Here is a 57,671-nt window from a genome sequence, read left to right as displayed (position 1 = left end):
TTAAAAAAGAGTCGCTCTCGTGAACCTCCAGCGCATAGCCAGAGAAAGGTCCGGGCACCACTAATATCGCATAATCCTGAAACTGATCCGTATTTCCAGAATTGCTGTTCCCTGCCAGGGAATCGATCCAGTAATGCTCGTTGGAGAAAGGGGTGATGGCCAGGTATACCCGATCCGATCGCAAGAACACCCTACCATCTTTTTCCAAAATTTCACCGCTATTCTTTGGAATGAATAGCCAGCAGGCTTCTTGGTACCTGGCTTTTTTCACCCAGTCGGCAAAGGCCGGAGTACCCATTGCGGGCGGCTTGTCCAATTCCTGCAAGGCTTTTTCCCCCAGTTTTTTGCGCATGTCGTACGCCGGCTCCTCGCTTCTCCCTCTTCTACTCGTCTCCGCTGCAGCGACGAGAAGTGTTTCGCGATACTGAAAGGTCTGGGTGTAAGGGCTGTGACCGCCGGGGCTGCCATGAAAGGGCTGCCCTCCTCCTACCGTTTTGGGGCCCTTATCCGTTCGGAAAACGAGGGACCACTGTACCTGTTGATTGGGATTATCCAGTCGGTTTAGGTAGATGCTTCCCATACCGAAATTCCTGCTTGCGTAAAAGTATTCCTGTGCATCGTTTGGTTGATCCATATGATAGGTAGGCCGGGCAACGGCTAATTCCAGCGGCAGATCAAACGCTTTGTTGTAAAGTTTCCAGATGAGCGAATTGGGCCGGTATCCACTGCTCAACTGGTGCAGGGAAGCCGGCGTATCGTCTAGCATCGGTGAATCAAACCAGACATGAAACAGGCTACTCAGCTCGCCTCCCCGATTCATATGGGAAGGTCCGCGCTTCTGTGCACCAGCCAGGGCGCCATCGTAGGATTTAATGGCCAGTGTGATCAGGTAATAGTCCAAAATCGCCCTGGCCACGTCCCTGTCTGCTGCGGATCCGGCAAAGTCGTACGCATTTAGCAAGGCTTCGATGCTGTGGGGATAGTATATTTCGGAATCGTATTCCCCGTTTCCAGTGGTCAAAAGTCGTTTTAAAAAATCAGAAAAATACCCACTGGCCAACGAATCCGCCTGATTGATAGGCCAGCCTGAAATTCGGGCACTGTCGGGAAAGTTGCCTGCATAGACCAGGGCAGCCGATCGCCACATGATTTTATGATTTTCAGTGCCCCCGTCTTTTTTATTCCCGCCAAGCAGATGCCCCGGCTCTCCGACCAGATCATGAGGGGTGGAAAGAGGCGCATAGCTCCGGTAGCCATCCGAGGGTCTGGATAATGCCGTATAGTCTGCCACAGCCTGCTGGAATTGCTTTCTCCACTCAGGGCCCATTTTCTCGGCGAGAAGGGGGTAAAACCGAGCCCAGTTTTTGGCGGCGAAGTGATACTGTTGTGCCAAATTGCCCGGTACAGAAAGAAAGGCACGGGTCAACGAATCGAAGGGGTTGAGCAGCAACGTTGCCGTGGCAGGAATCAAATCCTTCTTTAGGGCATCTCCGCCAAATCGACTGATTTGTCCGTCTTCTCCCCGTTCCCTGGGGCCAAAATATCCGGTAGGTCCCTGAATGATTTTTCTTCCAGTATAGGGAGACAACACGTATTCTCCTTCCACTGCCCAGGTTTTAAAGGAACGCCCGGTGTCCGGACAAATAGCCGTACCCTGAGAACGTTTTGCAATCTCCAGAGTAGCCAGCCTTTCCAAAACTCCGGCGGTTCTGTCCTGAAATCCCTGTTCGTCCGGATAGCTTTGCGTGGACCAGCAATGCTGGGCGATGCCACCGGTAGGGAAGGCAAGGGCTAACCAGCCCAGAAGAATACAAAGGAAAAGCCCGGTAAAAGGCTTTTCCTTTGAAAAAAAATACCCCATAGGTTTATCGGTCAATGTTTGGGTTCAAATCCAATTCGTTTTGCGGAACAGGTTGCCAGGTTCTGGCAGTCCAATCAATGGTACCGGGTCCACGGTCCCCATTTGGAATCTCCCGCTGCAAGGCCTGCAGGTAGTAAAGCCGGTCGTTTTCGAAAACCAACTCTTTCATGCGTTCGATTTCGATGATTTCTACGGACATCGGACCGGAATAGGCTTCCAGGCCAGCACGGTTCCGAACGACGTTCAAGTCCGACCGGGCACCCTCTTCGTCCCCTCGCGAAAACCTCAGGTAGGATCGGGTAAGATGGGCTTCCGCCGCACGCATGAGGGGAAGGCTGGAAACGCGATTGGAAGCCTCCGCCTCTCCTGCACGGTACCATTTATGTCCCCAAACCTCCCGGGTGTTTAAGCCCTGGTAAGCAGGTCTCGGGTCTTCGTTGGGTCCAAACGAAATAAACAACTGTTGGTACCGCTTATCGTTCATGGCTTCTTCGTGATTGTCCCAGCCGGTTAGGGATTTAAAATGTTCGCTCAGGGACATAATCTGGTTGTTATTAAATCGGTTTGTGAGGTTCCATCTTCCATTGGGATCGGAGTACCCCAACCACCTGGAAATCACCGGCGGCTTCCAACTGGTCTGCGGACCGGAAGTAACGTACTGAAATACCACCTCATGTCCTTTATCCCCAAACTGATCCTTGTTCCATGCTTCTATGGGATCCTGGTCGAGCGGATACCTTCCTGAGTTCAGGATTGCGTCGGCATGTTCCTCGGCTTGCTCCCAGTTTCGCATCTGAAAATTGACACGCATGGCCAGGAAATGGGCCGCCATGCGATCTTGCCGGTCCACGTATGCGGGGGGGTCTCTATCCGGATCGTATCGTTCGGGCAACAACTCAATGGCCTGTTCGAGATCTGCTAAAATCTGATCGTAGACCTCCTGAACGGTACTTAACTCTGGATTATCAAAGGCAGAGTTAGGCATTCTATTTTTAATAATGATGGCCGGAGCACTGTTATCCGAACCATAGGGCGGCGCAAAAATGCGTACCAGGTGGAAATTAACCCAAGCCCGCAACCAGTAGGCTTCCCCCATAATGCGTGGGGTCCAATGGGCCTGCGCATCGTCAAAGGCACCGTTTCGGTCTACCCAGTCGATTACCGCATTGGCCGCCAACAAGACCGCATACCCTGCTTCCCAGTTGCGCGTGGGTTGGGAGTGGGAATTGTTGGAAAAATCACGGTTGTACCAATCGACCGCATCCTGACCGACTACTCCCAGGTCATCCATTAGCTTTCCCACATCAGAGATGGTAGCTGAGTAGATAGCCTGGTTTCCGTGAATACCACGAAAGCCTCCACTGCCTCCGGCTACCCAAAGTGCACCATTGACCAATTGCTCCAAATCCTGGGTATTTCTTGGTTGGGAAAACCCATTGGAAACGGTACCTACATCCTCCAACCACTGGTCTTCACAGGAACTGAATAGTCCCATTGCCAACAGCATGACCAGGCAAACGTATGTGTTGATCGTTCGTATCTTTTTCATGTTCTTTTTAGATTAGTTGTTAAAAAGTAAATGAAACACCTCCGGTAATGGTCCGCAGTTGGGGAAAAGGGCTCCCGCCTACAAAACCCTGCGTCAGATTCCGGTTTTGGCGGTTGGCATCAAAATTAGCCACCTCCGGATCGAAGCCATCGTACCCCGTGAAGGTCAGCAGGTTCGTGGCATTGACATACACCCGACCGTTTTTAATTTTCGCTTTCGAAAGCCAGGTCTGCGGTAAGTTATAGCTCAACTGCACGTTTCGAAGCCGGACAAAAGAGCCATCCTGCAGGTACAACGAAGTGGAGCCAGGTCGGGCCATCGGTTCGTTTTCCCGGGTTCTTTTGAGGTAACTCTGTCTGGGCAGTTCGGCATTCGGATTATCCTCGGTCCACACACGACCTTCCAGATCGGCCCGGAAATTTGAGCCTCCAGCAACTTCCACGCGGTTTCCATCGTAGAGGTAATTGCCTCCCTGAAAGGATAAAAACACCGATAATTCAAATCCTTTGTAACCAAAGGTGTTTTGAAAACCACCAAAATAGGTGGGAAGTCCGCTTTTTCCCTCCAACTCTACCCTATTTTGCTGGGCATTGGCGGGTGTAGCCAATAGGGTTTCCCCAGTTTTTTCGATGATCCCGGTTTCGGCAAATAGGTCCTGATTGATTTCATAAATGTATTCGTAGCCCGTATCGGGATCAATAAAGGCATGTTCAGCCATGAAATACGTCCCCAATCGGCCTCCAGACCGCGTAATGGTCGCTCCCTGAACAATCCCTAAATTGTTTTGATCCAGACGCGGTACCAGGCGCATGACCTTATCGCGTATCAGTGTCAAATTAAAATCCGTTCGCCAGCTAAACCCTCCCGGGCTGTCGATGTTGACGGTGTTTAGTGACATCTCCAGGCCGCGATTTCTCAAATCACCGATGTTGGTCCAAATGGCCGAAGTTCCCAGCAAAATGCCCTGGGAGGGCGGGATGGGATTCAGCAATAGCATGTTTTTTACATCCTGCTGGTAAAAACCAACGGAACCGCTGACCCGGGCCTCATAGGCTTCGAAATCGAGGGAAGCGTCAAAGGTATTGATCTCCTCCCATTGGATATCCGGCACGCCAATAACACGCTGAATGATTCCCGATCCAAAAGAGTAGGCGGGCCAGGTTACATACTGGTTTTCCAACACGTTCGGAATGTCGGCATTCCCTGTTCTCCCAAAACTGGCGCGTAGTTTCAAGAAGTCCACCGGGCCCAGATTACTGGCAAAATTTTCTTCACTAAGTATCCACCCTGCAGACAAGGCAGGGAACTGCCCGTACCGGTTGTTTCTGCCAAATACCGAAGCCCCGTCCCTCCGAAAGCTGGCCATGGCATAGTACTTGTCCTTATAGTTGTAATTCAATCTCCCAAAGTAACTTTGGATTCGGAATTCGGGGAAGGTACCCGTTACCAGGGAAATAACATTATCCCCGGCTGTTTCACCGATATTCACGTCGGAGGAAACCAGGTTTTCTGCCCGGGCGTCGGTTCGGAAAAAATTCCTGCGTTGCCGTTCCGCACCAGCTACCAGCGTAAAGGAATGCGCATCCATTTTTTTGGTATAGGTAGCGTAGGCATTCAGATTGAGGTTATTGCGCAAGGTATTGCCCACTTCTCCGTATCTGGAGATGCGCACCGCATCACTGACATGGTAGGTGGATTTTGTATACCAGGTGTCTATTCCTCCCTCAGCACGCAGGCTAAGCCCCTCGATGGGCGTGTATTCTACAAAAAGGTTGCTGATGTTCCTGTAATTTTCCGCCTTATCCAGAAAATTGGATGGTAGGTTTGCCACAATGGGGTTTCGGCCACCAAAGGGGTCAAAATAACTTCCGTCTTCCAGAAACACAGGTAAAACCGGAACAGCTCCGCCAATGGCTGCCCCGTAACCTCCCCGGTTTCCCCGGTCCGGGCGCCCCCCATTGGGGTTGGCTTCGTTGGTTCCACCCAACTGACCCCGCTGGTTTTCAAAATAATTGAAATTGGTTTTGATTCCTGTCTTTAACTTATCCGATATGGTGAAATCAAGGTTTGCCCGCAGCCCATAGGTCTGCAGCCGTTGGGCATTCATCAGTCCTTTGTGATCCTGGTACCGCAAGGAAATGAAATAGGAAGACCGTTCGTTACCCCTGGTGGCAGAAACGGTGACATCTTCGATGGAACCCTGTCGCCAAATGGGAGAAAGCCAATCGGTCCCGCCAGAAGCAGCTACTTGCTCCACCATCTGACGGGTAAGGTATTGATTGGGGCTTTCTATGAAAGAACTCACCAGACCTCCATCTACTACCGGATCCCATTCGCGGTCAAATCCATCGTTGGCAAACGAACGATCTACCATCCGAAGCCACTGGGCGCCGTCTGCCATTTCTACCATGTTTGCAGGCTCCTGCACGCCATAGCTATAATTAAAGTTGATGCTACGCTGCCCGTCCTTTCCCGACCTGGTCGTAACCAATATGACGCCATTGGCTCCACGGGATCCGTAAATAGCCGTGGCGGCTGCGTCTTTCAGCACCTGAATGTCCTCGATATCGGAAGGGTTGATGGACATAAACGAATTGATGCCCCCCTGTCCGGTCAATTCCTGTGTCAACGGAAAACCATCGACCACAATTAGGGGTTCGGAACCCGCAGAGATAGACGATGTGCCCCGTATCAGAATCCTGGAAGGCGAGCCCGGCACACCGCTACCCTGGTTTACCTGTACACCGGCTGCTTTTCCCTGCAAGGCCGCATCAAAAGAGGGTACCTGTACCCGTGCCAACTCTTCCCCCTTCACCGAGGCAATGCTACCAGTCACCTCTCGTTTGAGCTGACTACCGTAGCCCGTAACCACTACTTCTTCAAGGGTGGTATTGTCCGGTTGAAGCGTAACGTCGAAGGTATCTCCACTGGATAGGTTTACCCGCTCTCGCTTGAACCCGATAAAAGAAATAATCAGGTATCCTTGTTCCGGAGTGTCCAGCGAAAATCGCCCATCCAGGTCGGTCACCGTTCCCGAAGATGCGCCTTCGACAAAAACGGTTACACCCGGAAGCGGCTCCCCCTCGGAATCCCTTACGATGCCCGTAACAGTCTTAAATTCCTCGACATCAGCCGACCGGGGGGGTGTGTCGGTCCTGCGCTTATTCACGGCAATTGTCGTATTAATTTGCTTGAATTTAAGATCCGTTTTAGAGGACACCTCGGCCAAAATATCGGCCACCCAACGACGTTGAGGAATCAGCGTAATTTCTTGGGTTAAATCGACGTTTTTTTCAAAATAGAAAAAACGAAGGTCACTTTCAGCCTCGATGGTTTCGAAGACTTGCTTTATCGTAAGGTTTTGGTTAGTTAGGGTTACACTGATTTCCTCAATGCTTTTCACCTGTCCATTCACGGTATGTGCCACCACGGAAGTCATGGTCACCACCAAACAAGCATATCCATACAGTACAAATTTGACTGACATAAGTAGTATGCGTAATAAATTTTTCATAATTTAGAACGTTAGATTAAACATAATTTCTTCAAGTTTTGAGGCAGTTGCGTGGTTGACCTGCGCTGCCTCGGAATTGTTTGATCTTCGGTCCGGTGGGGTATGGCAGTACCTCGCCGGATTTTTTTTCATAGGCAATCGATTTAAAAGGTGATCGTTACTTTTTTACCGTTTGACTCATACGTAAAGGATTCAGAAAACTGGATTGCATCCAATACGTTGATTAAATTTTCGCGATTTTTAAAGGTGCCCGTAAAACCGCTGTCTTTTGGGATATTTCCCTTTACCTCGATTTTCACCCCGTACCACCTTTCCAAAATTCGTATCAGTTTGGGAAAGGATACCTGGTCGAAATGAAGAATTCCTTCTTTCCAATACTGCACAGTAGTTAGGTCCGCATCAAACTTGCGTACGGCACGGTTCCCTACCTTACTCAGGGCAAGTCCCTCACCAGGCACGAGTAGTTCGGTTGTTTCCGATCCCTTGACACGTGCCTCTATCCGACCACTCGCCAGTGCCACGGAAACGAGATTTTCTTCGGGAAAAGACCGCACGTTGAAAGCAGTACCCAGCACGCGGGTGAGCAGGGAATCGGCCTGAACCGTAAAGGCATGAAGGCTGTCTTCCGCTACCTCAAAATAGGCCTCTCCCTCCAGGTATACCTGCCGGTTGGAAGTAAATCCCTTTGCGTAGGTCAAGGTGCTTTCGGAATTCAGGTATACCTTGGTACCATCGGGAAGATGAATGAGGGTCTTTTTTCCGGGAGGATTGCTTTTGATCACCCATTCTATAGCTGGCGCTTGTGCTACGGACGGGGTGGGTGTAGGCCGGGGAGCAAACAAGTACAATCCAAGTCCCACCAAAAACAGTAGCGAAGCGGCAGCTACCCATTTTGGTGGGGTAAACGCCTTCGCTGGTGGCAATTTCCCAGGTTGCGCCTGGGTCCGGGCGAGAAAATCCAACTGCTGCAGCACGGTGTGCTTTAGGGACTCGTGCTGCTTCGGGGAAAGCCCGGAATTCTCCCCCTCCGTAGCGTCATCTTGCGTCACCTGCCGGTCGTATACGTCCGAGAAATACCGATCCGAACGCTTACTTTTAAGCCATTTCGCTAATTTTTTTGCCTCCTGCCTAGACAGTTGGCCTTGATGCAATTTTTTTAGTAATGATTGGAACATAAAACCAGGTAATTCCTTTACCCTATAATAGCCTTGATCCGAAGGGAATGCTTAAAAAAAAAAATAAAATTACATCTTTGCTAATACATTAAGAAATTAGCGATCACTATTGAAAAAACAAGGTCTTTTTTATAAAAAATCAATAATCCCAATTCCCGCCCATAGCAGCAGTTTGTCGGCAGCGACTTTCGAACGCAGGGCCTTGTTTGCCTGGTACATCCTGTTTTCTACCTTTCTCTTGGGTATATTCAGCCGCTCTGCGATTTCATCCATGGACAGCTGCTCCTTATTCCTAAGTTCAAATACCTCTCGTTGCCCTTTCGGCAGCTTGGCAACCCAGCGATAAATCAGGGAGATAAAGTCGTTTACGATCACGTCGTTTTCAAGCGCTACGGGATCTGCCAGCGAGGCACCTTCTGTTTCCAACAGGACAAAAACTTTTTCGAGTAGCAGCTTCTTTTTTCGTTTGATGCAATAGGATTTCGCTATTTTATACAGGTAGGCATTCACATTTTGCTGGGAATCCAGGCTTTTTTTCCTTTCCCAAAGTTTTATAAACACATCCTGAATGATACCCTCTGCGTCTTCATGGCCAAGGCCAAACTTTGTGGCAAACCGGTATATTTTTCCCGCATAGTGATCAAAAAGTAGGGCGAAAGCACGATTGCTTCCAGCACGTAAGTCCTGAATAAATTTTTCATCGTGTATGTCCAGGGACCGGTTCTCCATTTGGGTTTATTTTAGGAATCTACCGTTCAAATCTACTAGATAATCTCTCAATTGCAAACAACTACACCAGGTAGAAACAATTCTACCGCTTCCTGTTGGTCACCAATTGTGAATCAACCTGCCTTTTCTGAATCCATGTAATACAGGCACAATTCCCGTTTTCGAATGCGTACCTGCACGTGCTCGTCATTCCCTACAGGTTCTCCATCCACGTGAAAGGCCGCCCGATCCGCATTGACCAGGTTTACCGAGGAGCAACTCCAAGTTTGAACGAAATCCAGTCCTTTTAGTTCTTTTTGAAGTAAGGCATAGGTCAGTTCCATCCACTCTTGCATGCCTTGGGGGTTGAGTGCGATGACTTCAAAAACACCATCGTCCATCCGCCCATCCGGGTTGATCGTAGCGCCGGTACCGTACTTTGTTCCGTTTGCAATCACCAGCATTTTGGCCGATATCCACTGCTTTTCCTCGCCTATCTGCACTTCAAATCGATAGGGTTTGAGTTCAAAAAAACTTGATAGCGAGTTTTTAAAATACGCCATCATCCCACGCTCGTCCCCGTCTTCGAATTTTCGTATCAGGTCCGCATTGAATCCGAAATCGCACAGATGCAGGCAAGCTTCTCCGTTGACTTCCAGCAGGTCCATTGGCTTATAGGTTTCGGCAGCCAGACAACTTAAACTATCCTCCCAGCTTTCAATACCCAGACAAGTAGCGAGGCCATTGGCAGAACCGAAAGGTATGGGGAGCAGGCAACACTTTTTCCCCTCTACTGCCTCCGCCACCATCTTTACCGTTCCATCACCGCCTCCTACCAGGATCAATTCGTAAGGCGTTTCGTCCACTAGTTTTCGGATCTTTTCACCGTCCTTTTCGCCTGTGGTTTTCCAGACCTCAATGTCATAAGCCGGAAGTTGATCGCAAATAGTACCGACCATTTCGTCTTTATCGGGTAGGTCCCCGGAGAATGGATTAAGTACAAATAATATTGGTTGATTCATCGTACATAAAATTTACTAAACCACTGTAAACGGTTAACCTATTTTTCGATACATTATTCAGGCAGTATAGGTCAGACAACCAAATGCTCCTGCGCATGCAGCAATGCTTCGCGGGTGGTTTTCACCCAAGCCACTTTGTTTGGCGGAAGCAGTTGATTCAATTCATGTTCCCGTGCCGCATCCCCCTGTCGGACTTTGCGAATGTATACGGCCTCGACCCGATCGGGAAAGCGACGAATGATTTCCGCGTACAATTCGGGATCGTGTTGCCCGCTATCACCAATCAGCAATACCCGCTGTTCCGGAAAAAACTCCAAAAGGAATTCGATTTTTTCCAATTTATGTGCGTGGTTCCCTCCACCCGATTTCCAGATATTCTTCAAATTTATATGCCCATCTTTCAGCAAAATCGGGCCCAATGGTATGTTCCGGTACGCTAAAAAATCTCGAATAAGGTCAAACAAGTTCCAATCGCTGCTGGAAACGTAAAAAACGGGATATTCCCCGTTTGCTGTTAACAATTGGTAGAATTCACTTACTCCGGGAAAGGGTCGTCGGGTGTAGGCATTTTTGGAAACAGACAACCAAAGCTTTTCTCCGATATTTGTCGCTTTCGAAATGATAACCGTGTCGTCAATATCAGAAATAACGGCTCGCGGGTACGGCTTGCGAATCCAATGTACACTTCGTTCCACCCAGCCCGTTTCGGGTACCAATCCTTGCTCTGGTACCAGCGAGAAACGAATCGTTTGTACTGCCTGACTTTCCGCATCGGAAAAACGCAACATTTTTTCGAACAATCCTTCTGAGTCCGTGATCAATTCGGCCTGGTGTGACCCGTAAGCAAGTCGGATGGTTGCATCGGGCACGCTGCTGCCGGCGTACCGTCTCAGTGTGCCCAGCAAATTTTGTAAGGCGGTTTTCTTATCGGATGGCCGACTTTGCCGATAGGCCTCCACCACCCGCCCTTTGACAAACACCTTCCTCCCATTCCCGATGACCAGGAAAATTTCCAGTTTCAACCGGTCTAGTTTTCCGAGCTTCTTTTTAAGTTTGGCGAATGCGTAGCGAAAAGGACTGGAAAACCACCGGAATACAAAGAAGTGCTTCATGGGTTAACCCCTTCAAATCCCAGGCCAGCAGCAGTTCTAACTTTGGAAAAAGCAATATTTTTATCTACAAAGAGTGAATTATTGACCAGTAAGGCATCGAAGAGGCTGGTTTCCCGGGCATTGATTAAGAACAACGAACTTTCTCCCAGGTCAAATTTCACACGCTCTCCTTCCAGGAGTCTTTCCAAACCACTGATATTGTCCCGAAATGTCGCGATTTGCTGGTTCAATACCTGGTAATCATTGAAGCCCTGCTCCAGTTTTGCACGGAGCTGTTGGGATTTTAAGTCCCGCTTATTACCAACCATGGAAATTTTGGTCCTGGTGAGCCCCAAGCCCCCCCGGGCTTTTCGTAAGAACAATGGGGTGGCGATTTCTACGCCGAATTTATAATCGTTTTCCATAAACCCAATTCCTTCCATTCCCCCCAGGTTTTCGGTCAGAAAATTGTATTTTAATTTGACCGTGGGTTTGAGTTGCTCCGCCTTATAGCGGCGCTCGATTTCCAGGTGGTCCAGGTCGTAGTCCAGCAGCCGCAGTTCGGGGTGCCGGGCCACCAACTCCCGAAATACCTCCCGGTTTATCCCCGAAGGGAAATATTCCTGCAATTCCTGCGGGATAACTTCTGGATCCAGGTAGATCGGATTTTGATCCATGTCCCATAGAAACACATTCAAATCCTGCGTACTGGCAAAAAAGCTGTTTTCCGCTTTCTGGAGCTGAATGGTCCGGCTTAGTACCTGTGTATAGGCTTCGACGGTGTCGATGGCCGGCAGATCACCTTGTTCGAAACTGGATACAATGCCTTCAAAGCGGATGGAGGCCAGTTTCAGCCCTTCTCTCCGTACTTCAAGATTCGCGTAGCTGCCAGCCCATTTCCAATAGGCTTTGACCGCTTCCAGGTACAAGTCATTCAATACTTGAATCCGCTCCATCTCGGTGGACAGCGCAAAGATTTTTGCTTGTTGCAAGCTTGCTCTTCGCTCGTCTATAAAGAGCCCCTTTCCCAGGTTGACCGCTGCACCGATGGCAAAAAGTCCACTTTCGGGAACAACATTTTCAGAATTCAGAAAATCCCCGGTATTTCGTTCCACCAGGCCCTGCAGCTCCACCCCCGCTAGCGTGGGCAACAAGAGCCCTGCTTCCTGGGTGTTGTAATATTCGGTACCCTTAAACTGTTTTTGGTCCATGTTTCCAAAAACCAAGGGATCAAAGGCGCCTCTGGCTGCCCGCAGTTCCTGTCTTCCCAGGTCGAGTGTTAGGTCCGCCTGTCTGGCAACGGGGTGGTAATCCCGAACCCAAACCATAAAATCGGTGTAAGAAAGTCTCTCCTGAGCCTCCGTCGATACGCAGGTGAACAGCAATAATCCACTTAAGAACAGTAATCGAAACCTCATTTCGTCTGACTTTTCATTTCCCTGACTTCTTTTAACGTGTAGTAATCCGGCGGGAATCCGTTCATTTGTCGCCATATTTCGTACCAGACCGGAACGTCATTGAGCAGGGCGATCCCGTCCGCTCCCGAGCCAATGCGCAACGCCTCCGGCCAGGGTTCCTCGTCCGGATCGGGTACCACAAGCAGACGGTACTGGTTGTTTGCACTGGTGAAATTGTCGATGGCGTAGACCCGGCCTCCAAAAGTTCCATTGGAAAGCTGGGGCCAGCCGGAAAAGACGATGGCCGGCCAGCCGTCAAAGATAAACCGGATCTTGTTTCCCACCTTGATCAATGGCAGGTCAATGGGGTCTATGTACATCTCGACGGCAAGCGAATAATTTTCCGGCATGATGCTGACGATTTCGGCTCCTTCTTTGATCGTTTCGCCCAAACCCACCTGAATGGCTTGCGTGACATAGCCCGATTGGGGCGCCAACACGTAATACATGCCCGATCGCACGGTATAGTTGGACAGCTCGTTTCGAAGTTTGGTGACCGTCGCTTCCGCATCGTACTGACTGGACAACGCCGTGTACCGTTCTGCGTTTACTTTAGCCAATTTGTCCCTGAAATCATTGTCTATGGCATTGAGCTCTATGGTAGCCATGATGACGCCGTTTCTACTGCTGAGCAGTTTGTTTTCGGCACTTATTTTTTTAGCCTGAGACTCCTGTAGTTTGATTCGCCGGGCTTCCAGGTCGGTAAGTGATTTTAAGCCCTCTTCGTAGAGTTTTTCCATACGCTCGTATTGCCTTTCCGCCACGATCAGGTTGACCTTTTCCGCCTCGAGCATGATGCTGTCGGAAAGCACACTCAATTGGGCCTGTTGAAGTTTGTTTTGTGCCTGTTCCTTTCGCAGCCGGTTGTTTTGTTCCAGGGCCTGCAATTGATTTTCCTGTGCCTTGATCTTTTCTTCATAGGACTTGACCGAAAGCTCCTTGGCACCCACCTGCAGGCGTGTCCTGTCTACGAGTTCGGGATCCATGTATTGATCCTTCACCTCGGAAAGAAACAAGATGGTATCCCCTTTCTGCACAAAGTCCCCCTCCTGCACGTACCACCGTTCGATCCTTCCCGGGATCACCGAGTGCACGGTTTGTGGGCGATGCTCGGGCTTCAGGGCCGTCACCATTCCCTGTGAGCGGAAGTTCTGCGTCCAGGGTAGAAATAAAAATACAAACCCTGCCAGGAGCAAGTACAGAAGTACCCGTATCCGTTTGCGACTCTGGTCGTTGGGTATGGTCATGTGGTAACTATCAAACAAGAATGGATTGATATACCCTTTCACGGAGTTTTTTGAAATATTCAGCATGGCTGTTAGTATTTTTTATTTTTTCTATACTGCTCAAAGGATTCAAAATCACCCTCAAGTACGACTTTTCCTGCATCCAATACCACGATTTTATCGGCTCGTCGGAGCAGCGCATCATCGGAAGAAACGGCTACCAACGTCCAGGGACCTGAAAAAATATAATCCAGCACGGTCCTCGCCTCGACATCGTTTAGATAATTAAGCTCCTGTTCCAGAAGCAGGAGTTTTGGATCGAAACACAGACTCCGGGCAAGAATAATTTTGCTGATGGTCGCATTATTTAAGTGCTTACCTTCCGGTAACAACTGGGTTTCCAAATCGTCTTTCAACCCGTATATATAGTCACTGAGTCCTACTACCTGCAATACGTCCCGGATTTTTGTTTCGGAGATGTGTTCATTTCCGACCGTGATGTTTTCACGTATGGTCCCATGAAAAATGGATTGTCTGGAAAGGCTATCCCCAATCATGGAACGTAGTTTTTCCAGGGCGAGGGTTTCCAATGGAAGTTTATTTATGATTACATTACCCTTGTAATCCTCGATCAATCCCGCCATTAACTGCAGGAAGGTACTTTTACCCGAGCCACTCTCTCCAGTAACGACGACCTTTTCTCCTGCTTTTATTTTTACATTGATGTCTTGAAGATTTGGGAATTTTTTGTCCCTGGGGTGAAAGGTCAGATCCTTAAACTCATAGGACAGCCCGGAAGCAGACTCCCCAAACGCCTTGTCTATTCCCTCGGATCGTTCCAAGTCCAGGTCCATTACCAGTCCCAGTTTTTCCGTGGCAGTGAGGGTGTCGTATACGGTCTCCAAACTCAAGATAAGTTTCTCGACCGAGTTAATGATCAAAACAATGATGATCTCCGCAGCGACAAATTGACCGATGCTGATTTCGTTATTCATTAGCAACAAGCTTCCCGCCACCAGCAAGGTCACAATGATCAACACCTTGAAACCAATCATGATTTTGTACTGGAAAATCAAGACTGCAAAATGCGAATTCCGAAATTCCAGGTATTTTCCCATCAGTTTATCCACCCGCTTAAAGGGCAAGGGAGAAAAACCGGAGAGCTTAAAGGTACCCAAGGTGCGGGCGATTTCCTCCAGCCAATAAGCTACTTCGTATTTCGCGGAGGATTCTTTGAGGCTAGTAGCCATCCCCTTGGGGCTGGTATACCTAAATATTAGGTACAAAATCAACACCAGCATGACCGAAAATACGATAAAGAAGGGGTGGTAAATCGCCAGCAATATCAAGCCAAAGAACACCTGAAGGGATGCCGTACTGAAATCGATCAGCAACTTGGACAGGCCTTTTTGTAGATTGATCGTATCAAAAAACCGGTTTACCAGTTCCGGAGCAAATTTCCCGCGAAGCGCTTCGGTCTTGATTCGGGGAAGTCGGTAGGCAAACTCCATGGACGATTTCCCAAACACCCGCTGCTGCAGTTTCTCCGAAAGATACAATTGGCTGATTTGAAGGTAGCCGCCAAAAATAACCCCCAGGGCAACGATGACCACAAGCAAGACCCAAGAAGTCGTCAACCTGCCTCCAAGAATAAAATTCAGGATGGCCTGAATGCCCAAGGGCAGGGAAAGGGAAACCAACCCGTTGAGCACCGCATAAAAATAAATGGCGTAAATCTCCTTTTTCTCTTCCCTCAGCAGACTAAAGAATCTTTTCAGGGGGGTGTTGATTAAATCTTCATTCATCTTTTAGTGTTTTAAATACCAGATCAAAATAAAACCCCAATTTTTGATCGGCCTTTAGCCCGGATTCTGTCATTTTAGGCATGTGTCTCAGAAAAAAAGCATGCAATAATGTGGACTCCACCAGGGTAGTGACCAGGGTTTTGGGATAGGAATATTTCGGGTTTATCTCTTTGATTATCTGTGCGATTCTATCGGTCAACCGATAAAACTGGGTAAATAATCCGTTGCTATTTTCGGCGTCGATCTCTTTCGTCAAAAAAGCTTTGTACGACTCCTCGGTCACCAACACCCGCAATTTTTGAATATCAATGTAGATGTTTTGTTTGTATACCGGACCTTCTACGAGTAGTTGAATAGCCACCCGCATTTTATCCTTCGGATCAAGCAAATTGGCCGTCACGAACACCAGGTTGTGCTCCAGCCAACCCCAATACCAATTGGTCAGGTAAAGCAATAACTTGTGTTTGTTTTCAAAATATCTATAAATAGCCGCTTCAGTACTGCCCACTTTCTCCGATAACTTCTTAAAATTAAACCCTTCCATGCCCAGGGTCTCAATTAATTCGGTTCCCTCCTGAATGATTCGCTTACCCAAATCCGAACTCAACGGATCTTTAAGATAAATTTCTTGATTGACCGGAACAACAATCTGCGTTAAAATCTGCTCCATTTAAGTGTTAAGTAAAACTATATGACACCTTATACGAACCAACAAAAAGTAAGTTTTACTTACTAAGGAAAAATTAAAAAATTTATCGTAGAAAAATTCACCCGGAAAAACACGTAATTTCTTTCGGCAAACCTATTTCTCGGGCTCGTAGCTGATCTTGCCTACACCGTATAAATAAAGCACCTTTGATATCCGCAGCATAACCGGCAACAACAAAATGTTGAAAAACAAAACGGATCCGATGTAGGCCATCAACTCCGGATCATCAAACAAGACGTTTAGCGCCACCATCACCGAAATAAAAAGCGCCACCGATAGCGCATAGCTGACGTACATGGCTCCGTAATAAAAATCCGGCTCGGGGACCAGTTCGACCCCGCAATTCGGACAGGTTTGGTTTACCTCCGTGAGTTTTCTAAAACTATAGAGCGAAACCGGAAAAATGGACCCCTTTCTACACTTGGGGCATTTTGCGGTAAAAATGGCTTTCGTTAGGCTTGTCTCTTTTTCCATTGGTTACATGTATTACCGGATTTCATCCAGATCATAATCCTTCCCTTTACCCCATCGCAACAACTCTTCCAACTCGTAAAATTCCAGGGTATCCAGGTCTTTCACTCGAAAGTTTTCCCTACCGGTTCGTTCCATGATTTCGAGGAAACGAATCTCACCATAATTCACCAGCCGATAGACTCGGCCTACCCTAATATTGTCGATTGCAAGTGGCATGGATTACGCGTGTCTTGGTGTTATTTTAAACGTGTTTTTTTAGTTGTTGCCAGTCTACGTCTCTCCAAACTGCGGTAGCGGTAATTTGTTCTTTTTTGGGCTGAGCGGGTCCTGCCGCTGAGTCGCTCCAATCGGCATTCCTGCCAAACCTATAGCGGCTGCCCGGGTCCCAACTCGCTTGTGCTAATCCAGCCGGGCCGGGTACAGCAAACGACTGGGGGGTCAGGGTGCTTCCGCAGCTGTATTTATTGGGAGACTTCTACCGATCCAGCACCTTTCCTCCGCATATAAACAAGCCGCCGAATAGCCCCCGGAACAGGGATTGACGCATAGCCTATTCGATCTTCCTTAGCCTGGCACCGGTGAAATCCACCCCGGAATAAGGGATAACGTCCCCAGTAGACAAGTGCTTTCGCTGCGAATAGCCACGGAGCCCTGCCAGGTATAACAGCAAGGCCCATTTTGCCGATGGACTGATTTAAGCCCATCAGCCGTGTTCCGATCCCTTCTCGCAAAGGTATACCCATTCCCGATTTTTTACCAATATCTGATCCTAAAAGTTATTTTGGAGGTTTACCTTCAAATTCCCTGATAATCTATTAATTTTGCAACTCATAAAAATTTTGCTGAAAAATGACCGTCACAAAAAAATTTATTATTGATTTTGACAGTACGTTTACAAAGGTCGAAGCCCTGGATATTTTGGGTGAAATAAGTCTGAAAGACGATCCCGATAAAGCCCAAAAACTACAGGCAATCAAAGACATCACCGATCAGGGCATGGAGGGGAAGCTCACGTTTCGAGAGAGCCTGGTACAGCGGCTAAATATACTTGATGCAAATAAAGAGCAAATCAATGAGTTGATCACTGCATTAAAAAAGAAGGTCTCCGATTCATTTCAACGAAATAAAGAGTTTTTAAAAGAAAATGCGGACGACATTTTTATAATATCCAATGGATTCAAAGATTTTGTCGTACCCATCGTAACGGGTTACGGCATCAAGCCGGAAAATGTCTTTGCCAACGAATTCGTCTACGATGAATCGGGAAAGATTTCTGGCTTCAACGAGGACAATCCCCTTTCCAAAAACAATGGAAAACCGGAAACCATTCGTAGCCTGAACCTGGAAGGCGACATTTACGTGATTGGTGACGGCTATACCGACTACGAAATAAAAGCTTCTGGTGTGGCCAATAAATTTTACGCATTTACGGAAAACGTGCACCGTCCTTCGGTTTCTTCAAAAGCCGACCACATTGCACCGAGTCTGGACGAGATTTTATACGTAAACAAGATGAATAAAAAGTTCTCCTATCCCAAAAGCAGGATAAACGTATTGCTTTTGGAAAACGTGCACCCAATTGGCATCGAACTGATGAAGCAGGAAGGATACAACGTAGAAGTTATCAGTTCTGCCCTTTCCGAAGAAGAACTTGCAGAAAAGATAAAAAAAGTATCCGTATTGGGTATCCGCTCCAAAACCCAGGTCACCGCCAGGGTATTGGAAAATGCCAACCGGCTGATCGCCATCGGTGCTTTTTGCATCGGTACCAACCAGATAGATTTAGAAACCTGTCAGGAGAAGGGCATTGCGGTATTTAACGCGCCTTTCAGCAACACCCGTTCCGTGGTGGAGTTGGCCATTGCCGAGATCATCTTCCTAATGCGTGGCCTAACCGATAGGAGCAGTAGCATGCATCAGGGAAAATGGGACAAGAGTGCCACGGGAAGTTTCGAAATCCGAGGCAAAAAACTGGGCATTATCGGGTACGGCAACATCGGCTCTCAACTTTCTGTTCTAGCGGAAAACATGGGGCTGGATGTATACTACTACGACGTCATCGAACGACTCGCACTGGGAAATGCGACAAAAATTGACTCGTTGGAGGAATTACTCCGGACCTGCGACGTGATCAGTTTGCATGTGGACGGCCGGAAAGAAAACGCCATGCTCATCGACCGGGAGAAACTTGCGTTGATGAAAAAGGGGTCCTACCTTATCAACCTTAGCCGGGGACACGTGGTGGATGTACCTGCCTTAAAGGAGGCGCTGGAAAGCCAGCACCTGGCAGGAGCAAGTATCGACGTTTTTCCAAGTGAGCCCAAAAACAATTCCGAACCCTTCGTTTCGGAACTGATAGGACTTCCCAACACCATTCTCACTCCGCATATCGGAGGCAGTACCCTGGAGGCCCAGGAAAACATCGCTCGGTTTGTACCCGGAAAAATCATCGAATACATCAATACAGGCAACACGTTTAACAGCGTAAACTTTCCGAATATCCAGTTGCCCTTCCTGCAAAATGCGCATCGATTGATTCACATCCATTTAAACGAACCCGGCATCATGGCTCGGATCAACCGGGTGCTGGCCGATTGTTCGATCAACATCGTCGGTCAATACTTAAAAACCAACGAAAAGATCGGTTACGTAATCACGGACATCGACAAAGCATATAGCTCCAAAGTTATCGACGAGCTAAAGTCGCTTGAAGGAACCATTCGATTCAGGGTACTTTATTGAGAAATACACCCATTCTTTTCAGGAGGCTGTCGCGGCAGCCTCTTTTTTTTGCGATAAGGCTGGTTTTTCAACATCCTTTCACCGCGGATGGGGTATTGTTTCGAAAAGCGCCCCAAAGACATCCGACCGAAAGCGGTGAACGAAGGGGGTTTCTCCTGTCAGGCAAACCAATCCGAGGAACCTTTGGGGAACTGCGCCTGGAAGAAGGTACCTGCATCCGGGCAGGAGCCGATAAAACATCAAAAGGGAGGCCGCATTGCGGTCTCCCTTTATAATTGGGCCCGGTTCCAGGAGTGTTACAAACCTCCGATATGACAGGATTTGAGCTGCACCTTCTTCGCAACCTTCCACTGTTATCCTGCATTCCAGAAGAATACGAGGTCTTTCACATGGAAAGATGAGGCCTGGTTTTGAAGCAGTGCTTCACTCGGTATTTTAATCAACTTGTGAAGTTCGAACATGTCGCTGAACCGAACCCTGGATCAAATATACAACCTATTCCCCCAAACCTCAAATTAGAAGGAGGATCCTGCTTACCCCACAAACGACGAATTGCCCGAAAAAAACATTTTGGAAAAATTTCATGTAAATTGCGATCAAAATCGGCAAAAATTAGATTGTTTTGACGTTGAAATTTACTAATTTAAACCTTACGGTTTTTTTAAAAAAAACAGCAATACCGATGAAAAATAGTTATTTAAAGGAATTCATTTAGTTAACGACGAGGAATGTATCAAATCAAAAAAATCATTGTTTGTCTGGATCAAACCGAGATGGACAAAACACTGGTGAAATTTGCCGCATTTATAGCAAAGGCCAACCAATCGAAGAAGATTTATTTTACCAACGTCATTCGAAACCTGTCGATTCCGAAGGATATCCTTGCAGAGTTTCCCAACTTGATCAGCAACATGGTTGAGGAAAGAAAAAACGAAATGAAACAGGTAGTTGCTGAAAATTTCGATCCGGAGCTCCAGATCAGCAGTTCCTATGTGGTCAAAGAGGGGCAGTTATCGAAAAAGATTTTAAAGCTAGCCAACGAAAAGTCCGCCGATATGATACTGGTTGGAAGGAAGACCTCGATTCCCGGCTCGGGGGTTGTCTCGCAGCGGCTGGCGAGAAGGGCCTCCTGTTCCTTGTTGATTGTGCCGGAAAATAGCCAGCCAAAAATCAAAAAAATCCTCGTTCCCAGTGACTTTTCGGATTACTCCAAAGACGCGCTGGAAGAGGCGATAGAAATCGCCGAAAAAAGTGAGCGGAAATCTGAAATCCTCTGTCAAAACGTGTATGCGGTCCCATCGGGGTATCATTTTACCGGGAAATCGTATGAAGAGTTTAGTCAAATCATGCTGGAACATGCCGAGACCAATTACCAAAAATTTATACGAAAGATTGATACCAAATCCATAAAAATCAAACCGCTCTACACCAAGGACCAGGACGACGACCCGGTAGAAGACATCATTCAAAAGGCTTTGGAGATTAAAGCAGATATCATCATTATCGGCGCCAAAGGCAGGACCGCCGCAACGGCCCTTTTTATCGGCAGTCTGGCCGAACGGCTGATTCAAATGAACGACAAAGTCCCCTTGCTGGTCACCCGGCCCAAAGGAAAAAACGCCGGTATACTCGAGTATATATTGGAGATATAACCCTATTCACATACAAGAATACATTGTTTAGGACTTTAAATTTATATTTCATAATTTTAATTTTGAAATCAAAATCTATATCAACCATGAAATTTCTATTCTCTATTTCATTGTTTCTGATGCTGTCATTGATTGGTTTGGATGCGCAGGCACAACTACTGAAAAGGCTGAAAAATGCCGCTTCGGAGGGCGTTACCCGGGCCGTGGAAAGAACGGTTGAAAAAGAGGTAGCCAAAGCCACGCAGCGCCAACTGGAAAAGGCATTTAGTAATCTTTACGGCGATATGGGAGAAGTCGAAGGTGGTACGCCGGGTGAAACCTACGACTATAGCAAGATCATGAGCTCGATCAACATGGATGTGGAAACGGAAAGCGCGTACGATTTTTCCGGAGTTGCGGTCATGGAGATACAAAGTACGGACGAGAAAGGAAAAGCAGACGATCCTATCGTATTCAATTCGCTACTCTCCGAAAACCCGGATTATTTTGGAATGGAGTACATCGAATCGGGCAACAAAAAATCATCCGAAAAATCCGTGATTATCATGGATCACAAGAATAAAGCGACGGTCATGCTCATGGAGAACGATGAGGAAAAATCCAGTATGGCATTTTCCATTGATTGGGGTGGCATGATGGAAGCAGTCGAATCGGATCCCGGCGCCGAATCGGAATCCTTCGATGCATCGGATATTACCTTTGAGAAAACAGGAAACACAAAGGACATCCTCGGATATACCTGTGAGGAATACCGCGTTGTGAGCGAGGATACCGAGGGGAATTATTGGATCAGCCAGGACCCCATCGCAGGATTAGAATCCTTCTGGAGCAAAAATAGTCCCTTCGTTACCAAAAAAATGAAAGAGGAAAACCAGGAATACTTTAACAATTTACCGAAAGGAAACATCCTCGAAATGGATTTCGCCAGCAAGGAAGATCAAAGCCGATCGCAGATGAAAATGATTGAAATTGACACCAATCGGGCCAATCATTTCGAATTAGCGGATTATCCAAATGTCATGAAAGGCGCAAAATAAATCTTCTTCGATGATAGTTTCAATTATTGTGGCAAAAGCCACCAATAATGCGATCGGAATAAACGGGGAGTTGCCCTGGCGTTTGCCTTCGGACCTCAACCATTTTAAGCGAACCACCTCCGGGCACCACGTGATCATGGGTAGAAAGACCTTTGTTTCCCTTGGAAAACCCCTCCCGGGGAGAACACACATTGTGGTTACCCGAAATCCAGACTTCAAGGTGCCGGCTGGCCATTTTGTGGCCAACAACCTGGAAGAAGCATTGTCCCGTGCAAAATCGGAAGGGATCGATCGGGTATTTATTTTGGGGGGAGCAGAAATTTACAAAGATGCACTACCCCTGGCAGACGAAATGATCATCACGGAAATCGAAGCAAATCCAGCAGCAGATACATTTTTCCCTACATACGATCCGGATGAATGGGAAGTGATGGAAAAAACCCGGGTCGAAAAAAGTGATCAAAATCCATACACCCACACCTTTGTCACCTATCGAAAGAAATAACCCCTCCCGATACCCGGCATTCCCGGTTGGCGGCAAATTATAAAAACAAATCCATGACCCTGTCCGGAAACTTTTTAATTTTGGTTCCTAAAAAATAATCCCCCCTTTATGCATCAATCGGTAAATGCAGAAATTATATCCATAGGAGATGAACTTCTCTATGGGCAAATCATGGACACGAACAGCAAATGGCTCAGTGAAGAGATGGACAAAATCGGAATCCGGGTAGTCAGACGGACTACGGTAGGTGACGACGAAAAATCCCTCCTGGACGCGTTCAACGCTGCCTCCCGCAGGGCAGACGTCATCTTGATGACCGGCGGCCTGGGTCCGACCAAGGATGACCTTACCAAACAGCTCCTTGCTGCTTACTTCGGGAGCAGCCTAACCTTATTTCCGGATGCCCTGGAAGATGTCCGCAGGCTATTCGAAAGCAGGGGAAAAGAATTGACCCCCACCAATCGGGGGCAGGCATACTTACCTTCTAACTGTACGTACATTCGCAACGCCGTGGGAACCGCTCCCGGGATGTGGTTTGAAGAAGCCGGCAAAATCTGGATGTCTATGCCGGGCGTACCCCATGAGATGAAATACTTAATGGAGCAGGAAGTTATCCCGAGGCTTAAAAAAGCCTATCGCTTGCCCGTGATCTATCACAAACTGATCCGTACCGTGGGGATTGGCGAAAGCTGGCTTTCCGATTTAATTTCGGAATGGGAAGAAAAGTTACCGGATCACATTCGCCTGGCTTATTTGCCCTCCCTGGGAGAGGTAAAGCTTCGCCTGACGGGGTTTGGTACCGATCAAGACCGCATTGCGAGCGAAGTTGAGGAACAAATCGACCGGCTCAAACCGCTAATTCCCCAGTACATTTATGGGTACAACCAGGAAACATTGCCCGTAGCCATTGGCCATTTGTTGACACAAAGAGGTGAAACCCTTGCACTCGCCGAAAGCTGCAGCGGAGGTTATATTGCTCACCTCATAACGGGGATTGCTGGCTCCAGCAACTATTTTAACGGAGGTATTATTCCCTATCACAATGCGTACAAGGAACAATTATTGGGGGTATCCGGAGCGGTTTTGCTGCAAGAGGGGGCGGTAAGCGAAGCGACAGTGATAGAAATGGCAACCCAGGTACGAGAGAAATTCAATGCCAGCTACGGCTTGTCCTCGAGTGGTATTGCTGGTCCTGGAGGGGGAACGGAGGAAAAACCAGTGGGTTTGGTTTGGATCGCCTGCCATAATGGGCAGCGTTGCTTCACCAGAAAACTGCAACTTACCCAGGACCGAACAGTAAACATTCACCTGACCGCAGTCGCCGCATTGAATTTATTGAGACAGACCGTATTACAACAAGCAGAATAAAATTTAAAGGGTTTCCTTTTGCAAAGCAGTTCCTAAATTTTAGTTTTATACTCAGAGGCAAATTCAAAAGTATTTTACAGAAGCAGTATGGCAACAGTAGAAATGGTGATGCCCAAGATGGGGGAAAGCATAATGGAGGGCACAATCCTTTCCTGGTTAAAAAAAGAAGGGGACCTGATCGAGCAGGATGAATCCGTTCTGGAGGTAGCCACCGACAAAGTGGATACGGAAGTCCCTGCTACCCACTCGGGCATCCTTAAGTCCATCCTGGCACAGGAAGGAGAGGTAGTGGAGGTAGGTAAGCCAATTGCGCTGATTGAAACAGTCGGGAGCGAAGGATCATCCGACGAACTACCGGAAGCGAACACGCCTGCTGCTACGGAAAGTGAACCCGATCCCGCTGCCGCAGAAACAGAGCCACTACCTGAGATCCCACCGTATACCTCACTGATTCTAGGGGCGGTTTCGAAAGAAGAACGAGAAAAAATTGAAGCGAAAAAATTTTATTCCCCATTGGTACTGAGCATCGCCAAAACGGAAAATATCGATTTTAAAGAACTGGCTGGCCTACCCGGAACAGGAAAAGACGGACGCGTAACGAAAGCAGATATCCTTGCCTATGTAGCGAAGAAAAAAACAGAAGGGGCTCCGACTTCCACGATGGAAGAGCCCGTTCCAATCAGTGAGGGGGAGGACGAAATCATTGAAATGGACCGGATGCGGAAGATGATTTCCCAGCGTATGCTGGATTCCAAAAATATATCGGCGCACGTGACCTCCTTTGTCGAAGCGGACCTCACAAAAATCGTGCTCTTCCGCAACAAGATCAAAGAGACGTTTCGAGAAAAGGAGGGCGAATCGCTCACCTTTACCCCTTTCTTCGTCATGGCGATCGCCAAAGCCTTGAAGGATTTTCCGATGATTAATATTTCCGTTGAAGGAGATCGGATCATCAAGAAAAAGAATATAAACATAGGAATTGCCGTGGCCCTCGCAAACGGGAACCTGATTGTGCCGGTAATCCGACAGGCCGATCGGTATAGCTTGACCGGGCTATCCAAAAAGATCAACGACCTGGCAAAGCGGGCGAGGGAAAATAAATTGAATGCGGAAGAACTCAAAGGTGGTACCTATACCTTATCCAATATTGGCTCTTTCGGCAATATCATGGGTACGCCCATCATTGTACAGCCCCAGGTAGCCATCCTGGCCGTAGGTACCATTACCAAGAAACCCGCTGTGGTGGAAACTCCCACCGGGGACATGATCGGTATTCGCCACAAAATGATATTGTCCCATTCCTACGATCACCGGGTTATCGATGGAGCATTGGGCGGGATGTTCGTGAAAAAAGTAGCCGACTACCTGGAAGGCTTTGATTTGGAAACGGTTATTTAACCTCCTTGCTGGCTGCCATTGCACAGGATTTTATCGTATTTACGATCTGTTCGATTTTGACTGGCTTCGTTAGGTAATCATTCATTCCGATGGAAAGCGCATGCTCCACATCTTCTTTGAATACGCTTGCCGATAATCCCACAATCCTCACCGCTTTACCGTACGCCATGGTCCGGATTGCTTTGGTCGCGTCCATTCCGTTCATTCCGGGCATTTGGTTGTCCATAAAGATCAGGTCATACTTCTTTTTTTCGACGCAGGCTATGGCCTCCATACCATTCATGGCGATGTCGGGTTCGTAGCCCAATTGACTCAAAAGCATTCCCATAAACTTAAGATTGATCTCGTTATCTTCAACAATTAGAATATCGAGAGGAAAGTCTTCCCCGATTGTTTCAAAACTCACCGTATCCTTGATTCCGGCAGGGATCTCAGCATCGATTTCAACCTGTTCTCCGTTGATGTAGGATATCAAGGTAAACGAAAAGGTAGATCCTACACCAAGTTCACTTTCTATCTGCAATACCCCCCCCATCAATTCAATCAATTTATTGGCAATAGCCAGGCCCAGACCCGTCCCTTTGTATTCTCCATTAGAAGCTGCATTGGCCTGAGTAAAGGGTTTCACCAATTCCGGCAACTTTTCCCTGGCAATGCCTACACCATCGTCTTCCACTGCACAATGGAGAATCAGGTTGTGGGAAAATAATTTCTCCCCTTTTAAGGAAACCGCTATTTTACCGTTCTTTTGGGAATACTTAACGGCGTTTCCTATGATGTTAAAGAATATCTGGGTCAATTTCTCCCGGTCCAAAACCACTGCTTCCGGGAGGGTCGCATCCACATCCAGCCGAATCGAAAGGGATTTCTCCTGGGCCATGCCGGAAAAGACGTTAATGATGCGTTCCATCTCCGGTTTTAGCTTAAAAAGTACAGGATTCAATTCCATTTTGCCCGCCTCAATCTTAGAATAGTCCAGAATGTCATTCACAATATGGAGGAGCGATTCTCCAGAATCACCAATAATGGATAGCAACTCCCGCTGCTCGTCCGTCAGGGAGGTTTTGCTGAGCAGCCCCGTGATCCCCAACAGTCCGTTTAACGGCGTTCTGATTTCATGGCTCATATTCGCCAGGAAATTTGACTTTTCTCGGTTGGCTATTTCGGCAGCTTCTTTTGCTTCCCGCAGTCCCTTTTCCCAGAGCTTCTGCCCGGTGATATCTCTGGCAACAGATATCATCCGCTTGTCATCCAATTTAAAAAACCGAACCTCAAAATACCGTCGGCCAATATCCAAGAGTAAATCCAACTCTTCGGTTTGCATCTTACCCGTCATCACGGACCGTTTGAAGGCTCGCATAGCCCGCTCTCCGGACTCTCCGGTAAGCATCTCGCTAATATTTTTTCCCAACGCTTTTTGCGGAGGCTGAAGCAAGAGCTCGTCGTTGTGCACGTAATAGTCCAAAAAGTCACCTTTGTTATTGTAAATAAATATGGTGTCTGGCAAGCTGTTCAATACCGATCGAAGCCGATTTTCACTGCGTATCAATTCCTGATCCGCCATGTACTTGTCATTGATGTCCGTGCACATACCGACCGCACCGGCGAAATTGCTCCGTTCATCGTAAATGAGTTTCTCAAATATCTTAACCCGAATGGGACTTCCCTGCTTTTGGTTGGAATTGGATTCGTAGTAGTAAAAATCAGCTTTCCTCTCGATGGCTTCCTTTTTGCTGACCGAAAACCCACCCGAATCGTCACACATCCATTCCCCTACCGAAAGCGAAAGGAATTCCTCCGCGGAGTAACCCAGCACCTCCGTTACATTGTCACTGACTTTATACAGTTTTAGGTCTTCATTTTGGTAGTAGATAAACCCCCTGGACTGCTGCAATAACATGGTTTGCTGTTTCAATAATTGATCCAGATCGCGTGATTTTTTTTCCAGCAAATGGTTGTTTTCGCTGGTAACCTTGAAATATTTTGACAGGAAATAGACCACAAACAGCAACAGGGCAAAAAGTGAAAGAAACAAGTAGAAATAATTGGCAAATAGCCCAGATACCACAGTGGATTTGTTTTGGGTAAACACAAAAGCAATGGGGCTTTTAAGTTCAAGCCTAAACAGGGTAAAGGGATACTGAATCAGCAAGGATTCCTGGCTTCCGAATGCTTCTCCGACTTCCAATAGCCCCTCGTATTGCCCCCGCAATCCTCCCCGTATTTCTCGCTCTACTGCTTCCCGCAATCTGGGTTCCAACGCAACGGGAACTTGCATGGAATCGTCGATCAATTGAAAAAAGCTACCTTCAAAATACACCAATTTCGTCGTATTTGGCCCCAGGTAATAGTTGACCAAATGCCTGGAAAAATACATACCAAGGTTCAGTTTGGCCAGCAATGCCACGTTACCCTTGTCCGATTTCACCCGGAAGCAATAACGGCAAGATGCGGCATCAATTGACTGCGCCGACTCGGTAATCGAGAAATAATTGGCATCCGATACCCGGTAGGCTTTCCTGAAATCTCCTTTTTCGATGATCAGGGTGTCAATCAGATTGATGTAGTTATTCAGCAGCCGCCTTACCCTTGCTTCATCTACGTTGGGATTCAGGGGGAGATCGCTATCGTTTGCCGACCGCTCTTGATTGTTGGCATAAAAAATTAAATCTTCGTACAAATTGTTAAAATTCCGCTGGGCTTCGTTTGCTGCCAATTCTACCTGTTTGTTCAAGAATACCTTTCGGTTTTCCACCAGATTTTGGGACAAAGCGTTGTAAAATAAAAAAGCAAGGGTCACTGTAAACAAAATTGCACCGATACTAAGTCCGATTAGCCACCAAAACCGCTGGGCCTCCCGCCTGTTTTTACCCTCCTTATGCCCGCTTTCCCTAGTCATGGATATCCAATAAATACCAGCCCATTATATTCATTCGCTTGCAATACGCCTCAAATAGCCTGCCCCCCAACTCGAAGCTGTGGTAGTTTTCTTTCTCCAAAAGAAATTTGGAACCCATTCGCCGTACCTCTTTACTTTTGCTCTTAAACAAGTTAAAATCTTCCTTTCGGAAATTATCGGAATGAATGGTTTGCAAATAGGCGTGGTTTTTCAGCGGGGGCATGCTCAATGCCTCGATCGCTTCCGCCTTTCCTGCCACGATGGTCCCCTGACTGTCAACGAGCATCAATTTCTTATCGGAAGATTCCAAAAACGCATTCATTAAATCCGATAGGGTAATGTCAAAACCCAAAACCCCCTTCAATGCCCCCCCGGAATAGACCGGATGTATCAGGGATAATATCCAACCCCTACCTACGGGATCGATGTACACTTCCTCTACCCAAACGGCCTTTTTGCTCGGGTTTTTGTCTGGGTCGGCCAGGTAATAAAAATTAAATGCCGTCACATCCAACGCCGGATCTATGGAATTCAGTAAGTCATACGGCGGGTACAACCTGCTGAAATTACTGGCTGCGTTGAAATAAACCTGACAGACCATTTGGCGCTGCTCTACAATCTTCCGAAAAGCGGCATCCATTGGCTCGGTCGTAAACACCTCCCTCTTGGCAAGTGCTTTATTTGACGAGGACAGGGAAACAAATACGGTGCTCTCCTCTCCGGACTCATTCGGATTGTAGAAGAAGCCATTTTCATCGGTGAAATACTTATTCTCCTGCACAAGTGAAATCAGGCTATCGGATTGCTGAAACAAGGTAGATGAATAGCGCGCCAAGGCCGAAATATCTGCTTCCAGCGGCAGCAAATCCGCCTCTACTTTTCGAATCACCGAATCCAACAGCTGCAAATGATGCGCTCCCTCCCCGACAGTGTCCGGTTGGCAAGCGCTAGAAAACAATAATAGAGCAATTAGTATGAAAAATAAATATTTCATCTTTGAATAATTAAAGATAACCAAAGTTAGAAATTTTTCATAGCTTTTTGAAGGGATTGATTCATTTCGTCAAATCTTTCTTTCACCTGATCGAAAAATGTCCCTTGGGTCAACTCCTCCAAATCGCTTTCGTCTGTGACATCCAATGCCGCTATTTTGAAAGTCTGCTCCATGCCACCGGCTTCGAACTTCAGTAAATACTTATTATTCCAATCAAAAAGGGTGATTTTGATGCCGTCCTTGGTAAAATCGCTGACTACCCTCATATTGGCCGGATTACCTCCGCTGTATGGATTATTTCAGACTTCAGGGAGGAAGCGACCGAGCAATACTTCTCAACAGCTAGCGTTACCACCTTCTCAAACTCCTTCTGCGTTGCATCTGGGGAAGTCAAAATAAAATGCAAATGAATGGATTCGTAGAAAGAAGGGATGCCCTCACTGCGCGTACCTTCCGCTTTTATTTTAAAATCCGTTACTCCTTTGCGCTTTTTTTTCATCATTTGTACGGCGTCCACTGCGGAGCAGCCTGCCAGCGCGGAAAGCAGCAATTCCATGGGTGATTGGTGTTGCTTTTCCGTTTCGGGATACATGTCAATTTGTACGTTGTTTCCGGTTGCATTTACTGATTCGTATTCATGATCAGCAATCATTCGAAGGGTAATCTGCTTTTTACTCATGTTTGGATCGAAAATAATAAAATTTGGTCAATTGACAATAACTTAGGATTACGGTAAATGGTTCGGCAATTAAAGAAAAATACCCTTGAATCCGAAGGTGGTTTATGCGATTTTTTCTCCCTTCCATACCACTTCTTTTCCGATTTCTTTACCCAGGGGCGTTTGGAAAGTAGTATCAAAACCCTATTTTTACAGGAATCAACAGGGCATTCGTGCCAATTCCCTAACTCCCCTCCTTACCATGAAATTCTCGTTATATTTAGGAAAGTACAGCGGCATCAAGGTTTTTATCCATTGGACATTCTCGCTACTATTGGCGTGGATCATTTTATCCAATATGCGATCCGGAACCCCCTGGGTAGATACCGGATGGACCCTGATTTTTGTATTGCTGATTTTTGTATGCGTGATTTTGCATGAATTCGGACATGCACTGACCGCACAGCGATACGGTATCCAAACCCGGGACATTATTCTGCTTCCCATCGGTGGTTTGGCAAGGCTGGAAAAATTACCGGAGGAGCCCCGACAGGAACTGAAAGTGGCCATTGCCGGACCACTGGTCAATATCGCCTTGTTCTTTTTGCTAGCTGTTTTGATTTCTTTTACCGGTTTTGATGTCAACCTGCTGGAAGAACCCAAGCTGAATGGCAACAGCATATGGCTGTTTTTGGCATCCGCGAACCTTTTTCTTGCATTATTTAATCTATTACCCGCTTTTCCCATGGATGGAGGACGGGTATTGCGGGCCTTGTTGTCTACGCGAATGCCCCGAACGAAGGCAACAGAAATTGCCGGAGGAATTGGTCAAGTCATGGCCATCGCCTTCGTATTCTTTGGATTATTTACTAACCCCGTGTTGGTATTGATCGGGATTTTTATTTTTCTGGGTGCACAGACGGAAGTAAACCAAACCAAACAGCAGTCCTTTATGGAAGGCTATCGAGTAGGCGACGTCCTCATGCGAAAATTTCCTATACTTGCTTTTGATGCTCCGTTGCAGAAAGCCATCGATAAGCTGCTCGATGGGCAGGCTACCCACTTTGTAGTAGTAAAGGAAGACAGTCCCATAGGTACCCTCAGCAGGGAAGGGATTGTACGCGGACTGCAACAAGGAAGCCCGGAAAGCAGCATCGAAAAGACGTTTGATACGAAGCCCCTGAAATTGGAAGTCTCTTCACCCCTGCAGGAGGCATTCAAAAAAATGGCGTCAGAAAATAAAAAGGTGGCGCTGGTTTACGAGGCGAACCATTTTCTCGGAATTGTGGATCAGGAAAATATATCGGAGTTTATCATGGTTAAAAATGCCCTGGAGCAATGATCCAAATTCCGGAAAATCCTCACCAGTTTGCTCCGGAGCAAATCAAACGAATGCTGCAAACGACCGAGTCTGGTTTAACTCCAAAACGAGCCGAAGAATTGCTGCAGGTTTTTGGGAAAAACGAGCTCCCCGATCCAAAAAAAAAATCTTTTTGGTACATCCTTACCCGGCAGGTAAACAATGTCATGGTGTACATTCTGCTACTTGCTGCCCTGATCTCTTTTTTGACCGGACATCGGGTAGACGTTTTCGTGATACTGGCCATCGTCCTCCTGAACATTGCCATCGGATTTATTCAGGAATACAAGGCTGAAAACGCCGTCCAGGCGCTAAAAGGGCTGTTGGTCCCCCAATGCAGCGTCATTCGGCACGGAAAATTACTAACGATTCCTTCCAAAGAACTGGTTCCCGGAGACGTCATGCGCCTAAGCGAGGGGGACCTAATTCCAGCCGACGGTATCCTTTTTCAGAGCCAGGATGCCCGAACCATGGAAGCATCCCTAACCGGCGAATCGGTACCGGTCGAAAAAACCACTGAACCTGGCCCGGCAGACAGCCCCATCGGTGACCGAACCAATATGGTATGGAAAGGCACCTATGTCTCCGGAGGAAGCGCACTGGCCTGGGTGGTAGCTACCGGCTCATCGACCCAACTCGGAACGATTGCCCGCAGTTTGAAAGCCATCCCGAAAAAGCCATCAAATTTTCAAATCAAGTCGAACAAGCTCGCCCGGCAGATGGCCATTTTATCAATTTGCAGTGCGATTTTGCTGTTTCTGGTGGGATATTTTTTCCAAAAAATCCTCATCGACGAGTTACTGTTGATTTCGCTGGCCGCGCTCGTTTCCGCCATTCCCGAGGGGCTACCTGCCGTATTGTCCATTGTACTGGCCATCGGCTCCTACCGGATGTCAAAGAAAAATGCCATCATCCGGGAAATCGCCGCCACGGAAAGCCTGGGATCTGTGAGTACCATTGTCACGGACAAAACGGGCACCCTCACTCAAAATTCCATGACCATCAAAAAATTGTGGCAGGCAGGTGGATCGGAGGTTTATGTAAGTGGAGAAGGCTGGGAGCGAAGCGGTGAGTTTTCGGGAGACAAAGCTGACCTGGCGGCATTGGCACCCCTATTGGAAATTGCAGCCCATTGCCAACAAGCCTCGCTTTCGGTAAATGAAAAAGGCCAGATACAGGTAACCGGAGATCCTACCGAGGCGGCCTTTGCCGTACTGGCCGAAAAAGCCGGCCTGGGTAAGCACCTGCCAGTTGTGCAGGAAATTCCCTTTAGCACGGTCGATAAATTTCGTTCCACGGTGGTAGAAAAACTCGGAGTAAACGTTCGGTTCATTATCGGTGCTCCAGAAAAACTCTTGGAGAAATCTGCCCATTTTCAGGGAAAAGATGGTATTTCCGAACTTTCTGACAAGCAACGGGACACTATCAAAAAAAAACTAGAGGACTGGTCAAAAGGAGGTTTTCGCGTGTTGGCCCTGGCTTTCCAAACCGCGGATGCAGCGACTTCCGGTGACTTTACGGACCAGGGATGGGTTTTTTGTGGATTGGCGGCCATGGTCGATCCACCCCGCCCCGAAGTATTCGAAGCAGTAAATGCCTGCCATCTGGCCGGAATACGGGTAATCATGGCTACCGGAGATCATTCGCAAACCGCTCTGGCTATCGGTAAGGAGGTGGGAATCGTACTTCCCGGCCGGGAACGCGTGCTCACGGGATCCGAGTTGCAGCAATTGAGCGAGCAGGAATTTGCCAGGGCCATACAGGAAGTCGATGTATTTTCCAGATTAAGCCCCCTAATGAAGGTTAGCATTGCGGAATCCCTTCAGGCCCAGGGAGAATTGGTAGCCATGACGGGGGATGGGGTTAACGACGCACCTGCCCTGCGACAGGCCAATGTGGGTGTTTCCATGGGGATGATGGGTACCGATGTAGCCAGAGAGGCCTCTTTGGTAGTCCTCGCAGACGATAATTTTGCCAGCATCGTATTGGCCGTAGAACAGGGGAGAATCGTGTTCAACAATGCCCGAAGGACCAGTTTTTTTCTTATTACAACGAATTTTGCGGAGATCATCACCCTCATTGTTGCCATCGGTCTGGGCTATGCCATGCCCTTAACTGCAACGCAAATTCTCTGGATCAACCTAATCACGGACGGGTTTTGCGACAAAGCCCTGGCTACCGAAAGGGGAACCGGTAAGGAATTAACCGCCCCACCAAAAAAGTCCCACGAGAACATCATCAATCGGGAAATCATTCCTTTTTTAGTACTGAATACATTCCTAATGGCATCCATGGCAATGCTGGCCTTCCACCTTTACCTTCCGGAGGGGATTGAAAAAGCCCGGACAGTTGTTTTTTTCGTGTTGGCTTTTTCCCAGCTGTTTAACGTCTTTAATATGCGAAACCTAAAAGGTTCTGCTTTTAAGGTTGGGCTATTCAGTAATAAGTGGGTAAATTACGCCCTGATCGTATCCATCACCATTCAGGTGTTAATCATTGAAGTTCCTGCCCTCGCTGGCATATTTAAATTCCAACCCATCTCTTTGTGGGAATTTTTAGGCTGGGCGGCGATATCTTCCCTGGTGTTTTGGGTGAATGAGTTGTATAAACTAATCGCTAAATCGTATGAAACCGGATTTTCAAGTAGTAAGTCCTGAGGAGGCAGTCCAATTAGTCAACAGTCATCAACGGGTATTTGTCCATGGCAGTGCCGCCACCCCTTCGGTGCTTGTGCGTGCACTGGCAAATAGGAAGGATGAGTTGGAAAACGTAGAAATCGTATCCATTACCACCCTGGGCGACATGCCCCTGGCCGAAGCATCCTGCAAAGGAAGTTTTTATATCAATTCGCTCTTTGTTTCAGAAAACGTGCGGCAAGCGGTGAATAGTGAACAAGGCGGTTACGTGCCCATTTTTCTGAGTGAGATCGGCAGACTATTCCGAAAAAATATCCTTCCCATCGATGTGGCCATGGTACAGGTCTCCCCTCCCGACCAACACGGGTATTGCTCCCTGGGTACATCGGTGGATGTGGCCCGCCCAGCAGTCGATACCGCCAAATTTATTATTGCCCAGATCAACGAGCAAATGCCGCGGACCATGGGCGATGGGCAAGTCCACATGAGCAAATTTGACCGTGCCATTAGGGTTGATGAGCCCCTGCCTCAGGTAAACTACGCTGCCAAACTGGACGAAGCCGACTACAAAATAGGCAAATACATCGCAGAAATGATAGACGACGGCGCCACCTTACAACTCGGTATCGGGGGGATTCCGGATGCGGTATTGCAGTCTTTGCACAACCACAAAGACCTGGGCATCCATACCGAAATGTTTTCCGATGGCGTCATCGACCTGTTCGATAAAGGGGTAATTACAAACAAATTTAAGAAAAAGCATCCGGGAAAAGTCGTGTCCTCATTTGTGATTGGCACCCAAAAACTCTACGATGCCATTCACGATAACCCGGCTTTTTCCTTTCACGAGGCAGCCTACGTAAACGATACCTCCGTCATTCGAAAAAATCCAAAGGTGATCTCCATCAACTCCTGCGTTGAAATCGACCTGACCGGACAAGTCTGCGCCGACTCCATCGGTAGCTACCACTACTCCGGTGTGGGTGGTCAGATGGATTTCATGAGAGGAGCCGCCTTGTCGGACGAGGGCAAACCGATCATGGCCCTACGTGCCGGAACGAAAAAAGGGAAATCCAAAATCGTCCCGTTTCTGAAAGAAGGGGCGGGGGTAGTTACCACCCGGGCCCATGTGCACTACGTGGTGACCGAATTCGGCGCTGCCTACCTGTACGGGAAAAACCTGCGTCAGCGGGCGCATGAGTTAAAAAAAATTGCTGCCCCGGAACATCAGGAAGAATTGGAAAGGGCTATTTACCAGCGATTTGGGAGCTTTGTTTATCCGTTCCGGTAACAGGCGTCCTACGGTTGCTATTTTCTGGCCGGGTTTATCCCCTGGTTTCAATGGCTTCCCGGTGAAAATGAAGGGTAAATCGGGTACCCAGGCCGGGAATGCTGGCTACATCCATCTTTCCCCCATTCAGCGCCAGAAACTGCTTCACCATTAGCAGTCCCAGGCCGGTGCCTTTCTCGTTGCGGGTGCCAACCATGGAAGGAATCCGCGCATCTCCTTCTCCATTAATCAGCTCCTGCTGGGCCTCGTTGATGCCTGTTCCGGAATCTTCGATGTGGCAGGCAATGTTGTCGGCCGTCAGGGTATAGTACACGCGGATTTTCCCATACTCGGGGGTAAACTTGATGGCGTTTCCCAGGATGTTCTGAATGATGATCTTAAAATGATTGGTATCCACCCGGGCAAAATGCCGGTTGGCCGGTCCCCAAACGTGTTCAACCACCAGAAATTTTGTTTTGAGCGGATAGTCCAATTGTTCCAGTACGGCATTCACCGTTTCCACTACGTTTACAGGGACAGGGTGGGCAACCATTCCATCCATTTGGGTATTGGCCCATTCCAACAAATCGTTCAGAAACGTTTCGGTCTGTTGAATCTGAGTCGATAATAGCGATACCACCTCGTTTTCTTCCTGCGCTGTTAGTAACTTCTGGTTCCGGATAGCTAGCAGTTGCTTCAATCCGTTAATCGGGGACCTCAAGTCGTGGGAAATAATGGACAAAATTTTGGTCCGCGTACCATTTACCTCCAGCAGGGCCTGATTTTGCCGGGCGATTACCTCTTTCTGTTCCCGAATGGCTTTGTTATTTTTGGCTAAAAACCGGGTAAATCTGTTTTTTAGACGTAGGTTTTTATAGAAGAAATAGAGAATAATACCCAAAAAAACAACAAGTAGCACCAAAAATCCCATCCATTTATAATGGTGCTGTATCAAGGTCTGATCCCGCTCCTTTTCTGCCCGCAAACGTTCGTTATCGGCCTGCGCCAGCTTCAACTCCATGCGAGCCATTTGCCTGTTCTTGGAGGCATTGTACAGGCTGTCGCTATAGACCTGATGTGCCTTTAAATGAAAAAATGCCAACTCGTGCTCCCCACGTTGCTGGTAGATTCGACTCAGCAGTCCCGTGATTTGTTGTAAATCCCAATGGGCTCCATGAATTTCTGCATGTTCCAACGCTGCTTTGCCCAAGACCAGCGCCTCTTCCAGGTCTCCCTGATCCAATTTGAGTTCGGCCAAACCGGCAAGGGCAAATGATTTCTCCCAGTTAGTAAGGATAGGTTTCGTCGCCAACACTTCCTGGTAAAGGGCGGCGGCTTGATGCCTTGCGCCCTTTTTGTGGTATACTTTGGCCATTCTATTTTTGACCATTAGGTTTAAAACCGCCAGGCTGTCGCTACGCAAATATTCCCGGGCCTGAATCAGGTAGTCCAGGGATTGATCCGGCTGGCTCATCTCGTCATGGGCGATTCCCATGTTGAAGAAATTCTTCGCCAGAGAAAGGCTATCCTGCAACGCCCTATTGATTTCAACACATTCGCCAAGCAACCGAAGGGCCTCCTGGTATTCCTTGTCCACCATTTGAATCAGGGCCCTTCCGTTTAGGGCATATACAATTTCCGCTTTCGCGTTTGCCAACTCCCCATCCTCCCTGGCCCGGATGTACTGGTTCAGTGCCAAATCGTAGTTTCCGGAAATATAATGCAAGGTGGCTTCCCGATTGTTTAATTTTGCCCGCAGCAGCGAATTCGGATTACTCCCTGCGCGCTCCCTTGCCTCGGCCAGCAACGAAAATGCCATGGTTGTATTGTCGTATTGCAGGGCCTTTACCTGCTCCAGCAGTACATCAACAGATCCGATAGGTAGGTTACGACTTGTACCGGTTGCTACAAAAAAAAACAAACTAAAAAGTACCAGGACAATCGTTTTGTGCACCCCCCGCATCCTTCTAAAAGCTATTGATAGTTGTTTTAAAAATAGGGAAAAAGAATATTTTAACAAATTAAATTTTAAAAAATGATACTTAATGAAATAACATGTATTTTAATTTCAATTTTTTGTATTTAAAACAAATCGTGCAGGACTTGTTTTGCTGCATGAAACCCACACATTCCATGCACTCCACCACCGGGAGGCGTAGCCGATGAACAAAGATAAATCCCTTTTGCCGAACTTCGGTAGGGTGAAAACCGAAGGGCGGGCCGGGAAAATAGCTGGTAAATATCCTGAACGCCCACATTGATGTCTCCCCCTACATAATTCGGGTTATAGGATTCGTAATCGCTGGCATTCATCGATTTTTTTGCAAGGATCAATTTACGGAACCCGGGAGCTTGTTTTTCAATCTGCCGGATCACCACCTCGGTAATATCCGTGTCTCCCCCGGATGGTACATGGCAATAGGCCCAAAGTGTGTGTTTTCCCTGGGGAGCCCTGTGTGGATCTGCCAGGGACTGTTGTGCCACCAATACGTAGGGGTTTTCCGGATAAATTCCTTTCCAAAGCCCCGCTTCCGAGGCCGCAATTTCCGACAGCGTCCCCCCCAAATGCACGGTTCCTGCCATGCGGGCGGTAGCTGAAGTCCAGGGGACCGGACCATCCAGGGCAAAATCAACCTTGAACACCCCCATCCCGTACCGATATCGGTTTAGTTGCCAGGTATATAACCGGGAAAATTCCTTGCCCGCAATCTTGAGCAACTGCCGGGGGCTGGTATCGAACAGAACAGCCGTTGCCGCAGGAAGCTCCCCCAAATCCGCTACCATCCAACCGGCTTGAAATTCCCCTCCTTTGTCCAAAAAATAGGCTAATAACGCATCAGCCAGACCTTGTGATCCGCCCTGAACCACCGGCCATCCGCCCACATGACCTGCACCCATCAGTACCAGGGCAATGGCCGAAGTGGCCCAGTTGGTCAGGGGTTGAATTCCGTGCGCAGCCATCCCTGCAAATAGCGCCGCCGTCCTTTCGGAGGTAAACGAGCGGGCAAGCCAGGTTGCTGGCTGCAAAGCTTTGCGTCCAAAGGAGGCTAACTGCAGCGGTTTTTTAGGGAACTTCAGTGGTCCTAAAAAATCGGAGGCCAGGGAATCCCAATTATTGACGATGGGGCGCATCAATTCCAGGTACTTCTTTTCGTCTGCTCCCAGCTGCGCTGCTGTATCGGTAAGGGATCGATACAAACACACCGAACTGCCATCTGCCAGCGGATGGGCCGCAAGAACCTCGGGATGCAGCAGTCGCAAGCCATACGCTTCCAGGGGAAGACTTCTAAAAAATGGAGCCGAGGCCGCCAGTGGATGAATGGCCGAGCAGACATCGTGCTGGAAACCGGGTAGGGTGAGTTCCTGTGTGCGCATGCCGCCCCCTACCTGCTCCTTTCCCTCAATAAGCAGTACCCGTAAACCCTGCTGCTGTAGGGTAATGGCCGCCGCCAATCCGTTGGGTCCCGAGCCTACGACGATTGCATCGTATTCCGTTGCCCCCATCACGTTCCCTTTTGCCCTAGTGGCTGACTGCTATGAGCGGCAGAAAGCTCGCCGAGAGCAGCTACCAGCCGATCCAAATCGGTTAGCCGTGTATACACGTGCGGCGATACCCGTACACAGTGGATGTTTTCGTAGCTAATAGGCGTGGTGTGAATCTTGTATGTTCCCAAAAGCTGCCGCTCCAATTCCTGCGGGCTAAGGCCATCAACTGAGACTCCTGCGATGGCGCAACTATATGCTGGCTGTAGAGACGTATGGATATTGACGCCCGGAATACCCAGGGCTTGTTCCGCCCAGTAATTTTTTAAGTAACGTACCCGCGCCTCCTTTCGCTCGGCTCCTATGCCGTTATGAAAATTTACCGCTTCCCCGATGCCCTGTTCCAAGGGAAAACTACGGGTGCCGAGGGTTTCGAATTTCCGGATGTCCTCACTTTTTGGATTTCCGTTGCATAAAAGAGGCCATACCTTGGAAATCTTCTCTTTCTTTATCCATAGCATCCCGGTACCGATGGGCGCAGACAGGTATTTATGCAGACTGGTGCCAAAATAATCTGCTTCCAGATCCGGAATCCGGAAGTTCAGCAAGCCAAACGAATGGGCGCCGTCTACAATTACCTCCAGGCCTTTTTCGTGGGCCATTTGGCAAATTTTGCGCACAGGCATGATTTGCCCCACCCAATTGATCACATGGGTGACATGGATGATTTTCGTCTTTGGGCTGATGGCTTGCCGATAGGCTTCAACGATGGTTTCGTCGTCTTCTATGGGAAAATCAAAGGAAAGTTGTTTGTAACGAATTCCCTCCCGTTGCTCCCGTTGCTTCCAGGCTTGCATCATGTTTGGGTAATCCTGCTTGCACCCGATCACCTCGTCGCCTTTCTGCAAATCCAACCCGTAAATAATGGTATTTAAGGCCTCGGTGGCATTACGGTTAATCGCCAATTCATCCGGGTCGCAGCCCCCCAAGAGCGCCAACTTCTGGCGGAGCGGTTCCCTTCCCTGATCCAAAATCCGCCACATGTAATAGGAAGGAGCCTGATTGGAAAGTTGGCTGTAGCGATCTACTGCCTGCAAGACCAACAAGGGACTAGGCGAGACGCCTCCGTTGTTGAGATTCAATACCGGCGAGGAACTTGCCGGATATCCCTGCTGTATAGTAGCCCAAAAATCTTCGTTCTCGGCCATTTCCTGGGGGGACAGGCTTACATACTGCCTGTTCTTTGCCAGTATATCAGCGGCGTGCAACTGTTCAAAAAGGCTATTGGAAGAAAAAGCTCCTGCCAATACAGCCGCTTTTTTGAAAAAGCTCCTTCTGTCGGTGGTTGATTTCATTGGGATTAATTTTAGTTAGTGGTTCTTTTTTAAGTTAAGCCCCCTCACAAGCCAGGTATAGTGGCCAGCGAAGTGCCTTGGTATAACATATGGTGCAAAATAATCAATTTTTTTTGGTTTCATACCCGACCTTCCCTAAGCAGGAGGTACCTTCATCAAAAATTAATTTGTATTCATCTTCATTTTATGGGAATTTTGCGTCTAATCTAACAAAACAGGAATGAGAGACATAAAACTGGTGGAAGTGCGATCGGAACTGGCAGCTGGAACACGAGGAGCAAGCATGGGCATCGATGCGCTAAAAGTAGCCAGTCTGGATAAAAAATCGGATTTCTTTACCCGATTTGATCCGATCAACGTGAAAGATGCCAACAACTACCTGTGGCGAGAAAATCAGCACCCGTTCGCCAACTACATCGACGGCGTCTACGAAGTACTGCAAAATGTCTTCCAAACCATCAAGTCCCTCCGCTCCCAACAAAAATTTCCGATCATTCTCGCAGGAGACCACTCCACCGCAGCCGGTACCATCATGGGCATAAAGGCAGCTCACCCGAATAAACGACTGGGGGTGATCTGGATTGATGCGCATGCCGATTTACATTCGCCATATACCACTCCATCGGGAAACATGCACGGAATGCCCCTTGCGATCAGCCTGGGCATGGACAATCTGGAGCAGAAACAGAACGATCCGCTTCCCGGTACAGTCGCCTATTGGGAAAAGATAAAGAATATCGGAGGCGTGGCCCCCGCAATACGGCCGGAAGACATTGTGTTTATCGGGGTAAGGGATACGGAACAACCAGAAGACTACCTGATCGAGCGCTACCAAATCCCTTCCATTTCGGTAGAAACGCTACGAAAACAAGGGGTTTCCAAAACAGCAGCCGTGGCGCTGGAGGCCCTCAAAGACTGTGAGCAAGTGTACATATCCTTTGACGTGGACACCCTGGATGACTCCCTATCGAAAGGCACCGGAACCCCTGTTCCCAATGGGTTAACCGTAGAAGAAGCCATGCGACTAAACAAGGCCCTTATTAAAGATAAACGCGTCTGTGCCTGGGAAATCGTCGAAGTTAACCCCACCCTGGACACCGAAAATGCCATGGCGGAAAATGCATTTGCCGTGTTGGAAACCACGACGCACTCGCTGATCACTCACTTTTGACCGGATTCGTGATTAGTCACTTCTTGCCTCCTTGTCAAAAATGGACGCAAAAACCCGTACATTGGGATACATGTTAGCCGCGGCCAATACCTCCTGCGGGGAAAAAAAACGCACATTTACGCATTCGGGAGAAGGAACAAAGTCAAGGTGGGCCAATTTGGTTTCGTAGACAGCATTGGCAATAAACACCCCTTTGTGGTTTTTTACGGTAAAAAAGTAGCTGGGCGTACCAGCGACATACGTCGTTTTCAGGCGCATTTCCTCCCATATTTCCCGACGAATTCCTTCTCTGGGACTTTCGCCAAAGTCCAGGCCTCCGCCGGGTAGTTCCCACCAGTCGTTGTCTTCCTGAACCAGCAAAAAGCGCCGGGAGGCATCCAACACCAGCGCCTTTACACTCACCCGGTAAAAGCATTCGGGCATTCCTTGTTTTTCCACGTTATTCTTTGTTTTTTCGGTCGTTTATCCAGGCCACTTTTTGTGTGGATGCATGTTCCTTTCCAATGATGTCCCGGTACAATACGGGCCGTCGGGCATTTTTGTACCGAAATCCGCCCGCCTGCTGAAGCTTTTCCGGGTCCAGAGTGGCCAGGCAGAAGTCATTGTCCAACTTTCGGCACTCGGCGATGACATCCCCAAAAGGGTCCAGAATCATGGAACAGCCATTTTTTAACTGGTCGTCATCCATTCCTATCGGGTTGGAAAAGACCGCGTAGATACCGTTATCGTAGGCCCGGGAAGGAAGCCATTTCATCAGCCATTGCCTTCCCTTCATTCCGTCAAATTCTATCCGCAACGAGGTAGGGTCTTTGTGCCGGTTCTGCCACAAAGCGGGATCGACAAACCCCGCACCCGGCCGCGTAGAGGGCGTGCACATGGTAACATGCGGCATAAAAATTATCTCCGCGCCCAGAAGGCTGGTCGCACGTACATTTTCTACAATATTGTTGTCGTAGCATATCAGAATCCCGCATTTCCAGCCGTGAAGTTCAAAAACACAATAGGCCGAACCGGGCGTAATGTGGGGGTTGATAAAAGGATGAAGCTTGTGATACCTGGCCCGTAGCCCGTTCCCATCCACACAAACGTAACATTTGAAAACAGCACCCGAGGTATCTTTTTCGAATAGCCCTGCCAGAATGACGATGCCGTATTTCCCGGCAATTTCCACCAGCCTCCTGGTGCTTGGGCCTTCCGGCACAAACTCAGCCAGGTCCAGCAATTGCTCTTTGTCCAGTTTGCGCGCAAAGGTATATCCCGTGACGGAACATTCGTGAAAAGCGATCACATCTGCTCCCTCGGCGGCAGCGCTTTGGCTCAACTTTTCGATAGTATCCAGGTTTTTTTCCTTATCCCCACTTGCATTTTCAAATTGGGCGGAAGCAATCGTTACATTCTTTTTTCGCTCCATCGTCTTTTTGGTAGTCATTGGAAAAACGGTCTCCGGTGCATCCTTCCATTAGTCTAATTCATCCCGGATTGCATTGCTCAGGGAATGTTCCTCCCGGGAATCTGCCTGTATGTGCCAGACCATCACGCCTCCCAGGCCCAATTCCCTAGCCAAACGGGTCTTTTTCCGGATGAGACCCGGGGAATTGTAATACAACACGCCTCCTTCGGGCATGACCAGGCTATCTTGCCGGTAAGCAGTGGGATACCGCTCCAAAATCTGCCGATACCTAAGGTTCGTCGGAGCTCCCGGGCCGAACCCGTACCCATAAAAGGGAAGTCCCAGAAGAATTTTCTCTACCGGTACGTTCCGTTGATCCCGGTAATACTGTATGTCCAAAACGGCCATTTCAAACGGAGCATGTTGTCCCGGCTTCTCGAGGTTCCAGGGACCCGTATCGTCGTAGGACATGAGGTTGATCCAATCATACAGGGCCAGTACCTCATCAGAAATGGAATCGCCATTCCAACTAGCCAGGGCGGCGGTCATCCGTTTTCCATCCTGTTTCAGCCGACGGGACAAGGCCTGCACAAACGGTGCATAGTCTTCGTTGATCAAGGCATTTTCCAGGTCCACATCCACACCATCAAAACCATGGACACGCACCAATTGTGCAAGTTGCTCCACCCAATGCTCCCGGTTTTCGGGGCGCATCAAGCGTGCGAGGTATTCGGGAGGCTCTCCTCCTCCGATGGAGACAAAGACGTTTGCACCTTGTTTGTGCGCGGCCGCCACAATTTCTTCGTAGACGGCATTGGGAGCAAAGTGCCCATTTGCATCAGGCTGGATAAATGCCAGGCATACGTCTGTGTACAAGCTCCAGTCGATGTCTGCAAGTCCGGCCTTCCAATCGGAGGGACTAAACAAGTATCCCACAACCCGAAACGGCGGATCGGGATCCTTTTCGTCTCCTATTCCCAGTGAACAGGCAAAAGAAAAGGGCAGTAAAAAAAACAGAAAGCGTATCATCAACGATGCGTGTTTTAAGGTTGTATCGGGTGACTTTTTACTCCCTCATGGGTCAATGTCACGGGCAGAATCTTTCCGTCCGGACCAAATTCCATGCGATCGATGCAGGTAACCCGATGATTGGGATCGGTTTCCTCCAGGGGCCGCCGGTGGTACACCATGTAGTGGACATCTTCCCCGGGTATCTTAAGAACGGAGTGATGCCCCGCTCCTCGGGCAACGGTCTCGTCTTGTTGTAAAATTACTCCCTCTTTTCGAAACGGGCCAAACGGATTGTCCGAAATCGCGTAGGCTACGCGGTAATCGGGTCCCGTCCAGTTTCCTTCCGACCACATAAAATAATAGTTTCCATCCCGGACAAACATAAAGGGGCCTTCCACGTATCCCTCTGGAGTTACTTCTTTGAAAAGGGATCCATCCTCAAAAGCAACCAGGCCGGAAAAATCCGCGTTGAGACGAACTACGTTACACCTACCCCACCCTCCGTAATACATGTAATACTCCCCGTCGGTATCCCGAAAGATGTATTGATCGATTGGCTGTGCTTCGTTTATAATTTCATTGATCAGGGGTTTGCCCAGAAGATCCCGGAAGGGGCCTTCCGGGCGATCCGCCACGGCCACCCCAATGCCGCCAATTTCTCCTTCGTGCACGTCATTTGCCGAAAAAAACAGGTAATACCGATCTCCTTTTTGTATGACTCCAGGTGCCCACATGGCTCGTTTGGCCCAGGTTACCGCTGCGGTATCCAAGATTCGCTCATGTTTCGTCCAATTGACCAAATCCGTCGAGGAAAACGCATCCATAAATACCTGCCGATCAAATGCATCGGAATAGGTTGGGTAAATCCAATACCGGTCCCCATACACGATTACTTCCGGATCTGCATACCAGCCCGGTAAGACCGGGTTACCGGAAAAAACCTGCTCTGCAGGCCCGGAAGAGCCACAGGAAGTGACTATCTGGAGGCAACACCACCCCGCCAAGACTCGAAAGATGCATTTCATGTACCGGTATTTTTTTATTGATTTGTATCGCGTGTCAATTTACGCCCGCCCAGACAGCTCTTTCGAAGCTACCCCACCTGCGCCACGAGGCCATGAATTTACCAGTAAAAAACAAGTTACCCAAACGAATCGCTGCCTACCTACCCGAAACCGCTAGAAAAGCAGGGCTTCTTGCTCCTGTTACCAGGCCAGCGTAGCCAGTACCGGCAAATGATCGGAGGCATAGGTCTCCTGAATCACCTCGTGGTGGATTACTTCGATGTTTTTATTGCGGCTATAAAAAATAAAATCGATGGTTTTATCCGGATTAATGACAGGAATGGTAGGCGGGCAACTCTCCACACAGGTTCGTTGGAAGTACCCGTCCAGCTCGTTGATCGCCCTGGACCCGGGGGTTGCATTGAAATCGCCCGCAAGGATAACTGGCATGGGTTGGTTCTTTAGCTTCCCGGTGATGTCCCTTGCTTGCCGGGCAGTGATCTCGGGGTTACTAAAATCCAAATGGGTAGCGGCAAACAACACCTTTTGCCCCCTGGGCAGGGCAACGGTAGCAAGCAATAAGGCCCGTGGCTCCGTACCTTCTTCGGTGGAAAGGGGGATTTTCTCCGAAGTTTCGATGGGATACCGGGAAAGAATGGCATTCCCGTATTCTCCGCCCTGAAAAGAAATGGAACGGGAGAAATAAAAATACATACCGGTCAATTCTGCCAGAGCTTCGGCCTGATGAACCGATTTTCCCGATCGCGAAGTGCGCACATCCACCTCTTGTAAGGCAACCAGATCGGCCCCACTTTCACGAATCACCCGGGCAATGGCAGGCAAGTCTATCGAATCCGGCAAGGAAGGAGGGTTGGCATGATGGATATTGTAGGCAAGTATCCGTATTTGCGTTTGCTCCTGCCCGTAAAGCAGCTGAGAAAAAACGCCTGGGAAAAAGGAGAAAAGGAGAAGAAATCCAAACAAATAGCGCAAAAAGGAGAAACGAGTCATGGTCCGAAGTTTTTTTTGGTACGGGTTTGTCAAAGATACCAATTTCCCTTTATTTTATCCCGCAGCTTTTGTTACCGACTATACCTAACTCTATACAAGCCCGATGATTCACTACCACAATAAGAAATTCAAATTGGTCCGAACCACTACCAATGGCGCCGTATCCGGGGATATCCTTTTTCATTACCAGCAACAGGGCCGCCTGCTATGGTGTAGCTACCGCAGTGAATCCATTCTTATGGGGCATTTGCTTGGGACCGTAGATGAAGCCGGTACCATTACCATGAGCTACCATCAGGTTGACCCGTCCGGGGAAATCATGACCGGCACCTGTCGCTCCACCCCCGAAATCCTGGCTAATGGCAAGATCAGACTGCACGAAAAATGGCAGTGGACCTCAGGTGACGAAAGCTCCGGAGCGTCGGTTCTAGAGGAATATTAGATTTGGGTAAATTTCCATTGTTAGTTTCACTAGCTTAGAAATGCATGTTGCATCTTTATTTTTGTTTTTAATATATTTAAATGGATTTTTTAAAGTCGTTAAAGTGAAAATTGCACGGTGAATTTTAGGATATACTTGGATTTTTAAGTAAAATCACAGCGAAATAGGAATCAAAACCTTACGATGCAACACAGGGAACTCCCATTACCGAAAAACGAAGACGAACGTTTGGAAGCGCTACTTGCTACCAAACTTTTGGATTCTGCACCGGAAGCTTCCTTCGATAACCTGACCGAGCTGGCTGCGGAAATCTGTCAAACACCTATTGCGTTGGTAACCCTACTGGATAGCAGCCGGCAATGGTTTAAATCAAAAGTAGGCATAGACTTTCAGGAAACGCCCAAAAAAGATTCGTTTTGCCAATACACCATCCTGGATGACGGGATGCTGGAAGTACGCGATGCCAGCAAAGATCCCCGGTTTGATACAATCCCTGCTGTCACCAGTACGGAACATGTCCGGTTTTATGCGGGATTTCCGATAAAAACCGAGCAGGGATATCCCCTTGGCACCCTTTGCGTATTGGATCGTAAACCCCGGCAGCTCGATTCCGCCCAGGCCCGTGCATTGTATATTCTTTCCAAAGAAGTAGAAAAACTGATTCAGTTGCGCATGGAAAAATTGAAGCTGAATCAGGCAAACAAAAAAATCGAACAGGTTTTAAAAAACGTGGGAGATCTGGTGTTTCTGGTGGACAAAAAATTGGTTATACACGACTATTTCACCGCAAAAGAGCAGCAACTGTTTGTTTCTCCTCAGGAGTTTCTAAAGAAAAAAATTAGTGACCTCGGTTTTTCGAAGGAGCAAACAGCTCTTTTTGAAGGAATCATCGGGGAGGCGTACCGTTCCGGAGAAAAAAAAACCACCGAATATACCCTTTCGCTACGTGGTAAAAAAGAATGGTTTGAAATGAGCGCCGAAAAGATTTCCTCCGAAGGTCCTGAGATCTTGTGTATCATCAATCAAATCAGTCAGCAAAAGAAAGAAGCGTTAAAAATAAAAGAACGGGAAAAGGAATTTAAGGATTTCTTTGAAAACGTCCATGGGCTTATGTTTCGGCACGATCTGGAGGGAAACATCATCCATATCAACCGCGATGGTGCCAAAATCCTCGAGTACGAGCAAGAGGAACTAATCGGCATCAACATGAAATCCCTGGCATTGGACGGGCAGCTGTTTGCCCAATACCTGGACACGATTAAAAAAGAGCGTGTGTTCACGGGTACCGGTAGGTTGGTTTCGCGATCGGGGAAAACCGTCACGTTTCATTTTAACAACGTGCTTTTTGAGTCACAGCTGGGCGCTTCTTATATTTTAGGAAACGGGATGGATATGACCGAGTCGCTGAGGTCCCACGAGGAACTGGAAACCGCGGCGGCATCTATCAACAAAGAACGGGCCTTATTGAAAACAATCATCGACAACATACCAATAAATGTATACGCCAAAAACAATCGCTTTGAAAAAACGCTGGTCAACCGCGCTGAGCTCACCTACCTGGGGATAACCGAGGAGAAAGATGCGCTGGGTAAAACCGACGAAACCCTTTTTGATGCGAAGACTGCGCAAGAAGCGCGAGAAGAGGACCAATCCGTCATCCTAAACGGAGAAGTTATCCTCAACAAGGAGGTGGTACAGACGCACCAAAGCGGACGCAAGCGGTACTGCCTGATATCCAAAATTCCCCTGCGAGATGCTGCCGGAAAAATCACTGGAATGGTGGGCATCACCAATGACATCAGCGAGCGAAAAAAAGCCGAACTTGCCCTTTTGGAAAAAGGTAATCGACTGGAGGCCATCATCCGGGGAACCAATGCAGGTACCTGGGAATGGGCAATCCAACGCGAAAAAATCCTTATTAACGAGCGGTATGCCGAGATGCTAGGGTATCGCGCGGCCGACATGGCCGAATTTACTGCCAGCAAGTGGAATTCCCTCTGTCACCCGGATGACCTGCTGCACCGCGAGCACCTGCTGCAAAAACATTTTGAGGGAAAAACCGATTTTTATGCTTGTGAAATCCGCCTGAAACACAAAGAAGGGCACTATGTGTGGGTCCAGGACCGGGGCAAGGTGTTTTCCAGCGATGCATCTGGAAAGCCTGAAATCATGTACGGCACCCATCAGGACATCAGCGAGCGTAAACGAATCGAAAACCAACTAAAAGAAGCCAAGGAAGCCGCAGAAAATGCCAATCAGGCAAAATCGGAATTTTTGGCGAACATGAGCCACGAGATCCGCACACCACTGAACGGGGTTATTGGGTTTTCCGATTTACTGATGAAAACGCCGCTCTCGGATACCCAATTGCAGTACATGAAAACCGTGTACCAATCTGCCCACTCCCTGCTGGATTTGATTAATGATATTCTCGATTTTTCGAAAATCGAAGCCAACAAGATGGATCTTTCCATCGAAAAGTCCGATATTTTTGAATTGGGTACCCAAGTTGCTGACATCACCAAATACCAGGCGCATTCCAAGGGTTTGGAGCTTTTGCTGAACCTCTCCCCTAACCTACCTCGGTTTATTTACGCGGACGACGTTCGCCTGCGCCAAATCCTGGTCAACCTATTGACCAATGCGATCAAGTTTACCGAGCGAGGAGAAGTGGAGTTAAAGGTAGAAAAACGTGACGAAGGCCTGCAGGAAGGCGTTCCGGTATTGTTCCGTTTTTCGGTAAAAGATACCGGTATCGGGATTCCTATGGAAAAGCAGCAGAAAATTTTCGACGCCTTTTCCCAGGAGGACGCCAGTACTACCCGTAAGTTTGGCGGTACCGGTCTGGGGCTGGCCATTTCAAACAAGCTACTGGGACTCATGGGCAGTGGCTTGCAGCTGAAAAGTGAACCGGGAAAGGGCAGCACTTTTTATTTCGATATACAGCTAATGGCCGAGCAGGGTGCAGAAGACGGGTGGCCGGAAAATCACGGTATTCGCCGCGTACTGGTAGTAGACGACAACGAAACGAACCGCAACCTGGTGCAGGAAATCCTGATCGCCAAGAAAATTGCCTGCCTTCAAGCTTCTAACGGAATGGAGGCGCTGCAGCTAATGGAAGAAAACGGACAGATCGATTTGGTATTTATGGATCTCCGCATGCCCTTTTTGGACGGCATGGAAACGACTCAAAAAATACGAAAATTGAGCGATCCGGCCCTGTCGCAGGTTCCGGTGGTCCTATTGAGCAGTTCCAACGACGATGCATTGGATAGAACCCGAATGAGGGATCTCCGGATTAACCATCGGATTTTGAAACCCATCAAAGTCCATCAACTGGCGCAGGTCATCCAAAAAATCGCCCATCCCGACGAAGTCGCACCAGAAGATAGCCAACCCTCGATATCCGAGGAAAAGAATATCCTGGCAAGTAGTACGTACACCGTATTGATCGCAGAAGACAACCCGATCAATATGAAATTATCAAAGATCATCCTATCCAAAATTAGTCCTACTATCCAATTAGTCGAAGCAGACAATGGATTAAAAGCTTACGAATACGTGCTTCGGCACAAGCCAGACCTGATCTTGATGGACATTCAAATGCCCATCATGAATGGGTACGAAACTTCCAAAGCCATCCGATCGATAGAAAATGGCAAAGACCTGCCCATTATCGCGCTAACTGCTGGAACGGTGAAGGGGGAACGGGAGCGGTGTTTGGAATCTGGCATGAACGATTACATGAGCAAGCCTCTGGTGCAGGAGAGCCTTACCCAAATGATCATCAAATGGCTTATGCCCGCACAACAAGAGAACCGCACAGCCAGCGATCCGCTGGAAAATTCCGGATTCAAAAAACAGCATTTCGATAGAACCCACTTATTGAGCCTGTTTGATGGGGATAAATCCCTGGGAAGAGAACTACTAAAGATAGCAAAGACTACCCTCGAGGAAAGCCATACCCGGCTACAGGCTGCATTGAAAAACCAGGACAAAGCAGTGCTATTGGAGATGGGGCACAAGCTCAAAGGCTCAGCAGCTACAGCCGGATTTTTTGTCTTGCTACCGCTCACGGATCAGCTGGAGCGCAACGCAGAAACCACCGAAAATGGCTTGCTTTTCGCCGTCGGGGATAAGATTTTAGACGAATTGGATTACCTTCTGAAAAACTTCGAACAGTTTAAACTCTAGCGTTGAGCAGCCGCCCACAGGAATGAAATAAAATTACCTTCCGTAGGATTTTTTAAGAAAAAACAGAACCGGTAAATTTTATTACCTTTGTTTTTCCTTTGAATTCATTCCACCTAAACAAACATCCAACCATGCCCGAGACCAAAATTTTCTCAGGTTCAAATACTCCCCAATTGGCCGAAAGTATTGCAAAATCCTACGGCCAGGCCCTCGGAAACCTCACACTTGCAAAGTTCAGCGACGGGGAAATGTCCCCCAGTTACAACGAATCAATCCGGGGCTGCAACGTGTTTCTCATTCAATCCACCAACCCCTCTGCGGACAATTTACTGGAGCTCTGCCTGATGATAGATGCTGCCAAGCGTGCCAGCGCCTACAAGGTATGTGCGGTAATCCCCTACTTTGGCTATGCCAGGCAGGACAGAAAAGACCGTCCACGAGTCAGTATCGCCGCCAAGTTGATTGCCAACATGCTTACCTCGGCTGGCGCGGATCGAATCATGACTTGTGACTTGCATGCCGGCCAGATTCAAGGATTTTTTGACATTCCTTTGGATCATTTGAATGGTTCAGCTATCTTTGTGCCCTATTTGAAAAGCCTGGATTTGGGCAACCTGATCTTCGCTTCTCCGGATGTGGGAGGAGTGGGTAGAACCAGGGCCTATGCCAAGCATTTTGAAGTGGACATGGTGGTCTGTGATAAGCACAGAAAACGGGCCAACGAGGTGGCTTCCATGCAATTGATTGGGGATGTGGAAAGTAAAGACGTGGTTTTGGTAGACGACCTGGTGGATACCGCCGGCACCTTGTGCAAAGCAGCAAATATCATTTTAGATAAAGGAGCAAAATCGGTGAGAGCCATCGCCACTCACGGGGTACTTTCGGGTAAAGCCTACGAAAATATCGAGAATTCCATGCTTTCCGAGTTGGTCATCACCGACACCATTCCCATCAAACAGGAGTCGTCTAAAATCAAAGTGTTGACGGTGGCGGATCTATTTGCCAAGGCCATCCATGCGGTGACGGGAAACACCTCTATCAGTTCGCTGTTCGTATAAGAATTTTCATTTAACAAACTATATGTATGAAATCAATTGAGATTATAGGGTTTAAAAGAGCAAATCTCGACAAAAAATCCCTTGACGTCCTTCGCGAGGAAGGAAACGTCCCTTGCGTCGTATACGGTCCAGGGATCAAAGAGCAAATTCACTTCCATGCCCCGGCGATCCTATTTAGGGACCTGATTTACACACCGGAAGTGCACATGGTGGATTTAAACATCGAAGGCACCAAAATCAAAGCGATCTTACGGGAGGCCCAATTTCACCCGGTAAGTGAGGTACTGCTTCACGCCGACTTTTTGGCATTCAGCGATGATAAGGCCATCAAAATGGAAATCCCCATCAAACCTTTCGGTACCTCACCGGGTATAATCAAAGGTGGTAAGCTGGAAATCAAATCGAGAACGCTGCTGGTGAAAGGATTTGCAAAGGACCTTCCGGATGAGATCCCCGTAGACATCTCCACATTGGAACTGGGTAAATCAGTGAAAGTAGGGGATCTGAGTGTATCCAAATTTGAGCTATTGAACAGTGAAAACGTCACCATCGCTACGGTAGGAATCCCACGAGCGTTGAGAGGTAAAAAGGCAGGAGAAGAGGAAGAAGCCTAAGCTTTTTTTGAAACTCGTGTTGGATAAAATCCTGTTCTGTTTGCCTACGGAACAGGATTTTTTTCTTTCAATTCCAGTAGGAATCCAACCGGCGCTATGCAAGCGATTCCTTAAACGTAAAATCGAGCAACGGGACAGATGAAATCGAGCCTGCCTACCGGACCAGGCAGGCATGATGGAGGCGACACACAGAGGGATAATTTTAAAGCATGTGAGATTCCATATATCCGCATTAAAGCCAATTATAAACCGATGAAATACCTGATAGTAGGCTTGGGCAATATTGGCCCCGAATACGAGCTGACCCGACATAATGTAGGCTTTTTGATCGTGGATCGACTGGCAGACAAAAAAAGCCTCAGCTGGAGCAGTGACCGGCTCGCCTTTCGGGCGGATTATTCCTACAAGGGTAGGCAAATCCACCTGATCAAACCAACCACCTACATGAACCTCAGTGGGAAAGCGGTCAACTACTGGATGAAAACCTTCAAAATCCCTAAGGAAAAAGTATTGGTGGTAGTCGATGATATTGCGCTTCCATTTGGTAAATTGCGCCTGAAAGCGAAAGGCTCTGCAGCCGGTCATAACGGCCTGAAAAATATCGAAGAACTAACGGGAGGACAAGATTACGCCCGCTTGCGCTTCGGGATTGGGGATGATTTTCCCAAAGGCCGGCAAATCGATTACGTACTCGGCAGGTGGACCCAACAAGAAATAGAAGCCTTACCTGGTCCCATGGACAAAGCGATCGACATGATTACGTCGTTTTGCACCATTGGCCTGGTGCAAACCATGAATCAATTCAACCGATAATCCTATGGGAACCATCAATCTGGGGATACAAATAGTCCCAAAAAGCAGGAAGATAGACAGCTACGAGCTGGTGGATCGGGCCATCGCCGTGATCGCTGCTTCGGGTGTAAAATACGAAGTGAATCCCTTTGAAACCGTCATGGAGGGGCCGGAAGAGCACCTGCTAGCCATTGCAAAAAAAGCGCAGGAAGCGGTGGTCGAAGCCGGTGCAGAAGAAGTGCTGGTATATTACCGCATGCACATACGTCCGGGACAGGATGTCCGAATGGAAGATAAAACCAACCCTCACCGGTAGCCCCAACAGATGATTGGGCAGGAACCAAATCGACCCAATTTCCCCTACTCCGGCGGCGTTTATGCTGGTCTGATGGGTTTTTTTTGCCTGCTTTTCTCTGCCTCTGTCCTCGCTCAAAGTCTCCCAGTCAGTTTCCCCCTGCTAACGGATAACCTCCGACGGGAGCAACTGATGGGTAGGTTTCCACTTTCTTATTCCTTTCAGCATTTCCCCCTTACCGTTACAGACATTGTCGGAGAATATTCCCCTTCGGATAGCCTAGCATTTCTTCCCTTTGGAAAACCACTAGGTGCTGAAGGTAAAAAGGTACAGGTCCGCCTGGTACCACTTCAGCTTAGCCAAAATTACAATGCTTCCCATCCCTACGGCTGGGGGGATGGTCCGTTGCTACCGGCCCGGGGATTCCAACACCTGGTGGAATTCGGTATCCATACCCGTATTGGCCCCGTCCATCTCCAGCTTTACCCCCAGATACATACCGCACAAAATCTGCCTTTTGAGGAGTACAACCCGGAACTTCCCGAATTGTATTTTAAGCGCATTGCCAACTTTATCGGCAGACTAGACATACCCGTACGACCGGGATCAGACCGTATTCGAAGAATCCTTCCAGGAAACTCGCACGTAAAAGTACATTTCGGGGCATTTGCTGCCGGCATCTCCACAGAAAACCTTTGGTGGGGTCCTGGAAAACAACAAGCATTGCTAATCAGCGACAATGCAGAAGGTTTTCTACACGGGACCATACACAGCCGTAACCCGGTCAAAACCGGTATCGGCCATTTTGAAGGACAGTATTTTCTTGGCAAACTGGAAAATTCCAATCTACCCTATTACAGCGATGGCAGTTTTGACCGATACCGGGAATACCCGGACGACTGGCGGTACGTAACCGGTGTCTCCGTTTCGTATTCGCCCGTATGGATCAAAGGCTTGTCGCTAGGCTTGGGCAGGACCTTTACGATGTATCGCAGAAAGCTAGAAGAAGATGGCTGGCGAGCCTGGTTTCCAATTTTTGAAGGCTTGCAAAAAGAGCAGGTGGGCCTGGATGCATCCCGGGCGCGAGAAACCGACCAACACTTCACTATTTTTTCCCGCTGGGTGGTGCCAGCGGCCCGGATGGAAGTATACGGCGAATTCATACGAACAGACCATGCCTTGAATTGGCGGGAGCTGCTATTAAATCCCGAACACTCCCGTGGATACACCCTTGGGTTTAGCAAATTGGTTCCACTGACCAAAGGCGATCAAATCTATATCCAATTGGAAATGACCCAAACGGAAAATAGCGTCAACAACCTGGTAAAGTACGAAGGAGGCAACCTCAACCTCAACCATGGAGGACTGGGATTATACGAGAACTTTCAGGTAGTACATGGACTCACCCAGCGCGGACAAGTACTTGGATCCGGTCTTGGCCACAGCGGTAACAGTGCCCGGATCACGCTCAGCAAGGTCCGAGGACTAAACCAGTACGGACTCTCACTGGAGCGGCTTACGCGAGATGCCAATTTCTTCAATTATAACTATGCGAACGGGGTAGAGGTACTACGCTGGGTAGACCTCAGCCTGGGTGCACATTGGGAACAGCAGTACGATCGAGTGCTGGTAGCTGCCAACGCGCGCCTAATACGCTCCCACAATTACAATTACGCTGTTAAACAATCCAACAGCCTGGGGCGTACCGGGTACAAAAAAACAAATTTTCATTCCCGGCTAAAATTGGCCTATCTTTTCTAGACTCGGCGAAGCAAAAGGACTATTTTACCCAATAATCTACCACCGTGACGTCCTTCATATGGGGGCTCAATACCTCCACGAACGCTTGATGGTCTGGATGGGGAAGGTAAATCTCCCGGTCTTCTTCGCTTTCAAAGGTAACAAAAAAGCAATGTGTCAGTCCTTTGTTGAGGCCTTCTGGACTATTATTGACTCCCCATTCAAAATCCCTGATTTGCGGTATTTTATCCTGAAGGGCAATGAAGGCATCTTCTACTTCTTTGATAGCTTCCGGGCTGGATTCTTCTTTAAAAGACAATAATACCACGTGCCGAAGCAGGGGCTTTTGCGCAGCTGTTTCTTCCATGTTGACGGGGGTTTCTTCGTTTTGGGTGGATGTCTCATTGGACTGGCAGCCAAAGGCTACCGCAAGTACTATCAGGCAGGAAAGCAATCCTTTCATTTCGTTTGGGGTTTTAAGGGGTGTATCATCGAATGAATAGCGTGGTAAAATAAAGGAAAATAAGTCAAACTTACGTGAAATAGCCGAGTTTTATTTGGAAAATCCGCAGGCGCTACCCCGGCGTTGCCCCGGTACTATTGCTCCCGGTTATTCAACCGGACAAAAAAAGGATTTACCCATTTATCCCCTCAATCAAAAATTTTATCAAATAGCCAACAAAAAAATGATAAAAATCACGTACTTTTAACCGTACCTGAACGATTCAGCCTGGCTGCAGAGAAATGAAAACAGCAATCCCCAATAGCAATTTTTATGGAAAAAATCGGATTTACCTACATTGTGGATGATGATCCCCTGTATAACTTCGGCACCAAAAAAATACTGGAATTCACCGCATTCTCGGAGGAGGTATCTTATTTCCTAAATGGGGAGGATGCCTTTAAAGACCTAAATAAGCGAATTCAGGAAGGAGCGCCACTTCCGGATATCATTCTCCTGGATATCAACATGCCCATTATGAATGGCTGGGAATTCCTCGATCAGGTTTCCAAGACCGATTTAAAACACCCCGTAAAGATCTTTATGGTTTCCTCCTCCATCAATCAGGATGAAATCGACCGTGCCAACAGCTACCCGCTGGTAGCCGAATACATCGTCAAACCACTTACCCTGGAAAAGGTCAAAGCGCTTAAATCCCGAATCCTGGAACAATAGCGGGTTCCACTTTCCCTCAACTCCTCATATACAGCTCTCTTTCGGGGCTTTTCGGCAATTCATGCAGTTATTTTTCCATCGCCTGATATACCTGTTCCAGTATCGATGTTCGCACATTAAGGCGATATATAGTGCGATTTTCCCGGCTAGGGTATACCCGATTTGATAAGAATACGTAGACCAGCTCATTTTCGGGATCGATCCAGGTATAGGTCCCTGTGAAGCCAGAGTGTCCAAAACTGCTGGCCGGTGCACTTGCCGCGGCGTTGCCGCTTGGATCACCGGGTCGGTTGGGGCGATCGAATCCCATTCCCCGGTAATTATCGCCCTCTTCACAAAACACACAGGTGGAATAAGCGCTGACGACGCCGGGAGCAATCAATTGTTGACTGGCGTAGCTCCCATCGAACAGGTACAAATGCATCAGTTTGGCCAGGTCGTTTGAAGTCCCAAAAAGCCCGGCATGACCGCTGACTCCTCCCAGCATGGCCGCTCCTTCGTCGTGCACCGTTCCATGCAGCAACTGCTTACGGAAGGCCGTATCCACTTCTGTGGGAACAATTCGGTCAAGCGGATATGCTTTGTACGGGTTAAAGGTGAGCGTCCCGGCACCCAATGGCTTGTACAGGTTTCGTTCCAGGTAACCGTAAAAATCTTCTCCCGTGATCGCTTCCACAACTTTTGGGGCCAAAATAAACGACAGGTCGCTGTACACATAGCCTGGTTTTTCGTTTAGCGGTGAATGAAGTATCTCTTTGTAAATCTTTTGGTTGTACTTCCGGTGTATGTACAGGTTATCGGCCACCCGTATCGGAAATCTTCTGGAAGAATCCGACTTCATGGTAAACCATTTAAAGCTACCGTTTTTGCGTACCGTACTCATCCAAAAAGGAATCCAGGCACGCAGACGGGCCTGATGCGTCAGAATGTCCCGATACTGCAGCTGCTCTTTGTTGGTCCCCCGTGCCGCTGGCAGGTAGGTACCCAGGGTTTGGTTCTCGTCAAATTTACCCAGCCCCTTCAGGTGCATAAATGCGGCCAGGGAGGTGCTTATCTTGGTAATGGAAGCCAAGTCGTACATATCATCTTTTCGAACCTGTTGCAGGGAGTCGTAAGTGTGGTACCCAAACGCTTTGTGATAAAAAATCTTGCCTTCTTTGGCAATGAGCACTTGTCCTCCGGGAATCGCTTTCTCCCGGATAGCCAGGTGCATCAGGGAGTCGATGCCCATCAGCCGTTCGGTCTCAATCCCCAGCGCCTCGGGTTGCGTGTAGGCCAATCTGAAACCCGGCTTGGTCTGCATTCCGTCTCCCAGTCCAAAATGCGAATTGATGACCACAGGCAACGTGCCCTGTGCGCCAATACCTCCGAAAATCAATTGGCTGGCAAGATCCTGAGTCAGGGGTGTCTCCTGGAACGCGGCGATCAGCCCGTCTGCGTTTTCCAAACCGGGAATTTTCCCCAGGCTGTAAACATTTCCAAACACACTGATCACCACCGCATGCTCTTCCATCAATGCCCGAATCAAAACAATCATTTCCGGGCTGATGCCATACTGATTGCTCCCTTCCCGGATACCGAGGCCATGCAAACCAATTAAAATCAGGGAATAATCGGCCAGTTGCTGTCTGATCTGCTGCACAGCAGCCAAATCTCCCTCCTTGGGAAAGGTAAAATGGGGCATGGGCGCGTACCGTTCCAATCCTTGTTGAAAATCGGTGATGCCGGATGCTCCCAAAGACAGCGAAGCGATTTTTACGTTTTCCAACCCTTTGATCGGCAGAATGGCATCCGTATTTCGCAGCAGGGTAAGGGAGCTTTCCG

45 protein-coding genes (2 of these 45 cut by a window edge) are annotated in these 57,671 nt (G+C 48.2%); 18 read left to right on the top strand and 27 right to left on the bottom strand.

From position 1 onward, the window contains the following. From GCU44_RS14730 to GCU44_RS14670, 13 genes are all read right to left on the bottom strand, one after another. Positions 1-1,861 carry the 5' portion of a hypothetical protein gene (locus tag GCU44_RS14730; RefSeq protein ID WP_154857176.1) on the bottom strand. It extends 296 nt beyond the left edge of the window, so the window shows 1,861 of its 2,157 coding nt (coding positions 1-1,861); its start codon is at positions 1,859-1,861; its stop codon lies off the left edge, out of view. A 4-nt stretch (positions 1,862-1,865) separates the two neighbouring features. Next, positions 1,866-3,410: a RagB/SusD family nutrient uptake outer membrane protein gene (locus GCU44_RS14725; RefSeq protein WP_154857175.1), complete on the bottom strand. Its 1,545-nt coding sequence runs from the start codon at positions 3,408-3,410 to the stop codon at positions 1,866-1,868. Positions 3,411-3,429: 19 nt separating this feature from the next. Next, positions 3,430-6,924, bottom strand: coding sequence for a SusC/RagA family TonB-linked outer membrane protein (locus GCU44_RS14720; protein ID WP_154857174.1), 3,495 nt, complete (start codon positions 6,922-6,924; stop codon positions 3,430-3,432). Between the two features lie 143 nt (positions 6,925-7,067). Next, positions 7,068-8,099: a FecR family protein gene (locus tag GCU44_RS14715; RefSeq protein WP_154857173.1), complete on the bottom strand. Its 1,032-nt coding sequence runs from the start codon at positions 8,097-8,099 to the stop codon at positions 7,068-7,070. Positions 8,100-8,228: 129 nt separating this feature from the next. Next, a complete protein-coding gene (locus tag GCU44_RS14710; RefSeq protein ID WP_154857172.1) occupies positions 8,229-8,828 on the bottom strand; it encodes an RNA polymerase sigma factor in 600 nt (199 codons plus the stop codon). Between the two features lie 113 nt (positions 8,829-8,941). After that, positions 8,942-9,829 carry a diacylglycerol/lipid kinase family protein gene (locus tag GCU44_RS14705; protein WP_154857171.1) on the bottom strand — a complete coding sequence of 296 codons (888 nt, stop codon included), beginning with the start codon at positions 9,827-9,829 and terminating at the stop codon, positions 8,942-8,944. Between the two features lie 71 nt (positions 9,830-9,900). Beyond that, positions 9,901-10,941 (bottom strand): phosphatase domain-containing protein, encoded by a 1,041-nt coding sequence (locus tag GCU44_RS14700; protein ID WP_154857170.1) that lies wholly within the window; start codon positions 10,939-10,941, stop codon positions 9,901-9,903. After that, positions 10,938-12,338, bottom strand: a complete 1,401-nt coding sequence (locus tag GCU44_RS14695; RefSeq protein ID WP_092175191.1) for a TolC family protein — start codon at positions 12,336-12,338, stop codon at positions 10,938-10,940. The genes GCU44_RS14700 and GCU44_RS14695 overlap by 4 nt, the downstream gene beginning before the upstream one ends. Further along, positions 12,335-13,690, bottom strand: coding sequence for an HlyD family secretion protein (locus tag GCU44_RS14690; protein ID WP_092175189.1), 1,356 nt, complete (start codon positions 13,688-13,690; stop codon positions 12,335-12,337). The genes GCU44_RS14695 and GCU44_RS14690 overlap by 4 nt, the downstream gene beginning before the upstream one ends. A gap of 5 nt (positions 13,691-13,695) precedes the next feature. Beyond that, the gene (locus GCU44_RS14685; protein ID WP_154857168.1) at positions 13,696-15,408 is read right to left on the bottom strand and encodes a peptidase domain-containing ABC transporter; all 1,713 of its coding nucleotides are present in this window, start codon (positions 15,406-15,408) and stop codon (positions 13,696-13,698) included. Continuing rightward, entirely contained in the window at positions 15,401-16,078 is a 678-nt protein-coding gene (locus tag GCU44_RS14680; protein WP_092175184.1) for a TetR/AcrR family transcriptional regulator, read from the bottom strand. The genes GCU44_RS14685 and GCU44_RS14680 overlap by 8 nt, the downstream gene beginning before the upstream one ends. A 132-nt stretch (positions 16,079-16,210) precedes the next feature. After that, on the bottom strand, positions 16,211-16,591 hold the full coding sequence (locus GCU44_RS14675) for a DUF983 domain-containing protein (protein WP_092175182.1): 381 nt from the start codon (positions 16,589-16,591) through the stop codon (positions 16,211-16,213). Between the two features lie 12 nt (positions 16,592-16,603). Then, a complete protein-coding gene (locus tag GCU44_RS14670; RefSeq protein WP_092175180.1) occupies positions 16,604-16,807 on the bottom strand; it encodes a hypothetical protein in 204 nt (67 codons plus the stop codon). 633 nt (positions 16,808-17,440) lie between these two features. On the opposite strand from GCU44_RS14670, the gene serA reads away from it, so the two are divergent. The 6 genes from serA to GCU44_RS14640 all read left to right on the top strand — a co-directional run bounded on the left by serA (position 17,441) and on the right by GCU44_RS14640 (position 25,293). Continuing rightward, complete coding sequence (gene serA, locus GCU44_RS14665; RefSeq protein ID WP_154857165.1) at positions 17,441-19,333, top strand: phosphoglycerate dehydrogenase; 1,893 nt, start codon at positions 17,441-17,443, stop codon at positions 19,331-19,333. 728 nt (positions 19,334-20,061) lie between these two features. Continuing rightward, positions 20,062-20,985 (top strand): universal stress protein, encoded by a 924-nt coding sequence (locus tag GCU44_RS14660; protein WP_154857163.1) that lies wholly within the window; start codon positions 20,062-20,064, stop codon positions 20,983-20,985. 86 nt (positions 20,986-21,071) lie between these two features. After that, positions 21,072-22,022 (top strand): DUF4412 domain-containing protein, encoded by a 951-nt coding sequence (locus GCU44_RS14655; protein WP_092175167.1) that lies wholly within the window; start codon positions 21,072-21,074, stop codon positions 22,020-22,022. Between the two features lie 10 nt (positions 22,023-22,032). Further along, positions 22,033-22,527, top strand: coding sequence for a dihydrofolate reductase (locus GCU44_RS14650; RefSeq protein WP_154857161.1), 495 nt, complete (start codon positions 22,033-22,035; stop codon positions 22,525-22,527). Between the two features lie 108 nt (positions 22,528-22,635). Beyond that, complete coding sequence (locus tag GCU44_RS14645; RefSeq protein WP_154857159.1) at positions 22,636-23,895, top strand: competence/damage-inducible protein A; 1,260 nt, start codon at positions 22,636-22,638, stop codon at positions 23,893-23,895. A gap of 87 nt (positions 23,896-23,982) precedes the next feature. Further along, positions 23,983-25,293, top strand: a complete 1,311-nt coding sequence (locus GCU44_RS14640) for a dihydrolipoamide acetyltransferase family protein (RefSeq protein WP_154857157.1) — start codon at positions 23,983-23,985, stop codon at positions 25,291-25,293. On the opposite strand, the gene GCU44_RS14635 is transcribed toward GCU44_RS14640, so the two are convergent. From GCU44_RS14635 to GCU44_RS14620, 4 genes are read right to left on the bottom strand one after another with little or no spacing between them, the layout of a single operon-like run. Continuing rightward, a complete protein-coding gene (locus tag GCU44_RS14635; RefSeq protein WP_154857155.1) occupies positions 25,286-28,192 on the bottom strand; it encodes a PAS domain-containing hybrid sensor histidine kinase/response regulator in 2,907 nt (968 codons plus the stop codon). The genes GCU44_RS14640 and GCU44_RS14635 overlap by 8 nt on opposite strands. After that, positions 28,185-29,186 carry a PDC sensor domain-containing protein gene (locus GCU44_RS14630; protein WP_154857153.1) on the bottom strand — a complete coding sequence of 334 codons (1,002 nt, stop codon included), beginning with the start codon at positions 29,184-29,186 and terminating at the stop codon, positions 28,185-28,187. The genes GCU44_RS14635 and GCU44_RS14630 overlap by 8 nt, the downstream gene beginning before the upstream one ends. A 26-nt stretch (positions 29,187-29,212) precedes the next feature. Then, positions 29,213-29,452 carry a hypothetical protein gene (locus GCU44_RS14625; RefSeq protein WP_154857149.1) on the bottom strand — a complete coding sequence of 80 codons (240 nt, stop codon included), beginning with the start codon at positions 29,450-29,452 and terminating at the stop codon, positions 29,213-29,215. Further along, positions 29,449-29,865 (bottom strand): OsmC family protein, encoded by a 417-nt coding sequence (locus GCU44_RS14620; protein ID WP_092175149.1) that lies wholly within the window; start codon positions 29,863-29,865, stop codon positions 29,449-29,451. The genes GCU44_RS14625 and GCU44_RS14620 overlap by 4 nt, the downstream gene beginning before the upstream one ends. 241 nt (positions 29,866-30,106) lie before the next feature. Here GCU44_RS14620 and GCU44_RS14615 point away from each other — a divergent pair, with 241 nt between their 5' ends. The 3 genes from GCU44_RS14615 to GCU44_RS14605 are packed head-to-tail and all read left to right on the top strand — an operon-like array spanning position 30,107 to position 35,131. Further along, positions 30,107-31,186 (top strand): site-2 protease family protein, encoded by a 1,080-nt coding sequence (locus GCU44_RS14615; RefSeq protein WP_154857147.1) that lies wholly within the window; start codon positions 30,107-30,109, stop codon positions 31,184-31,186. After that, positions 31,183-33,861, top strand: coding sequence for a cation-translocating P-type ATPase (locus tag GCU44_RS14610; protein WP_154857144.1), 2,679 nt, complete (start codon positions 31,183-31,185; stop codon positions 33,859-33,861). The genes GCU44_RS14615 and GCU44_RS14610 overlap by 4 nt, the downstream gene beginning before the upstream one ends. Continuing rightward, the gene (locus tag GCU44_RS14605) at positions 33,830-35,131 is read left to right on the top strand and encodes an acetyl-CoA hydrolase/transferase family protein (protein WP_154857142.1); all 1,302 of its coding nucleotides are present in this window, start codon (positions 33,830-33,832) and stop codon (positions 35,129-35,131) included. The genes GCU44_RS14610 and GCU44_RS14605 overlap by 32 nt, the downstream gene beginning before the upstream one ends. A gap of 34 nt (positions 35,132-35,165) precedes the next feature. Here GCU44_RS14605 and GCU44_RS14600 read toward each other — a convergent pair whose 3' ends face one another. From GCU44_RS14600 to GCU44_RS14590, 3 genes are all read right to left on the bottom strand, one after another. Continuing rightward, positions 35,166-37,064 carry a sensor histidine kinase gene (locus tag GCU44_RS14600; protein ID WP_161993946.1) on the bottom strand — a complete coding sequence of 633 codons (1,899 nt, stop codon included), beginning with the start codon at positions 37,062-37,064 and terminating at the stop codon, positions 35,166-35,168. Between the two features lie 128 nt (positions 37,065-37,192). Next, positions 37,193-38,614 carry a phytoene desaturase family protein gene (locus GCU44_RS14595; protein ID WP_154857138.1) on the bottom strand — a complete coding sequence of 474 codons (1,422 nt, stop codon included), beginning with the start codon at positions 38,612-38,614 and terminating at the stop codon, positions 37,193-37,195. Continuing rightward, positions 38,614-39,948 carry an aminotransferase class V-fold PLP-dependent enzyme gene (locus tag GCU44_RS14590; RefSeq protein WP_154857136.1) on the bottom strand — a complete coding sequence of 445 codons (1,335 nt, stop codon included), beginning with the start codon at positions 39,946-39,948 and terminating at the stop codon, positions 38,614-38,616. Before GCU44_RS14590 ends, GCU44_RS14595 begins: the two co-directional genes overlap by 1 nt. A 220-nt stretch (positions 39,949-40,168) precedes the next feature. On the opposite strand from GCU44_RS14590, the gene rocF reads away from it, so the two are divergent. Continuing rightward, positions 40,169-41,119: an arginase gene (rocF, locus tag GCU44_RS14585; RefSeq protein ID WP_154857134.1), complete on the top strand. Its 951-nt coding sequence runs from the start codon at positions 40,169-40,171 to the stop codon at positions 41,117-41,119. Between the two features lie 12 nt (positions 41,120-41,131). Here rocF and GCU44_RS14580 read toward each other — a convergent pair whose 3' ends face one another. The 5 genes from GCU44_RS14580 to GCU44_RS14560 all read right to left on the bottom strand — a co-directional run bounded on the left by GCU44_RS14580 (position 41,132) and on the right by GCU44_RS14560 (position 45,535). Beyond that, positions 41,132-41,557, bottom strand: a complete 426-nt coding sequence (locus GCU44_RS14580) for an NUDIX hydrolase (protein ID WP_241684965.1) — start codon at positions 41,555-41,557, stop codon at positions 41,132-41,134. A 1-nt stretch (position 41,558) separates the two neighbouring features. Next, positions 41,559-42,548 (bottom strand): nitrilase family protein, encoded by a 990-nt coding sequence (locus GCU44_RS14575; RefSeq protein ID WP_241684964.1) that lies wholly within the window; start codon positions 42,546-42,548, stop codon positions 41,559-41,561. Positions 42,549-42,578: 30 nt separating this feature from the next. Then, positions 42,579-43,538 (bottom strand): glycosyl hydrolase family 18 protein, encoded by a 960-nt coding sequence (locus GCU44_RS14570; protein ID WP_154857131.1) that lies wholly within the window; start codon positions 43,536-43,538, stop codon positions 42,579-42,581. Positions 43,539-43,552: 14 nt separating this feature from the next. After that, the gene (locus tag GCU44_RS14565) at positions 43,553-44,545 is read right to left on the bottom strand and encodes a glycoside hydrolase family 43 protein (RefSeq protein WP_154857130.1); all 993 of its coding nucleotides are present in this window, start codon (positions 44,543-44,545) and stop codon (positions 43,553-43,555) included. Positions 44,546-44,725: 180 nt separating this feature from the next. After that, positions 44,726-45,535 carry an endonuclease/exonuclease/phosphatase family protein gene (locus GCU44_RS14560; protein ID WP_154857128.1) on the bottom strand — a complete coding sequence of 270 codons (810 nt, stop codon included), beginning with the start codon at positions 45,533-45,535 and terminating at the stop codon, positions 44,726-44,728. 103 nt (positions 45,536-45,638) lie between these two features. Between GCU44_RS14560 and GCU44_RS14555 the strand changes: the two genes are divergently transcribed. From GCU44_RS14555 to GCU44_RS14525, 7 genes are all read left to right on the top strand, one after another. Next, positions 45,639-45,977, top strand: a complete 339-nt coding sequence (locus GCU44_RS14555; RefSeq protein ID WP_154857126.1) for a n-acetylglutamate synthase — start codon at positions 45,639-45,641, stop codon at positions 45,975-45,977. Positions 45,978-46,160: 183 nt separating this feature from the next. Further along, entirely contained in the window at positions 46,161-50,171 is a 4,011-nt protein-coding gene (locus tag GCU44_RS14550) for a response regulator (protein ID WP_154857124.1), read from the top strand. A 131-nt stretch (positions 50,172-50,302) separates the two neighbouring features. After that, positions 50,303-51,229, top strand: coding sequence for a ribose-phosphate pyrophosphokinase (locus GCU44_RS14545; protein WP_092175119.1), 927 nt, complete (start codon positions 50,303-50,305; stop codon positions 51,227-51,229). 26 nt (positions 51,230-51,255) lie between these two features. Then, complete coding sequence (locus GCU44_RS14540) at positions 51,256-51,843, top strand: 50S ribosomal protein L25/general stress protein Ctc (RefSeq protein WP_092175116.1); 588 nt, start codon at positions 51,256-51,258, stop codon at positions 51,841-51,843. Between the two features lie 252 nt (positions 51,844-52,095). Next, complete coding sequence (pth, locus tag GCU44_RS14535) at positions 52,096-52,656, top strand: aminoacyl-tRNA hydrolase (RefSeq protein WP_154857122.1); 561 nt, start codon at positions 52,096-52,098, stop codon at positions 52,654-52,656. 4 nt (positions 52,657-52,660) lie between these two features. Next, on the top strand, positions 52,661-52,951 hold the full coding sequence (locus GCU44_RS14530) for a thiamine-binding protein (protein ID WP_154857120.1): 291 nt from the start codon (positions 52,661-52,663) through the stop codon (positions 52,949-52,951). 9 nt (positions 52,952-52,960) lie between these two features. Next, positions 52,961-54,691: a capsule assembly Wzi family protein gene (locus tag GCU44_RS14525; protein ID WP_154857118.1), complete on the top strand. Its 1,731-nt coding sequence runs from the start codon at positions 52,961-52,963 to the stop codon at positions 54,689-54,691. Positions 54,692-54,710: 19 nt separating this feature from the next. On the opposite strand, the gene GCU44_RS14520 is transcribed toward GCU44_RS14525, so the two are convergent. Further along, positions 54,711-55,133 carry a Dabb family protein gene (locus tag GCU44_RS14520; protein ID WP_092175108.1) on the bottom strand — a complete coding sequence of 141 codons (423 nt, stop codon included), beginning with the start codon at positions 55,131-55,133 and terminating at the stop codon, positions 54,711-54,713. 312 nt (positions 55,134-55,445) lie between these two features. On the opposite strand from GCU44_RS14520, the gene GCU44_RS14515 reads away from it, so the two are divergent. Further along, entirely contained in the window at positions 55,446-55,847 is a 402-nt protein-coding gene (locus GCU44_RS14515) for a response regulator (protein ID WP_154857116.1), read from the top strand. A 67-nt stretch (positions 55,848-55,914) separates the two neighbouring features. Here GCU44_RS14515 and GCU44_RS14510 read toward each other — a convergent pair whose 3' ends face one another. Further along, a protein-coding gene (locus GCU44_RS14510; RefSeq protein WP_154857114.1) for a glycoside hydrolase family 3 N-terminal domain-containing protein crosses the window boundary here: on the bottom strand, positions 55,915-57,671 show its 3' portion. Its footprint extends 1,252 nt past the window's final position; only the last 1,757 of its 3,009 coding nucleotides appear in the window; its start codon lies beyond the right edge, outside the window; the stop codon is at positions 55,915-55,917.

The sequence above is a fragment of the Cyclobacterium xiamenense genome (genome assembly GCF_009467825.1).
GTDB lineage: Bacteria > Bacteroidota > Bacteroidia > Cytophagales > Cyclobacteriaceae > Cyclobacterium > Cyclobacterium xiamenense.
This window is presented reverse-complemented; position numbering and strand designations above follow the sequence as displayed.

Excerpts from the sequence above, each read along its gene's own strand:
- GCU44_RS14675 (WP_092175182.1), bottom strand. The coding sequence starts at position 16,591 with ATGGAAAAAGAGACAAGCCTAACGAAAGCCATTTTTACCGCAAAATGC.
- serA (WP_154857165.1), top strand. The coding sequence starts at position 17,441 with ATGACCGTCACAAAAAAATTTATTATTGATTTTGACAGTACGTTTACA.
- GCU44_RS14705 (WP_154857171.1), bottom strand. The coding sequence starts at position 9,829 with ATGAATCAACCAATATTATTTGTACTTAATCCATTCTCCGGGGACCTA.
- GCU44_RS14695 (WP_092175191.1), bottom strand. The coding sequence starts at position 12,338 with ATGAGGTTTCGATTACTGTTCTTAAGTGGATTATTGCTGTTCACCTGC.
- GCU44_RS14645 (WP_154857159.1), top strand. The coding sequence starts at position 22,636 with ATGCATCAATCGGTAAATGCAGAAATTATATCCATAGGAGATGAACTT.
- GCU44_RS14565 (WP_154857130.1), bottom strand. The coding sequence starts at position 44,545 with ATGAAATGCATCTTTCGAGTCTTGGCGGGGTGGTGTTGCCTCCAGATA.
- GCU44_RS14655 (WP_092175167.1), top strand. The coding sequence starts at position 21,072 with ATGAAATTTCTATTCTCTATTTCATTGTTTCTGATGCTGTCATTGATT.
- GCU44_RS14590 (WP_154857136.1), bottom strand. The coding sequence starts at position 39,948 with ATGAAATCAACCACCGACAGAAGGAGCTTTTTCAAAAAAGCGGCTGTA.
- GCU44_RS14725 (WP_154857175.1), bottom strand. The coding sequence starts at position 3,410 with ATGAAAAAGATACGAACGATCAACACATACGTTTGCCTGGTCATGCTG.
- GCU44_RS14700 (WP_154857170.1), bottom strand. The coding sequence starts at position 10,941 with ATGAAGCACTTCTTTGTATTCCGGTGGTTTTCCAGTCCTTTTCGCTAC.
- GCU44_RS14620 (WP_092175149.1), bottom strand. The coding sequence starts at position 29,865 with ATGAGTAAAAAGCAGATTACCCTTCGAATGATTGCTGATCATGAATAC.
- GCU44_RS14595 (WP_154857138.1), bottom strand. The coding sequence starts at position 38,614 with ATGGGGGCAACGGAATACGATGCAATCGTCGTAGGCTCGGGACCCAAC.
- GCU44_RS14525 (WP_154857118.1), top strand. The coding sequence starts at position 52,961 with ATGATTGGGCAGGAACCAAATCGACCCAATTTCCCCTACTCCGGCGGC.
- GCU44_RS14520 (WP_092175108.1), bottom strand. The coding sequence starts at position 55,133 with ATGAAAGGATTGCTTTCCTGCCTGATAGTACTTGCGGTAGCCTTTGGC.
- GCU44_RS14610 (WP_154857144.1), top strand. The coding sequence starts at position 31,183 with ATGATCCAAATTCCGGAAAATCCTCACCAGTTTGCTCCGGAGCAAATC.
- GCU44_RS14690 (WP_092175189.1), bottom strand. The coding sequence starts at position 13,690 with ATGCTGAATATTTCAAAAAACTCCGTGAAAGGGTATATCAATCCATTC.
- GCU44_RS14630 (WP_154857153.1), bottom strand. The coding sequence starts at position 29,186 with ATGAAATATTTATTTTTCATACTAATTGCTCTATTATTGTTTTCTAGC.
- GCU44_RS14715 (WP_154857173.1), bottom strand. The coding sequence starts at position 8,099 with ATGTTCCAATCATTACTAAAAAAATTGCATCAAGGCCAACTGTCTAGG.
- GCU44_RS14660 (WP_154857163.1), top strand. The coding sequence starts at position 20,062 with ATGTATCAAATCAAAAAAATCATTGTTTGTCTGGATCAAACCGAGATG.
- rocF (WP_154857134.1), top strand. The coding sequence starts at position 40,169 with ATGAGAGACATAAAACTGGTGGAAGTGCGATCGGAACTGGCAGCTGGA.
- GCU44_RS14570 (WP_154857131.1), bottom strand. The coding sequence starts at position 43,538 with ATGATACGCTTTCTGTTTTTTTTACTGCCCTTTTCTTTTGCCTGTTCA.
- GCU44_RS14685 (WP_154857168.1), bottom strand. The coding sequence starts at position 15,408 with ATGAATGAAGATTTAATCAACACCCCCCTGAAAAGATTCTTTAGTCTG.
- GCU44_RS14550 (WP_154857124.1), top strand. The coding sequence starts at position 46,161 with ATGCAACACAGGGAACTCCCATTACCGAAAAACGAAGACGAACGTTTG.
- GCU44_RS14530 (WP_154857120.1), top strand. The coding sequence starts at position 52,661 with ATGGGAACCATCAATCTGGGGATACAAATAGTCCCAAAAAGCAGGAAG.
- GCU44_RS14635 (WP_154857155.1), bottom strand. The coding sequence starts at position 28,192 with ATGACTAGGGAAAGCGGGCATAAGGAGGGTAAAAACAGGCGGGAGGCC.
- GCU44_RS14640 (WP_154857157.1), top strand. The coding sequence starts at position 23,983 with ATGGCAACAGTAGAAATGGTGATGCCCAAGATGGGGGAAAGCATAATG.
- GCU44_RS14545 (WP_092175119.1), top strand. The coding sequence starts at position 50,303 with ATGCCCGAGACCAAAATTTTCTCAGGTTCAAATACTCCCCAATTGGCC.
- GCU44_RS14615 (WP_154857147.1), top strand. The coding sequence starts at position 30,107 with ATGAAATTCTCGTTATATTTAGGAAAGTACAGCGGCATCAAGGTTTTT.
- GCU44_RS14710 (WP_154857172.1), bottom strand. The coding sequence starts at position 8,828 with ATGGAGAACCGGTCCCTGGACATACACGATGAAAAATTTATTCAGGAC.
- GCU44_RS14680 (WP_092175184.1), bottom strand. The coding sequence starts at position 16,078 with ATGGAGCAGATTTTAACGCAGATTGTTGTTCCGGTCAATCAAGAAATT.
- GCU44_RS14560 (WP_154857128.1), bottom strand. The coding sequence starts at position 45,535 with ATGACTCGTTTCTCCTTTTTGCGCTATTTGTTTGGATTTCTTCTCCTT.
- GCU44_RS14625 (WP_154857149.1), bottom strand. The coding sequence starts at position 29,452 with ATGAGGGTAGTCAGCGATTTTACCAAGGACGGCATCAAAATCACCCTT.
- GCU44_RS14515 (WP_154857116.1), top strand. The coding sequence starts at position 55,446 with ATGGAAAAAATCGGATTTACCTACATTGTGGATGATGATCCCCTGTAT.
- GCU44_RS14540 (WP_092175116.1), top strand. The coding sequence starts at position 51,256 with ATGAAATCAATTGAGATTATAGGGTTTAAAAGAGCAAATCTCGACAAA.
- GCU44_RS14720 (WP_154857174.1), bottom strand. The coding sequence starts at position 6,924 with ATGAAAAATTTATTACGCATACTACTTATGTCAGTCAAATTTGTACTG.
- GCU44_RS14555 (WP_154857126.1), top strand. The coding sequence starts at position 45,639 with ATGATTCACTACCACAATAAGAAATTCAAATTGGTCCGAACCACTACC.
- GCU44_RS14670 (WP_092175180.1), bottom strand. The coding sequence starts at position 16,807 with ATGCCACTTGCAATCGACAATATTAGGGTAGGCCGAGTCTATCGGCTG.
- GCU44_RS14650 (WP_154857161.1), top strand. The coding sequence starts at position 22,033 with ATGATAGTTTCAATTATTGTGGCAAAAGCCACCAATAATGCGATCGGA.
- pth (WP_154857122.1), top strand. The coding sequence starts at position 52,096 with ATGAAATACCTGATAGTAGGCTTGGGCAATATTGGCCCCGAATACGAG.
- GCU44_RS14605 (WP_154857142.1), top strand. The coding sequence starts at position 33,830 with ATGAAACCGGATTTTCAAGTAGTAAGTCCTGAGGAGGCAGTCCAATTA.
- GCU44_RS14575 (WP_241684964.1), bottom strand. The coding sequence starts at position 42,548 with ATGACTACCAAAAAGACGATGGAGCGAAAAAAGAATGTAACGATTGCT.